The 57,671-nt window shown below is 59.2% G+C and carries 46 protein-coding genes, 1 pseudogene and 1 riboswitch (2 of these 48 only partly in view); of the genes and pseudogenes, 9 read left to right on the forward strand and 38 right to left on the reverse strand.

Annotation, left to right across the window (positions count from 1 at the left end; genetic code table 11):
* On the forward strand, positions 1-835 hold the 3' portion of the coding sequence (locus RBH71_RS06000) for an LLM class flavin-dependent oxidoreductase (protein WP_035199474.1). The gene continues 485 nt to the left of window position 1, outside the view; only the last 835 of its 1,320 coding nucleotides appear in the window; the start codon falls outside the window, past its left edge; its stop codon occupies positions 833-835.
* Positions 836-905: 70 nt separating this feature from the next.
* On the opposite strand, the gene RBH71_RS06005 is transcribed toward RBH71_RS06000, so the two are convergent.
* Complete coding sequence (locus RBH71_RS06005) at positions 906-2,642, reverse strand: methyl-accepting chemotaxis protein (RefSeq protein WP_019564699.1); 1,737 nt, start codon at positions 2,640-2,642, stop codon at positions 906-908.
* Between the two features lie 332 nt (positions 2,643-2,974).
* Here RBH71_RS06005 and RBH71_RS06010 point away from each other — a divergent pair, with 332 nt between their 5' ends.
* Positions 2,975-4,228, forward strand: a complete 1,254-nt coding sequence (locus tag RBH71_RS06010; protein WP_035199476.1) for an NAD(P)/FAD-dependent oxidoreductase — start codon at positions 2,975-2,977, stop codon at positions 4,226-4,228.
* A gap of 61 nt (positions 4,229-4,289) precedes the next feature.
* Here RBH71_RS06010 and RBH71_RS06015 read toward each other — a convergent pair whose 3' ends face one another.
* Entirely contained in the window at positions 4,290-4,823 is a 534-nt protein-coding gene (locus tag RBH71_RS06015) for a hypothetical protein (protein ID WP_035199477.1), read from the reverse strand.
* Between the two features lie 82 nt (positions 4,824-4,905).
* Positions 4,906-5,130, reverse strand: a complete 225-nt coding sequence (locus tag RBH71_RS06020) for an aa3-type cytochrome c oxidase subunit IV (protein ID WP_003510978.1) — start codon at positions 5,128-5,130, stop codon at positions 4,906-4,908.
* 415 nt (positions 5,131-5,545) lie between these two features.
* Between RBH71_RS06020 and RBH71_RS06025 the strand changes: the two genes are divergently transcribed.
* Together RBH71_RS06025 and RBH71_RS06030 are read left to right on the forward strand one after the other, a co-directional pair.
* The gene (locus tag RBH71_RS06025; RefSeq protein WP_003510982.1) at positions 5,546-6,085 is read left to right on the forward strand and encodes a TRAP transporter small permease subunit; all 540 of its coding nucleotides are present in this window, start codon (positions 5,546-5,548) and stop codon (positions 6,083-6,085) included.
* A 32-nt stretch (positions 6,086-6,117) separates the two neighbouring features.
* Positions 6,118-7,599, forward strand: a complete 1,482-nt coding sequence (locus RBH71_RS06030; protein WP_003510985.1) for a TRAP transporter large permease — start codon at positions 6,118-6,120, stop codon at positions 7,597-7,599.
* 313 nt (positions 7,600-7,912) lie between these two features.
* Here RBH71_RS06030 and RBH71_RS06035 read toward each other — a convergent pair whose 3' ends face one another.
* A complete protein-coding gene (locus RBH71_RS06035) occupies positions 7,913-9,010 on the reverse strand; it encodes a TRAP transporter substrate-binding protein (RefSeq protein WP_003510986.1) in 1,098 nt (365 codons plus the stop codon).
* 305 nt (positions 9,011-9,315) lie between these two features.
* On the opposite strand from RBH71_RS06035, the gene RBH71_RS06040 reads away from it, so the two are divergent.
* Entirely contained in the window at positions 9,316-10,071 is a 756-nt protein-coding gene (locus RBH71_RS06040; protein ID WP_035199479.1) for a gamma-glutamyl-gamma-aminobutyrate hydrolase family protein, read from the forward strand.
* Positions 10,072-10,160: 89 nt separating this feature from the next.
* Here the strand turns inward: RBH71_RS06040 and RBH71_RS06045 are convergent, their stop codons facing one another.
* From RBH71_RS06045 to RBH71_RS06135, 19 genes are all read right to left on the reverse strand, one after another.
* On the reverse strand, positions 10,161-11,192 hold the full coding sequence (locus RBH71_RS06045) for an ABC transporter permease (RefSeq protein WP_003510990.1): 1,032 nt from the start codon (positions 11,190-11,192) through the stop codon (positions 10,161-10,163).
* Positions 11,193-11,224: 32 nt separating this feature from the next.
* Complete coding sequence (locus RBH71_RS06050; protein WP_003510992.1) at positions 11,225-12,766, reverse strand: sugar ABC transporter ATP-binding protein; 1,542 nt, start codon at positions 12,764-12,766, stop codon at positions 11,225-11,227.
* A 241-nt stretch (positions 12,767-13,007) separates the two neighbouring features.
* A complete protein-coding gene (locus tag RBH71_RS06055) occupies positions 13,008-13,937 on the reverse strand; it encodes a sugar ABC transporter substrate-binding protein (protein ID WP_003510994.1) in 930 nt (309 codons plus the stop codon).
* Between the two features lie 362 nt (positions 13,938-14,299).
* Complete coding sequence (locus tag RBH71_RS06060) at positions 14,300-15,742, reverse strand: M20 family metallopeptidase (protein WP_111802605.1); 1,443 nt, start codon at positions 15,740-15,742, stop codon at positions 14,300-14,302.
* A gap of 127 nt (positions 15,743-15,869) precedes the next feature.
* On the reverse strand, positions 15,870-17,414 hold the full coding sequence (locus RBH71_RS06065) for an ABC transporter substrate-binding protein (protein WP_323687204.1): 1,545 nt from the start codon (positions 17,412-17,414) through the stop codon (positions 15,870-15,872).
* 29 nt (positions 17,415-17,443) lie between these two features.
* A complete protein-coding gene (locus RBH71_RS06070) occupies positions 17,444-18,286 on the reverse strand; it encodes a serine hydrolase (protein WP_026330689.1) in 843 nt (280 codons plus the stop codon).
* A gap of 13 nt (positions 18,287-18,299) precedes the next feature.
* The gene (locus RBH71_RS06075; RefSeq protein WP_111802608.1) at positions 18,300-19,934 is read right to left on the reverse strand and encodes an ABC transporter ATP-binding protein; all 1,635 of its coding nucleotides are present in this window, start codon (positions 19,932-19,934) and stop codon (positions 18,300-18,302) included.
* Positions 19,931-20,749, reverse strand: coding sequence for an ABC transporter permease (locus RBH71_RS06080; RefSeq protein WP_013761618.1), 819 nt, complete (start codon positions 20,747-20,749; stop codon positions 19,931-19,933). Before RBH71_RS06080 ends, RBH71_RS06075 begins: the two co-directional genes overlap by 4 nt.
* A complete protein-coding gene (locus RBH71_RS06085) occupies positions 20,746-21,690 on the reverse strand; it encodes an ABC transporter permease (RefSeq protein ID WP_003511005.1) in 945 nt (314 codons plus the stop codon). Before RBH71_RS06085 ends, RBH71_RS06080 begins: the two co-directional genes overlap by 4 nt.
* A 180-nt stretch (positions 21,691-21,870) precedes the next feature.
* The gene (locus RBH71_RS06090; RefSeq protein ID WP_003511007.1) at positions 21,871-22,776 is read right to left on the reverse strand and encodes a LysR family transcriptional regulator; all 906 of its coding nucleotides are present in this window, start codon (positions 22,774-22,776) and stop codon (positions 21,871-21,873) included.
* 117 nt (positions 22,777-22,893) lie between these two features.
* Complete coding sequence (locus RBH71_RS06095; protein ID WP_111789765.1) at positions 22,894-23,838, reverse strand: isoaspartyl peptidase/L-asparaginase family protein; 945 nt, start codon at positions 23,836-23,838, stop codon at positions 22,894-22,896.
* Between the two features lie 45 nt (positions 23,839-23,883).
* Positions 23,884-25,422 (reverse strand): hydantoinase/oxoprolinase family protein, encoded by a 1,539-nt coding sequence (locus RBH71_RS06100; protein ID WP_323687205.1) that lies wholly within the window; start codon positions 25,420-25,422, stop codon positions 23,884-23,886.
* The gene (locus RBH71_RS06105) at positions 25,419-26,495 is read right to left on the reverse strand and encodes a DUF917 domain-containing protein (RefSeq protein ID WP_111802610.1); all 1,077 of its coding nucleotides are present in this window, start codon (positions 26,493-26,495) and stop codon (positions 25,419-25,421) included. Before RBH71_RS06105 ends, RBH71_RS06100 begins: the two co-directional genes overlap by 4 nt.
* Positions 26,496-26,610: 115 nt before the next feature.
* Positions 26,611-28,206 (reverse strand): ABC transporter substrate-binding protein, encoded by a 1,596-nt coding sequence (locus RBH71_RS06110; protein ID WP_162634442.1) that lies wholly within the window; start codon positions 28,204-28,206, stop codon positions 26,611-26,613.
* Between the two features lie 43 nt (positions 28,207-28,249).
* Positions 28,250-29,383 (reverse strand): DUF917 domain-containing protein, encoded by a 1,134-nt coding sequence (locus RBH71_RS06115; protein ID WP_013761623.1) that lies wholly within the window; start codon positions 29,381-29,383, stop codon positions 28,250-28,252.
* Positions 29,376-30,932 (reverse strand): hydantoinase/oxoprolinase N-terminal domain-containing protein, encoded by a 1,557-nt coding sequence (locus RBH71_RS06120; RefSeq protein WP_026330690.1) that lies wholly within the window; start codon positions 30,930-30,932, stop codon positions 29,376-29,378. Before RBH71_RS06120 ends, RBH71_RS06115 begins: the two co-directional genes overlap by 8 nt.
* A gap of 17 nt (positions 30,933-30,949) precedes the next feature.
* Complete coding sequence (locus tag RBH71_RS06125; RefSeq protein ID WP_111801127.1) at positions 30,950-32,596, reverse strand: ATP-binding cassette domain-containing protein; 1,647 nt, start codon at positions 32,594-32,596, stop codon at positions 30,950-30,952.
* 4 nt (positions 32,597-32,600) lie between these two features.
* Positions 32,601-33,482: an ABC transporter permease gene (locus RBH71_RS06130; protein WP_019564714.1), complete on the reverse strand. Its 882-nt coding sequence runs from the start codon at positions 33,480-33,482 to the stop codon at positions 32,601-32,603.
* Positions 33,482-34,510 (reverse strand): ABC transporter permease, encoded by a 1,029-nt coding sequence (locus RBH71_RS06135; RefSeq protein WP_003511023.1) that lies wholly within the window; start codon positions 34,508-34,510, stop codon positions 33,482-33,484. The genes RBH71_RS06130 and RBH71_RS06135 overlap by 1 nt, the downstream gene beginning before the upstream one ends.
* A 136-nt stretch (positions 34,511-34,646) precedes the next feature.
* Between RBH71_RS06135 and RBH71_RS06140 the strand changes: the two genes are divergently transcribed.
* Positions 34,647-36,998, forward strand: coding sequence for a helix-turn-helix transcriptional regulator (locus RBH71_RS06140; protein WP_162632754.1), 2,352 nt, complete (start codon positions 34,647-34,649; stop codon positions 36,996-36,998).
* Between the two features lie 48 nt (positions 36,999-37,046).
* Here the strand turns inward: RBH71_RS06140 and RBH71_RS06145 are convergent, their stop codons facing one another.
* From RBH71_RS06145 to RBH71_RS06190, 10 genes are all read right to left on the reverse strand, one after another.
* Positions 37,047-38,360 (reverse strand): HlyD family type I secretion periplasmic adaptor subunit, encoded by a 1,314-nt coding sequence (locus tag RBH71_RS06145; RefSeq protein WP_111802612.1) that lies wholly within the window; start codon positions 38,358-38,360, stop codon positions 37,047-37,049.
* A complete protein-coding gene (locus tag RBH71_RS06150) occupies positions 38,347-40,194 on the reverse strand; it encodes a type I secretion system permease/ATPase (protein ID WP_111802613.1) in 1,848 nt (615 codons plus the stop codon). The genes RBH71_RS06145 and RBH71_RS06150 overlap by 14 nt, the downstream gene beginning before the upstream one ends.
* A 14-nt stretch (positions 40,195-40,208) precedes the next feature.
* A complete protein-coding gene (locus RBH71_RS06155; protein ID WP_013761630.1) occupies positions 40,209-40,964 on the reverse strand; it encodes a hypothetical protein in 756 nt (251 codons plus the stop codon).
* Between the two features lie 105 nt (positions 40,965-41,069).
* Positions 41,070-43,904, reverse strand: coding sequence for a TonB-dependent receptor (locus tag RBH71_RS06160; protein WP_323687206.1), 2,835 nt, complete (start codon positions 43,902-43,904; stop codon positions 41,070-41,072).
* 148 nt (positions 43,905-44,052) lie between these two features.
* The gene (locus tag RBH71_RS06165; protein ID WP_111802615.1) at positions 44,053-45,048 is read right to left on the reverse strand and encodes a FecR family protein; all 996 of its coding nucleotides are present in this window, start codon (positions 45,046-45,048) and stop codon (positions 44,053-44,055) included.
* A gap of 112 nt (positions 45,049-45,160) precedes the next feature.
* Positions 45,161-45,661, reverse strand: coding sequence for an RNA polymerase sigma factor (locus tag RBH71_RS06170; protein ID WP_013761633.1), 501 nt, complete (start codon positions 45,659-45,661; stop codon positions 45,161-45,163).
* Between the two features lie 208 nt (positions 45,662-45,869).
* Entirely contained in the window at positions 45,870-46,622 is a 753-nt protein-coding gene (locus RBH71_RS06175; protein ID WP_323687207.1) for an ABC transporter ATP-binding protein, read from the reverse strand.
* Positions 46,616-47,683, reverse strand: coding sequence for a FecCD family ABC transporter permease (locus tag RBH71_RS06180; RefSeq protein WP_013761635.1), 1,068 nt, complete (start codon positions 47,681-47,683; stop codon positions 46,616-46,618). Before RBH71_RS06180 ends, RBH71_RS06175 begins: the two co-directional genes overlap by 7 nt.
* Entirely contained in the window at positions 47,680-48,819 is a 1,140-nt protein-coding gene (locus RBH71_RS06185; RefSeq protein ID WP_035200565.1) for an ABC transporter substrate-binding protein, read from the reverse strand. Before RBH71_RS06185 ends, RBH71_RS06180 begins: the two co-directional genes overlap by 4 nt.
* A 94-nt stretch (positions 48,820-48,913) precedes the next feature.
* Complete coding sequence (locus RBH71_RS06190) at positions 48,914-50,047, reverse strand: ABC transporter substrate-binding protein (protein ID WP_003511043.1); 1,134 nt, start codon at positions 50,045-50,047, stop codon at positions 48,914-48,916.
* Between the two features lie 113 nt (positions 50,048-50,160).
* Here RBH71_RS06190 and RBH71_RS06195 point away from each other — a divergent pair, with 113 nt between their 5' ends.
* On the forward strand, positions 50,161-50,985 hold the full coding sequence (locus RBH71_RS06195) for a class I SAM-dependent methyltransferase (protein WP_111802616.1): 825 nt from the start codon (positions 50,161-50,163) through the stop codon (positions 50,983-50,985).
* Positions 50,986-51,158: 173 nt separating this feature from the next.
* On the opposite strand, the gene RBH71_RS06200 is transcribed toward RBH71_RS06195, so the two are convergent.
* From RBH71_RS06200 to RBH71_RS06220, 5 genes and pseudogenes are all read right to left on the reverse strand, one after another.
* The gene (locus tag RBH71_RS06200; protein WP_111802617.1) at positions 51,159-51,641 is read right to left on the reverse strand and encodes a pseudoazurin; all 483 of its coding nucleotides are present in this window, start codon (positions 51,639-51,641) and stop codon (positions 51,159-51,161) included.
* Positions 51,638-52,438 (reverse strand): ABC transporter ATP-binding protein, encoded by an 801-nt coding sequence (locus RBH71_RS06205; RefSeq protein ID WP_035199503.1) that lies wholly within the window; start codon positions 52,436-52,438, stop codon positions 51,638-51,640. Before RBH71_RS06205 ends, RBH71_RS06200 begins: the two co-directional genes overlap by 4 nt.
* Positions 52,435-53,463, reverse strand: a complete 1,029-nt coding sequence (locus tag RBH71_RS06210) for a FecCD family ABC transporter permease (protein WP_003511052.1) — start codon at positions 53,461-53,463, stop codon at positions 52,435-52,437. Before RBH71_RS06210 ends, RBH71_RS06205 begins: the two co-directional genes overlap by 4 nt.
* Positions 53,460-54,492: pseudogene (locus RBH71_RS06215) on the reverse strand (ABC transporter substrate-binding protein). Before RBH71_RS06215 ends, RBH71_RS06210 begins: the two are co-directional and overlap by 4 nt.
* 164 nt (positions 54,493-54,656) lie before the next feature.
* Positions 54,657-54,893, reverse strand: a riboswitch (cobalamin riboswitch).
* 39 nt (positions 54,894-54,932) lie between these two features.
* Entirely contained in the window at positions 54,933-55,811 is an 879-nt protein-coding gene (locus tag RBH71_RS06220; RefSeq protein ID WP_323687209.1) for a GNAT family N-acetyltransferase, read from the reverse strand.
* A 211-nt stretch (positions 55,812-56,022) separates the two neighbouring features.
* On the opposite strand from RBH71_RS06220, the gene argE reads away from it, so the two are divergent.
* Positions 56,023-57,147, forward strand: a complete 1,125-nt coding sequence (gene argE / locus RBH71_RS06225) for an acetylornithine deacetylase (protein ID WP_111802618.1) — start codon at positions 56,023-56,025, stop codon at positions 57,145-57,147.
* A gap of 24 nt (positions 57,148-57,171) precedes the next feature.
* Positions 57,172-57,671: the 5' portion of a 2-hydroxyacid dehydrogenase gene (locus RBH71_RS06230; protein ID WP_111802619.1), read on the forward strand. 424 nt of this gene lie beyond the right edge of the window; 500 of the gene's 924 nt are visible here — the first part of the coding sequence; it begins with the start codon at positions 57,172-57,174; the stop codon falls past the right edge of the window.

The raw sequence follows: 57,671 nt of genomic DNA on the forward strand, positions 1-57,671 counted from the left end.
CGTGCGTGGCCTGTGGGACAGCTGGGACGACGACGCCTTCGTCAAGGACAAGGAAGGCGGCCGCTACGTCGATCCGCAGAAGGTCCATATTCTCGATCACGAAGGCAAATATTTCACGGTGAAGGGTCCGCTGAACATTCCGCGTTCACCGCAGGGTCACCCGGTTCTCATTCAGGCCGGCTCCTCCGGCCCGGGGCAGGATCTCGCCGCCCGCACTGCCGATATCGTCTTCACCGCCCAGCAGGCCATTTCCGAGGCGCAGGCCTTCTACACCAGCCTAAAGGCGCGAGTGGAGAAATTCGGCCGCGATCCCGCAACCGTTGCCGTGATGCCCGGTTTCATGCCCATCATCGGCAAGAGCTTCGAAGAGGCCGGCGAGAAGCTGAAGGAGCTGAACCGCTGGACCGACATCAAGAGCGCCATGCCGTTGCTTGAGGAACGCATCGGCCATAGCCTTACCGAGTATGATCTCGACGGCCCGCTGCCGGACCTGCCTATTTCCGACCAGTTGCGCAGCCGCGCCGAACTTTTGACCGAACTGGCGCGCCGCGAAAAGTTGACGATCCGGGAACTGGCGCTGCGCGTTGCAGCTGGTCGTGGCCACCATATCGTCATGGGCACGGCCAAGGACGTGGCGGATCGCATGCAGGAGTGGTTCGAGAACGGCGCGGCCGACGGCTTCAACGTCATGCCGCCCTTCTTCCCCGGCGGGTTGGAAGAATTCAACCGCGAAGTCGTGCCGCTCTTGCAGGAACGTGGCCTGTTCCGCAAGGAATACGAAGGCTCGACGTTGCGCGACCATCTCGGCATCAACAGGCCTGCCCTGCGGGCATAAAAAACGGATGCCCGGCGACGGGCATCCGTATGACAAGAGGCTCACGTGGAAGCAGGCTGTCGCCGATCCGTCAGGCTGCTTTCCTTCCCGACAGTTTCACACTGTGGCTCGTCCGCGACGAGTTGGATGAAATGGATGCCCCGTCGTCGCGCTGGGTCGCGCGGCGGTTCAGTTTGAACAGGCTGACCAGTTGCGCCAGCACATCCGCACCCTGGGCAAGGGTAGCGCTAATGGCGGTCGTGCGCGCGCTCATCGCCGCGTTTTCCTGCGTCATCCGGTCGAGCTGGTTGACTGCACGGTTGATTTCGCTGATGCCTAAGGCCTGTTCATCGGCGGCCTTGGCGATCATATCGACATTGCCGTCAATGTGCTTCACCAGCGCATCGATCTGCTTCAGCGCCTCACCCGTCTCGCCGACAAGCCGCACGCCTTCCATAACCTCGGTGCCGGAATTGTTGATGAGCGCCTTGATTTCCTTGGCGGCACTGGCGGAGCGTTGCGCAAGTTCGCGCACCTCCTGTGCCACGACCGCAAAACCCTTGCCGGCATCGCCCGCGCGCGCGGCTTCGACGCCCGCATTCAGGGCAAGAAGGTTGGTCTGGAAGGCGATTTCGTCGATAACGCCGATAATCTGGCTGATTTCCCGCGATGCCGTCTCGATGCGCTGCATGGCGTTGACGGTACGCCCAACCACTTCCGTGGAAGCCGCCGTTGACGTCCGCGCACTCTGAACGAGTTTTCGGGTTTCCTTGGTGTTTTCCGTCGATGCCCGTACGGTCGCGGTGATTTCTTCCAGCGCCGCCGAGGTTTCCTCCAGCGCCACGGCCTGCTCACGCGATCTTTCGGCGAGATGAACAGAGGCTTCGCTGACTTCCTGGCTGCTTCTGGTCAGGTCATCGGTCTGCCCAAGAACATTTTCCAGGGTTTTCTGGAATTCGGCGATGGACTTGTTGAAATCCCGTCTCAGCCCCTCGAACTCACCCACGAAAGGCTTATCGAGCGTGACGCGGATGTTGCACTGGGAAAGACGCTCAAGCGCAGCGCCCAGTTCTTCCACCGCATGGACGCGGTCCGTTACATCGAAGGCGAATTTCACCACCTTGACGACTTTTCCCCGCTCGTCGATGATAGGGTTGTAGGACGCCTGGATGAAGACGCGTTTTTCGTTCTTGCCGAGCCGCATGAACTGACCGGTCGAGAACTCTCCCTTACCAAGATCCTTCCAGAAATTGCGGTACTCTTCGGACTGCACGTAGCCACGCTCGCAAAACATCGAATGATGATTGCCGATGATCTCTTCCGCCGTGTAGCCGAGTGCTGTCAGGAAGTTCTCATTCGCGGAGAGAATTTTCCCCTCGGGAGTGAACTCGATCATCGCCTGCGCACGCGAAAGCGCTGCCAGCTTGCCGTTATCCTCGGTGCTTCGGCGCTTCGTCGCCGTGATATCGGAAGCGATCTTGACCACCTTGTAAGGTTTGCCGAAACGAAAAACCGGATTGTAGGAGGCTTCAATCCAGATGTCGTCGCCGGTTTTCGACCGCCGCCGATATTGGCCCTGATCGTATTCGCCGCGTGAGAGTTTCGCCCAGAAGGCCTTGTATTCGGGTGACGCTGCATCTTCGGGGGACAGGAACATGCTATGGGGGCGTCCGATGATTTCTGATTGCTGATAGCCGACCGCCTTGCAGAAATTGTCGTTCGCTTTCAGAATTTTGCCAGTCAGATCGAACTCGATGATGGCTTGCGAGCGGCTTAGGGCATCAAGTACCGCAGATGCGTCCGTACCGAGTTTGAAAAATTGAGACATGTCTTTGAACTCCCAACAATAACTTGTATGCGGACCTTTCCTCCTCGATGCCAAAGAGATGAAAATAAAGGATCGGTCTGCGTGTAAGCGAAACCTAGCCGGACACCGTTAAATAGCAATTAATGATGACCCATAACTATTGGTCCAATGACCGAAACTGTTGGCAAGAATACTTCAGACCGAGCTGCCTTTACCAACCCGTCCGCACCGGATGAGAACCGCTTATTTGCCACAGTGCTGATATTTCTGCCTCCGCAGAGCGATACGGGCTTTCATCGATACGGCATTCATTGTTATGGCGGGCTTGAAAGATTTGTGTTGCAGGAGCGCCGATGACCAAAACCCTGAAATGCGACGTGCTGGTGATCGGCACCGGCATTATCGGTTCCATGGCGGCGCTTTACCTGCAAAATGCCGGGCGTGAGGTCTTTCTTCTGGAGCGCGGTGAAGTTGCCCGGGGCGCAAGCTCCGGTAATGCCGGCATCCTCGCCTTTCCCGAAATCATCCCCATTCCCGCCCCCGGCATCATGAGAAAAGCACCGCGCTGGCTTTTCGATCCGCTCGGCCCGCTCAGCGTGCCGCCTGCCTATGCGCCGAAGATCGCGCCGTGGCTGTGGCGTTTCTGGCGCGCCAGCGCTGAGCGCAACTTTCGCCACGGCCTGAGAACGCTCAGCGAGATCAACCGGCTGTCTGCCACCGAAATGGCCCATGTCGCTGCCATGCCGGAGCTCTCGCACTTTGTCGCGAAAACCGGCACGCTCGATCTTTACGACAGCGAAGCCAGCCTCAACGCTGCCCGCAAGGACTGGGATGAAAAGGAACAGGAAGGCTTCTCTTCCAAGCGTGTCGCCCGCAACGAGATAGACGAGTTGCAGCCGGGTCTTGCCCCGCAATTCCGCCACGCCATGTTCTCGCCTGATGGCTTGCAGGTCTCCGATCCCTACGACTTCACCCGTGCCATTTTCGACCTGGTGATCGCCCGTGGCGGAAAGCTGCGCAAGGGCGAGGCAGAACGCATCGACGCCGTCGGCGAAAGTACGATCGTGACCCTGGAAAACGGCGACAAGATTGACGCCGACAAGGTGGTGATCGCCTGCGGCGCGTGGTCCAAGCCGCTTGCCGCAACACTTGGCAACATCGTGCCGCTGGAAACCGAACGCGGCTATAACACCACCCTGCCCGCCGGCGCCTTCAACCTCACGCGCCAGCTTTATTTCAACGACCACGGTTTTGTCGTTACACCGCTATCTTCCGGCATCCGCGTTGGCGGCGCAGTCGAGTTGGGCGGTCTGGAGTTGAAGCCGAATTTCAAGCGATCCGAGGCCATGCTCAAGAAAGCCGGGCGTTTCCTGCCCGGTCTCAAGGTTGAAGGCGGCCAGCAATGGATGGGGTTCCGCCCTTCGATGCCGGACTGTCTTCCCGTCATCGGCACGGCGCGCACCACACCTTCCGTCATCTATGCCTTTGGCCACGGCCATCTGGGGCTGACGCAATCGGCAGCCACCGCCCGCCTCGTGACGCAACTGGCAAACGGCGAGGAGACCGCAATATCGGTCGATCCGTTCCGTCCGGGGCGTTTTTCCTGACAATGCGGAAATCCGGTTTCAAGCCGGTTAGAGTTTCTACGGTTTAGCGGACGCCCGCGCGCTATTTCACCTGCTGTACGGAATCTTCCGGAAACTCCACCGTGGCGAAGGATGGATAGACCTTTCGCAGGATGGTCACCTGCTGCTGATCGCTCACACGCAGCAAGTACCATTGCGTACCGTCGATAAGCGCCAGGGTATGGGATTTCGCTTCGATCGTCTGGCCGCCGGTTTCCATCACCGTTTTCGTCGGAACGAGCGCATAGGGCGTTCCATCAGGCGTCTGCTGCACACTGATCGCCGCCGTGTCCATGGTGAATTCGGTGATCTTGACCGCTGCAAGCGCCATTTGCATCTGCGTGGTCAGAGCGCTACGCAACTGCCCGACGGAAACACCCGCGTCGTTTGCAATGAATTCAAAGATTTTCGGCGGCACCGTCCGGCCGACAAAATCAAAATCCTGCGCATTCAAGGCGGCGCTGAACCGCTCTATCTGTGTTTGCAGCTTGTCTTGCTCAGACGGCAAAAGATCGCGCGACAAAGCGGGATGAGACATAACCGCCAGCAATAACAGCCAGGCAAACAGGCGTTTCATTGCTTCGCCTTTCCAGGTTTGGGCTTGCCGGTTGCAAGGCATCGCAACGTCCGCGCCGCGACACGCTTGTGAACAGCGTTGCTCAGCGCAGCAGAATGAAACCCGCAGCCGAAAGCACGAGGAAAACGATAAGGCCGCCAAGGAAACCCACGGACGTAAAGAAACCCGCGACCATGGCCAGCATCAGCACGCAGACCAGCATCGTGCCGTACTTCGTCATGGCAAGAAAAGCGTTGTAGGTCTTTTCATGCTCGGCGTAGTTCATCTCGGCGCCAACTTCAACCGGACCTGTGTGGTGTTCGCTCATTCCGCTTCCCCTTCTGCTCCATCCGCCATACCCGCCGCACAAGACAATTTGCCCTGCGGACGATAACGGGCCCATGCCGGATTCTCCGGAGCCAGAGGTAACATGAAGTCGGCGAAAAGTGCAATGCGTTCCACACCAAAGAACATCGATGACAAGCGGGGCAAACGGTATGCCGTGCAAAGCGTGCCGTCGTGCAACATTCTTTTGTAAACGGTTGAAAACGGCGGCCATACGGCCGGTTTAATAGTGGTTTTGGTTGCTTTTCGGACAGCCTGCCCATACACGGGATTCTGTGGGGAGGAACGCCGGAATTTGGCTGTGCGGATACGCGTGGAGGCGTGCCCGTCACGATGGCCGACCGGCTTGCTTGCCACCATAACCCGCAAAGGGCCCGGCAAGGGAAGAGGGGAAAGTCATGAAACCGCTTTTGAAATTAAGTGCGCTGATCGACCTTGTCAGCGAAGCTCTGGGCAAGGTCGCCGGTTATCTGGTGCTTGTCTGCTGCCTCGTCAGCGCCGGAAACGCCATGGTGCGTTATACCTTCAACTATAGTTCAAACGGCTGGCTCGAAATCCAGTGGTACATGTTTGCCTTCATCGTGCTGGTGGGTGCCTCCTATACGCTGCGCATGAATGAACATGTGCGGGTGGACATCATCTACGGGGCTATCTCGTCTCGCACGCGCCTGTGGGTGGACATCATCGGCATCGTACTTTTTCTCATGCCCGCCTGCTTTTATCTGGCCTGGCTTTCCTGGCCGATGTTCATGCTTTCCTGGCATCAGAACGAAATGTCCTCCAATGCCGGCGGGCTCATCCGCTGGCCGGTGAAACTCATCATCTTCGCCGGTTTCGCCCTTCTGGTTCTTCAGGGATTTTCCGAACTCATCAAGCGCATCGGCGCCCTCAACGGGCTTTATGCGCTCGATACGAAGTACGAAAAACCCCTGCAATGATCGCCGCGATCTGAACCTTCAGGATATTTCCCATGTTCGAATATGGAATTCTTCCGCCACTGATGTTCCTCGGCATGATCATCTTCATGCTCTACGGATTTCCGGTTGCTTTCTCTCTTGCCACCGTCGGTCTGGTTTTCGGCGTCATCGGCATCTTCACCGAGCATTTTTCGCCGGCCTTCCTTCAGGCCTTGCCGCTGCGCATCTTCGGCATCGTCTCGAACGACCTGCTGCTCGCCATTCCGTTCTTCACCTTCATGGGCGCGATCCTGGAGCGATGCGGGCTTGCCGAAGATTTGCTTGAAGGCACGGGCAAGCTGTTCGGCGCCATTCCGGGCGGCCTCGCCTATGCCGTCATCATCGTCGGCGCAATCCTTGGCGCGATCACCGGCACGGTTGCCGCCTCCGTCATCACCATGGGCGTCATCTCGCTGCCGATCATGCTGAAATACGGTTACAATCCGCGCCTCGCCACCGGCGTCATCGCCGCGTCGGGAACCATCACGCAGGTCATTCCGCCTTCGCTCGTGCTGATCGTTCTTGCCGACCAGCTCGGGAAATCCGTCGGCGACATGTATCTCGGCGCAATCGGCCCGTCGATCCTGCAAGTCGCCATCTTCATGCTCTTCATCCTGTTCATGTCGATCGTGCGGCCGAAGGATTTGCCTGCTTTGCCGCCAGAAGCGCGGGGCGAACTCAACCGTGCACTGGTATTTCGCGTGCTGGCGGGCATGGTGCCCTCCATCGTGCTGATCTTCCTCGTGCTCGGCACCATCTTCCTCGGCCTTGCAACACCAACGGAAGCCGGCGCGCTCGGCGTCGTCGGCGCCATGGCGCTGGCCGCAGCCCACCGCCGCCTCACCTGGGATCTCGTCAAGCAGGGCATGCATTCCACCATGCACATCACGTCCATGGTGGTGTTCATTCTGGTAGGCGCCACCTGCTTTTCGCTCGTCTTTCAGGGCATGGACGGTTCGCTGTGGATCGAACACATGTTGTCGGGCATTCCGGGCGGCCCGATCGGCTTCCTGATCTTCGTCAACATCTTCATCTTCTTCCTCGCCTTCTTCCTCGATTTCTTCGAGATCGCCTTCATCGTTATCCCGATGCTCGCACCCATCGCGCAGGCGCTCGGCATCGACCTGATCTGGTTCGGCGTGCTGATCTGCATCAACATGCAGACCAGCTTCATGCACCCGCCCTTCGGTTTCGCGCTGTTCTACCTGCGCTCAATCGCGCCGCGCACGGTCAAGACCTCGGATATCTACATGGGTGCCATTCCCTGGCTCGGCATGCAGCTCATCCTCGTCGCCATCGTGATCTTCTGGCCGGAATCCGTCACCTACTGGTTGGACAAAGCACCCCAGGTGGACCTCAACTCCATCAAGATCGAAGTGCCTGCCTTCGGCAATCAGGGCGGCAACACCATGCCCAATTTCGGCCTGCCAGGAGGCCAGCCGGGTGGGTTGCCAGGTATGCCCAACCTCGGTGAACCACCGAAGATCGGGCCTTAACCGGCGTCTTTTACGGATTTTTCGGAGAACTGATCATTGCTGAGTGGAAGACAGGGTTGCACCCCTGCCTTCCATTTACTCTGTGTGAAAATTGAACCTGACAGTCATCGACCAGCCTGTCCGGTTTTTCCGAGGTCGGCGTAGCCAATCCTTGCCGGGACTACGCCTGGTTATTGAGGCTGCTGCTCTTGCTTCCGACAGCCCTGATCGTCAATCGCCCTTTCCTATCGGGCGGATGCAGGCGCGACGGCACAACAAAAACCCCGGGGACCGAAGTCCCCGAGGCTTTTGTCCGGTCCGCCGCACCGAATAATCAGAGCTTGCCGTTACGCTGCTGGATCATCATGAAAGTATCGAAAGTATATTCTGCAAGCTGCATCCACAGGTAACCCTCGCGCTTGAAGGCGACCTGATCCTCGTAGATCTTCTTGAAGTCCGGGTTGGTTGCTGAAATATTGGCATAGACTTCCAACGCTGCCTTATAGCAGGCCTCGAGGATTTCCTGGCTGAAGGGCCGCAGCACGGCACCTTCCGAAACCAGCTGCTTGATGGCGATCGGGTTTTTCGCGTCGTATTTCGCCATCATGCTGGTATTGGCGAAAGCGCAGGCATCCTGCAGCACCGTCTGGTAGTTCTTCGGCAGGCTGTTCCACTTGTCCAGATTGACGAAGGAATGGATGACCGGGCCGCCTTCCCAGAAGGCCGGGTAATAATAATATTTCGCCACCTTCTGGAAACCGAGCTTGTGGTCGTCATACGGACCAACCCATTCGGCGGCATCAATGGTGCCTTTTTCCAGCGCCGGATAGATATCGCCGCCGGCGATCTGCTGCGGGACCACGCCGAGCTTTTCCACCACCTTGCCGGCAAGACCGGCAATGCGCATCTTCACGCCCTTGAAATCGTCGACGGTGTTGATTTCCTTGCGGAACCAACCGCCCATCTGGGCGCCGGTATTGCCTGATATCATGCCGTAGAGATTATGCTTGGCGTAAAACTCGTTGAGCAGCTTGTTGCCGTTGCCTTCGTAGAACCAGGAATTGGTCAGGCGGGCATTAAGACCGAACGGTATCGCCGTGCCGATAGCGAAGGTCGGATCCTTGCCGACGTAATAATAGGAGCAGGTATGGCACATTTCCACCGTACCCGATGATACGGCATCGGCTGCTTGCAGGCCGGGCACGATTTCGCCAGCCGCAAAGGGCTGGATGGTGAAATTGCCGTCGGTAGCGGCCGCCACATGTTTGGCAATATCCTCGGCGCCGCCATAGATTGTATCGAGAGACTTCGGAAACGACGACGTCAGTCGCCAAGTGATCTTGGTATTCTGTTGTGCAATTGCGGGCGCAGCCAAGGCTGTCGCAGCAGCCCCCGCCAGCGCACCTTTTTTCATAAAGGAACGGCGATCCATCTATATCCTCCCAGATATCAACGCTGCCCGCAGCTTGAATTCCCCTCGTGCTGTTCAGGCATCGCAGCAAAGTAAGCACGGTTACCGCCCAGCTGACAAGCACCCGCGTCAAGAATTAATTGCCGGAAAACCAGCCATATCAGGATTTTTTCGGCGGCCTCTTCGCTATTTTATTTGCAACTGAAATATCGCGACGCCGCCTTATACTTTAGCCGCATATATTGCGTTCCGATGACGAAACACATGCTTGACTTGGCCCGCTGGCAGTCGCACAAATTTTCGAAGATCTGCCCCCCGGAGCCACCATGCCAAAACCGATAATCGCCGTCCCCGCCGACATCCGGCATTTCACCGGAGCCGACTGGCACGCCGCGCAGAACCAGTATCTTTCCGCGGCGCTGAGGGTGGCTGACGTCATGTCCTTCATCGTTCCGGCCTTCGAGGACGGCAATGAGGTCGATGCCATCCTCGACCGGGTCGATGGCCTGCTCGTCTCCGGCTCGGCCACAAATGTCCACCCTTCTCTTTACGGAAAAGAGGCACAGGAGAGTGACGGCCCGTTCGATCCAGCCCGCGACGCCACCAGCCTGCCGCTGATCCGCCGGGCGTTGGAACGCGGCATTCCGATGCTTGCCATCTGTCGCGGCATTCAGGAGCTGAACGTCGCGCTGGGCGGCACGCTTGCTTCCGAAATTCAGGAACAGCCCGGAATTTGGGACCACCGCAAGCCGGAACATGAGGACCGCGACGTGGCCTTCGCCATCCGCCAGCCGGTGCATGTGCGCGAAGGCTCCTGCATTGCACAGCATCTTGGCATGTCGGGAGAAATCCAGATCAATTCGCTGCATCGGCAGGCAATTGCCGAGACCGCGCCACGCCTGCAGGTGGAGGCGACAGCGGCAGACGGCACGATCGAGGCCGTTTCCGTCATCGATGCCAAGGGCTTTGCCGTTGGTGTGCAATGGCACCCGGAATATTGGGCCGAGACAGACGCACCCTCGCGCGCTTTGTTTGAAGCTTTCGGCAGGGCAGTTCACGAGTACCGGAACAGCAAGACCTGAAACCGACCCCTCCCCTCCAAGGTCCTTGTCGATAGGACAAAAAAAGGGGCAAGCCTGAAGGCCTGCCCCAGGTCCGGGAGGAGGAGTGCTTAGCGTTTTGCGCGTTTCTTCTGGCGGTAGACGTCAGCGACGACCGCAGCCACGATGATCAGTCCCTTGACGATCTCCTGGTAATAGGCATCGACCCTGAGGAACGTGAAACCGGATGTCATGACACCGAGAATGATGGTGCCGATCACTGTGCCGGTAATACGGCCAGCACCGCCGGCGAGCGAAGTGCCGCCGATAACGGCCGCGGCGATGGCGTCGAGTTCATACATCACACCCATGCCGGCCTGCGCCGTCTGTGCACGGGCAGCGGTGACGACACCAGCAAGACCGGCCAGCATGCCGGCAATGGCGTAGACCTTGATCAGATGCGCCTCGATATTGATACCGGAAACGCGGGCGGCCTGCTGGTTGGCGCCGATGGCATAGGTGAACTTGCCGTAACGGGTGTAACGTAGCGCAACGTGGAAAATAACCGCGACGACGAGGAAAACCACGACCGGCCAGACACCTGTACCGATGAAGGTGAAACCGTCGGTCAGACCGGAAATCGGCTGGCCCTTGGTGTACCATTTGGAAAGGCCGCGCGCCGTCACCATCATGCCCAGGGTTGCGATGAAGGGCGGGATTTTCGTGCGTGCTATAAGCTGCCCGTTGATGAAACCGGCCAAGGCGCCAGCCAGAATGCCGACAGCCAGCGGCATGAAGAAAGGCAGATCGGTCAGACCCGGATAAAGCGCCCGCGGCCATGTGGAGGACTGCCCCACGCTGGCGGACAACATCGCCGTCAGGCCGACCACCGAACCGGAGGACAGATCGATGCCGCCGGTGATGATGACCTGCGTGACGCCGACGGCGATGATGCCGATGACGGACACCTGCAGGATCATGATCGTCAGGCGCTGCTGGTTCATCAGAAAGCTCTGGCCGATGAAAATCCAGCCAAGAATTTCGTAAACCAGCGCGATGCCAATCAGCACGAAAAATATATTTGCTTCGGGCGGTATGCGCCTATGCGGCTTGCGCCCAGATTTTGCATCCAACTCTGCGTTGGCGGCGGCGTTCGTATTCATAGTCATTCCTCCTCGAGAAATCCCGGCGCGCCTCACCGCGATGCGAGATCCATCACCTTCACCTGTGTGGCTTCACTTCTGTCAAGAAAGCCCGTCACGCGACCTTCATGCATGACCATGATACGGTCGCTCATGCCCAGAACCTCCGGCATTTCGGAGGAAATCATGATGACGGCGACGCCATTGCGCGCCATCTCGCCGACCAGCTTGTGGATTTCGGCTTTTGCCCCGACATCGATCCCGCGCGTCGGCTCATCCAGAATGAGGATACGTGGCTGTGTCAGCATCCAGCGCCCGATCAGCACCTTCTGCTGATTGCCGCCCGACAGGTTTTCGATGCGCTCGTAAAGATTGGGCGTCTTGACCCGGAGCTTGCGGCACATGTCGTCGCAGGCTTCCGAAAGCGTCTTTTCCTGCACGAAGCCGTTGGCGACATATTTGTCCTGTAGAACCGCGATCTGCATATTCTCAAGAATATTGAGAATCAGCAGGCAGCCGGTATCCTTGCGGTCTTCCGTCAGGAACGCCATGCGGTGACGGATCGCCTCTGTCGGACTTGCGATCGACACAGGCTTGCCGTTGATTTCCACAGTGCCCGAAGACGCCGGCGTAACGCCGAACACCGTTTCCGCCACGTTCGAGCGGCCAGAACCGACAAGGCCGGCGACACCTAGAATTTCCCCGGCGCGAACATCAAATGACACGTCATGGAAGACGCCGTTCAGCGTCAGGTTCTTGACCGACAGCACCACATCGCCGATCGGAACCTCTTCCTTCGGGAACATCTGGGTAATTTCGCGCCCCACCATCATGCGGATGATGTCGTCTCGCGTCACATCGGTGGACGCGTGGGTGCCGATATATTTGCCGTCGCGAAAGACGGAAAACTCATCGGCGATCTCGAAAAGCTCATTCATCTTGTGAGTGATGTAGACGATGCCGATACCGCGGTCCCTGAGGTCGCGGATGATGCGGAACAGATGTTCCACCTCGCGCTCAGTCAACGCTGACGTCGGTTCGTCCATGATGAGAACGTCGGAGTCGTAGGAAACCGCCTTGGCGATTTCGACCATCTGCCGGCTTGCGACCGATAGTTCGCCGACACGCATTTCCGGATCGAGATCGATACCGAGCCTTTCGAGCAATGTCTGGGTGCGGCGATACATTTCGCCATGGTCGATAAAGCCCAGTCGGTTTTTCGGCTCGCGGCGAATCCATATATTTTCCGCTACCGTCATATAGGCCATCAGGTTGAGTTCCTGATGGATCATCGCAATGCCGTTTTCGAGCGCATCAAGCGGTGAATCAAGGCGTATCGCAGCGCCCTTCAGGCGAATTTCTCCGACGTCCGGCTGGTAGATACCTGCCAGAATCTTCATCAGCGTCGATTTACCGGCGCCATTCTCACCCATCAGCGCATGCACGGTGCCGCGCTTGAGGTGGAACGAAACGTCATCCAGCGCGACAACGCCGGGAAATTCCTTGCGTATGCCGTCCGCTGCGAGAAGATATTCTGCATTGGGCACGGCGCCGCTGGCGCGCACGGCGGCCATTGTCGATGGGCTGACGACCATCTTATCCTCCACGATAGACAAAAATGACCGGGGAAGAGGTTTCGCCAAAAGGCGCCCATCCTCCGGGGAGGCCTACAGCACCGTGCCGATCAAGACACACATAAGCGCTGTAACACTTTGAATTCACTGAAATACTATTCTAGCCTGGTTCAACTCGGCGTCTGAGACGCCGACTGCCGTCCAGAACCGGCATTTGCTTCCGATATTGCTTGAAACGGTCGCAAATGCCGGTAAAGGGTCGTCAGTTCTTGGCTACGTAGTCCTTGACGTTTTCCGGGGTAACGAGCTGGAAGGGAATGTAGACCTTCTTATCCACCTTGTCGCCCTTGACGAGCTTCAGTGCGGCATCGAGAGCACCCTTGCCCTGGCCAGCCGCATCCTGGAAGACCGTCACGTCGAGATCGCCTGCCTGCATGGCGGCAAGAGCGTCTTGCGTGGCATCCACACCGGCAACGACATATTCCTTCATGTCCTTGCCCGCGGCCTTCAGAGCCTGGATAGCGCCGATCGCCATTTCATCGTTATTGGCAATGACGGCATTGAACTCGATACCGCCGGACAGCCAGTTGGTGACGAGGTCGGAACCCTGCGTGCGCTGCCAATTGGCCGTCTGCTCTTCAACCACGGAAATGCCCTTGCATTCATCGGTTTTCAGAACATCGTGAACGGCCTGCGTGCGCATGCGCGCGCCCTGATTGGACAACTCGCCCATCATGATCACGGCCTTGCCCTTGCCACCGAGAAGGCGGCAGACTTCCTTGGTTTCAAGCGTGCCGGCCACAGTTTCTTCCGATGCCACGAAGGCCTGGCCGTCTGGCAGGGAATCCACGTTTACCGGCTGGCGGTTGACGTAAACCAGCGGAATCTTGGCTTCAGCAGCAAGTTTCGACATGGCCGCCGTCGCATCCGTATCAACCGGATTGACGATGATCGCATCGACCTTGGAGGCGATGAAATTCTGGATCTGGCTCTGCTGCTTGGCAACGTCGTTCTGCGCGTCCTCAACTTGCAGGGTGACGCCCTTCAGCTCCTTGGAATAATCCTGCATGCCGTTGCGCAGCACGGTCAGGAAGTTGTCGTCGAACAGGGCCATCGAAACACCGACGGTCTCGGCATGTGCCGCCGTGCCCAAAAGCACAGACATAGCCGCACTGATAATAAGCTTTTTCATTGTTTTCTCCTCCTCGGTGTCCAGCGCCACCTCTCCCAGCCGGAAACGGACCCGAGAGCCCGCCGCTAACTCCTCACATCCAGAAAACGGAATAATGAAACCGAATTTCTGTTGTTCGATATATTTATTCCATTTTTGGTTCGAACGTCAATGCTTTCTTCGTGGCCGTGAAGCGAGACGGCACACAAGGCGGTGATGACCAGGAGTTTTCAGAGAAAACGGGGATAGCCCCCTTCGCCCTGGCGTGGGCGGAGGGGGCTCATGCGCCTGCTGAGCACTTTCGCGGAAGTCGCTGGGCTGCCTGCGATAAAACATCACGGACAAATGGAAGAGTGGGACGGGCGCGAAAGACGCGCCACGTCTTAATCGTGAAAACCGGGCATCACATCCGCCGGAATGGGGCAGACATAAGCACTGCCCTCGGTTTTCTCCAGCCATTCTTTTTTGACACTTTCAAGCAGCTCGGGCGAGGTCATCAGCGAAAGACCTGTCGATGCGAGCGTCTTGGCGGCGTGTGCCATGGCTTTGTGGGCGGCCGGGCTTTTGCCCTGCGCCACCACCTGCCATGTATGCGGATTGCTCCCGATTGCCCATGCGGGCGTCCAGCATTGCGCTGTCGGCGTTACCCAGCTGACATCACCGACATCGGTCGAGCCGGCACGAAAATGCGACTGCCCCTCGAAATCGCGCAGGCCGAGATGCAGCGGCGTCGACCCGTCGATCTTCCCGTTGGAAAAGACGTCGCCCTTGATCTGGTAGAGCCGGATGCTGCTTTTGATCGCCTCTTCCGTGAACGTGTCCTGAATGACCTTGGCGAAGGCCTGATCGGCCTCGTCGAAGGCTATGGGTCCAAGCGCCACCATGTTTTCATGCATCGCCGTTTCGAGCGTGATGTTGGGCAGGAGATTGGTGGAGGCGGTATCGAAGACGATCTCCACCTCTGTTTCGGTCATCATGGCCGCACCACGCGCGACCTTGTCCACACGGGCTGCGAGATCGAGCGCCTGGCGCATTTCAGGTGCGCGGATCAGATAGAGCACTTCGGCCTTTGCCTGCACAACATTTGCCGCTTTGCCGCCGGCATCGGTGATCGCATAATGCACCCGGCAATCCTGCGGCATGTGTTCGCGCAGGAAATTGACGCCAACATTCATCAATTCGACAGCATCTAGCGCCGAGCGACCAAGATGGGCGGCGTTGGAGGCATGGGAAGCAACGCCCTTGAAACGATAAAAATATTCCAGCACCGCGAGATTGTTGGTGGAGCGTACGCCGTTAAAGGGCGCGGGATGCCACGTCAAAGCCGCATCGACATCGTCAAACAGACCGGCGCGCACCATGAAAGTCTTGCCGGAACCGCCCTCTTCGCCGGGGCAGCCATAATAACGCACCGTGCCGGGCAGGTTGTTGGCTTTCAGATGCCGGGCAAGTGCGATGGCGGCCATCAGCGAGCCGACGCCGAGCAGATTGTGGCCGCAGCCATGGCCGGTGGCGTCGGGTTCAAGCGGTTTTGCCTCAGCCACGCCGGCCATCTGGCTCATGCCAGCAAGCGCGTCAAATTCGCCTAGGAAGGCAATAACCGGCTTGCCGTGGCCGAATTCACCGATGAAGGCCGTGTCCATGCCAGCTACACCGCGTCGGACCACAAAGCCGTTCTCCTCAAGCGCGTTTGCCAGAACCCCGGCAGATTGCCTCTCCTCGAATTTGAGTTCGGCAAAATCCCAGATGCTGTCGCTCAAAGTGGTGAAATGTGGCTTCATTGACTCGATTTCGGCGGCAATCGACATCACGGCTTCACGGTTCATGGCTTGTCCTCGCATTCCTGCCCTTTAAGGGCGCACGCAAACGCTTCGGCGGGGGGCCGCCAAATCATTACGGTCATGATGGCAAATGCCCGCGCCGGGCTTTGCTTCCGGCGCGGGCAATATTGGATCAGTTGTCGACCGAGACTTCCCAGAGGCGGGCGTTCGACTGCCAGACCGGCTGACCCTTGAGCTTCTTGGTCGCGCCCCAGACATCGACCATGTCGTAAAGGAAGATGCCCGGCATTTCCTTCAGCATCAGTTCGTGGAACTCGTCGAAAATTTTCTGGCGCTTCGCCTGGTCGGCCTCAACATAGGCAGCCTTCATCAGCTCGATCGCCTTCGGATCATCCCACATCAGGGAGGCGTTCTTGTCCTTGTTACCGACGTAGAATGCATACATCAGGGCCGGATCGAGACGCGGCGCGACAGACTGCGAGATCACCTGATAATTGCCGGAACGGCGACGATCCACCTGCGTGGCATAGTCCAGCACCTCGATCTGTACGTTCAGACCCGCCTGTTGCATCATGGCCTGCGCCATGACGGCTGCCGGAAAACTCGGCACATTGCCGCGCTTGTTGGCGATGATAGAGATCGGCTCGCCCTTGTAACCGGCTGCCTCCAGTTCCTTCTTTGCTGCCTCGATGTCATAGGCCGGACGCTTCTTCTGGGTTTCATCGAAATAGACCGAGTCCTGCGAAACCATCGAGCCGTTGGCTTCGCCCGTACCGTTCGATGCGGCGGCGACCAGTTCATCGAGATCAAGCGCCATCGCCATAGCGCGGCGCACGCCGGGATTGCTCAGCACCTTGTCGCGGGTCTGAATATAGAAAAGGTTCTTGCCGTTGTTGCGGGCAACAATGAGCTGCATCTTCTCATTCGTCTTGAACTCCGGAATGAGATCGGGAGAAATCTCGGCGGTGTCGAGCACGCCGGATTCGAGGCCCGCCTTCACGGTCGAGGCGTCCGGAATAACCATGAACTTGATGCCGTCGGCCAGCGGCCGCTTGGAGCCGACCATGCCATCCGGCTTGCCGTCGTTCACAGGCGAAACATAATCCGCGAATTTGGCGAGGCGGATATATTCACCCTTCTTCCATTCGTTCCACTGGAACGGACCGGTGCCGATGGGCTTGACGAAGCTGCCGTCAGCGGCAACAGATTCCGGCGAGATCATGCCGGTATAACCGCATTCGGGCCGCGACATCAGGCCGAGGAAAACGGCTGACGGCTTTTCAAGCGTAATCTGAACCGTGGAGGCGTCCGTGGCCTTGACGCCGGTGACATGCGCGGCACCGCCTTCCACGAAATCACTCAGGCAGGCCCATTTGGTTTCGGGCTTCAGATAGCGCGTCCAGTTCCAGACGACATCTTCTGCGGTGAGCGGCTTGCCGTTATGGAATTTTACATTGGCGCGCAGCTTGAACGTATAGGTGAGGCCATCTGGCGAAACCTCGAAGCTCTCGGCAAGCAGCGGCTTTACTTCGCCGCCATTGTTGTAACCGACGAGGCCTTCGACGATGTGCAGGATCACCCCGTCCGTATTGCCGTCACGATTGACGCCGGGATTGCTGCTGCGCAGATCGGAGCTCTGCGCGATGGTGATGTCGCGAGCCGCCGCGATATTGGCTGTTACGAGCAGGGCCACGCCTGCGAGAAGAAGTTTGTTCACTGTTCTACCCTCTTTGTTGTCGTTGAATATCATTGTTGAAAGCCGTCCCAGCAGGCCTGCGCCAGCCGGCCGATCGTTTCGAGCGCGATGGTGTATCCCGGCGTGCCGTCAGGCATCACCTGCGGCACTTCATCGGTATAGGCGGTGATGATGAAAGACGGCGCGCCGTTTCTGTAGACGATGCCGGCGTCCATACGCCCGCGCTTGCCGCGTCCGCTCTTGCTCGCCACCACAGCCTCGAACGGCAGGCGGGAGCGGATTCCGTAGCGCAATATCTGGTTTTTCAGCGTCTGCATTGCCCAGCCGCACAATTGCGGACTGCAGCCGAGCTTTGCCTGCGCCTCTGGCGAGGACTGGGCATCAAGAATGGTCTGAAGCAGCAGCACCTGGTCCGCCGCCGAGGTGGTGGTGACGGTCTTCAGCGGATGATCGGCCGCCAGCGCCAACGGCGGAATGAGGAAACGGTGGTGGGTATTGGCCATGCCGAGCGTCTTGCAATAGCTGTCCACTTCCTCAAGCGTCAGCCGCTCCAGCACCATCTTGGTGCAGACATTGTCGCTCAGCACCATCATGCCGGCGAGCGCATCGCGCAGGGAAATGACGATGCCCGGCGTCAGATAGCGGAACATGCCGCTGGCCACCTCTTCCGCCAGCCTCTTCTCGTAGGTGACCGGCTGGTCGAGATCGAGCCGCCCTTCGCTGGCCGCCTTGAGCACGGCCATCATGATCGACGTCTTGCGGGTGCTGCCCGATGGGGTCTCCTCGTTTTCTCCCCTTCCGATCTCTTCGCCGGTCAGGAGATTGCGCACCATGAAGCGCGTCACAAAAGGCTGTGCATCACAGATAGCATTCAGTTGGGCAGCCACAGTCATTGTCATTTTCCTGTTAAACTTCTTCTTCCAGACGCCATTTGAGTGTCACACCGCCCTTTTCATTCTGGTCGAGGGCGGGAATGGCCGAGAGGAGCCGGCGTGTGTAGGTCTCTCTCGGGCTGTCGAAAATCGTGTCGCGGTCGCCCTCTTCGATGATACGGCCGTCCTGCATGACGACGACACGGTCGGCCACCTGTTCGACCACGCCGAGATCGTGGCTGATGAACAGGCAGGAAAAGCCGTAACGTTTCTGCAGATCGGAAAAGAGATCGAGCACCTGCGCCCGCACCGTCACGTCAAGGGCGGAAACCGGTTCGTCGGCGATCAGGAACCGCGGACGGCGGGCAATGGCACGGGCAATCGCCACGCGCTGGCGTTGGCCGCCGGAAAGCTCGTGCGGATAACGGCTGGCATAGTCTGCGCCGAGCCCCACCTCTTCCAGCGTTTCCAGCGCCCGCTTGCGCTTGGCAGCCTGATCCAGGCCTGGGACGAGACGCAACGCCTCCTCCACCAGCGCCTGAATGGTCATTCGCGGATCGAGCGAGGAATAGGGATCCTGAAACACCATCTGGCAATTCAGGCGATAGTCGTTCCAGTCTTCTTTGCGTTCCCGCCCCTGAAACTGGATCTGCCCTTCGCTTTCCTTTACGAGACCGGCAATGGTGCGGCCAAGCGTGGTCTTGCCGGAGCCGGAGCCACCGACCAGTGCCACGACCTCACCTTCGTGAATATCGATGCTGACCCCATGCAGCGCCCGCTTCGGCTTGGCTTTCTTCAGCAGTGACTTGCGTCCGGCATAATCGACAACAATGTCTCGGGCTGAAATCATCGGCGCCTTGCTGGTGTCGACGACACGCGGCTCGCCCCGGAAGGGCAAAGAGGAAAGCAGCTTTTTCGTATAGGGATGCTGCGGCGCATCGAGCAGGTCTTCGGTTCGCCCCTGTTCGACAATCGCGCCCTTCTCCATGACCACGATACGGCTCGTATAGCGGGCCACCATCGGCAGGTCATGGCTGATGAGAAGGACGGCTGTTCCCTCCGCCCGTGTCAGTTCGACCATCAGCTCCATGACGTCGCGCTGGATGACGGCATCGAGCGCCGTCGTCGGCTCGTCGGCGATCAGCAGCGCCGGTTTCAGGAGCATGACCGAGGCCAGCATGATGCGCTGGCGCATGCCGCCGGAAAACTCATGCGGATAGGCAGCAAGCGCCCCTTCGGGATCGCGGATACCGACCCGTCTCAGCATCTCGAGAATTTTCTCGCGGCGCTCTTCCGGCGATAACTTGGTGTGAAGGATCAGGCCTTCTTCCAACTGCCGGCCAATCGTCATCGACGGATTGAGAGAGGTCATCGGCTCCTGGAAAACGACGCCGATTTCCGCGCCGCGCAGGCGACGAAGTTCCCTTGCCGGCAGGGACATCACGTCCCTTCCCTTGTAGATGACCGATCCACCGGTGACGGCGATTGCCGGGGGCAGAAGCGAGATGAGTGCGCGGGTGGCCAGCGTCTTTCCCGATCCGCTTTCACCGACGATGCCGAAGATTTCGCCAGGCGCAATATCGAAGGAAACATCCTTGACTACCCGGTGGCCGCTTCCCGCGACCTCCAGCGAAAGGCCGCGCACGGTAAGAAGAGTATTGTCCGTCATTTGAGACCTCTCATGCGCGGGTCAAGCCTGTCGCGAAGGGCATCGCCCAGAAGATTGATGCCGAGCAGTGTCAGCGCGATGCAGAGACCGGGGAAAAGCCCGAGCCAGACGGCCTGCTGGATGAAGGGCCGGCCAGCGGCCAGCATGTTGCCCCAGGTGGGGGCCGGCGGTGGCACGCCAAGGCCGAGGAAGGACAGTGCGCTTTCCGAGAGGATTGCCCAGCCGAACATGGATGTGGCAAGCACCGTGATCGGCGCGATGCAATTGGGCAGGATGTGGCGGAACATGGTGTAGATCTCGCCATTGCCCATCACCAGCGATGCCTCGATGAACTCGCGCTCACGCAGCGACAATACCGCGCCACGCACCACGCGGGCCATGGATGGCGTGTAGGCGATGCCGAGCGCAAAGATGATGCCGTACTGGTTGGCACCAAAGACCGCGAGAAGGCCAAGCGCCAGGAGAATGCCGGGAAAAGCGAGAAGCGCATTGTTGATGGCCATGATGACGCCATCAATCCAGCCGCGCGCATAACCGCTGACAAGACCGATCAGAGTGCCGCAGATCGTCGCGAAGCTGACCGTCAGGAAGCCGATCCAGACGCTGGCACGCGCGCCGACCATCAGGCGGCTGAGAACATCGCGCCCGAATTCGTCGGTGCCGAGAAGATGGCTGGGACCGGGCGCGGCCAGCCGCGAGGCAAAACCGAGCTTCATCGGATCATAGGGCGTCCAGAACAGGCCGGTAATGGCGGTGATGAGCAGGAGGCCGATGAGAACGCCGCCGATAAGCCCGTTGAGTGTGAACTTTTTCATTCGGCAACCACACGCGGATCGAAGAGAGGATAAAGAAGGTCGACGAAGAGATTGACCAGCACGTAGGACAGGGAAACGAACAGCAGGCAGCCCTGTATGACGGGGTAGTCACGCGCAAAGATACTGTCGACCATCAGCCGCCCGAGCCCTGGAATGGTAAAGACCGTCTCAATGACGGCGATGCCGCCGAGAAGATTGCCGAGGATGAGGCCGATCATCGTCCATGTCGGACCAAAGGCATTCTTGAAGGCGTGCCGCCAGAGGACGGCGCTCTCCGAAAGTCCCTTGGCGCGGGCATGGGTAATGTAATCCAGCCGCAGCACTTCAAGCGTGGAGGCGCGGGCCATGCGGATCAGAACACCCATTTCGTGGATCACCAGCGTCATGACAGGCAGGACGAGATAGAGCATGCCGCCAACGAGATTGTCGCTGATCGACACGTATCCCAGCACCGGCAGCCAGCCGAGCTTGAGGCCGAAGAACAGCAGAAGCAGAAGCCCGAGCCAGAATGTCGGTATGGACAAAAGCAGGGTTGCCGTTCCAACCAGTGCAAGATCGGTCAGGCTGTTCTGTTTCCAGGCGGCGATCACACCCGCCGGAACCGCAATCAGGCTGGCGAGAAGAACGGCGACGACGACGATCTCAGCACTGACGAGGAACCGCGACACGACCAGCGGCAATACTGCCTCGTCGTTGACGATGGACCGGCCGAAATCGCCCTGCACCACATTGCCCGCCCAAATGACGAACTGTTGCGGCATGGACTTGTCGAGACCAAGCTCTGTTCTCATCGCCTCGATCTGTTCCGGTTGCGCCATGTCGCCCAGCATCAGGGCGGCCGGATCACCCGGAATGAAGCGGATGAGCGCAAAGACCGTGATCGACACAAAGGCGATCGTCGGCAGCGCCATCAAAAGACGGCTCAGTATGAATCTTATCATCGGTTCCCCACGATTGATGGCCGGGAACGTGCTCCCGCCTCTATCGGTTTCGTTGCGAATGACTATGACGGATTGATAAATAACGCGCAATATTATGCATAAACGTCATATGCCTATGCAGAATGGTGGCACGTTTCATCCTGACAGCGACAATGAGATTTCTCGTGAAAAACCCTGTTTTCAGTCGATTTTTTGCGAAAGCTGGATTTGTTGCTTCAAGGCGTCGCTGAGCGCCTGCGCCGCGATGGACAGCGGTGCGCCCGAGGCCCGGGCAAGGCCGAACTCCTGGGTTGATTGCGGAATGAAGGGCAGCGCCACGACGGGAAGGTGCCTGTAGAGGTTAGCATAAAAACTGCTGATGATCGTAACGCCCAGACCATGCGCGACATAGGCACATGCGGAACTGTTGGTGTGGGTCTCGATCTTCACCATGGGCTTGACGCCCGCCTTCTTGAAGACCTGCTCGAGCGCCATTCGGTTCGGCCGCTGCCGGCCGATCAGAATGAGCGGAATGTTGCGCAGGTCCTTCACCGTTATCTCGGTAAGCTCGGCTAAAGGGTGATCCTGACGGACCACGCAGACGCTTTTGCCGGTGGCGACGCGCTCGACATCAATGCCCGGTCCAATCTCACCTTCCATGCGCAGGAAACCGAGGTCGATCACCCGCTCGCCAACCAGCCTGTTGATGGCGGTGGTCGTTTCAAAGAAAGTCTCGATGCGCACGCCGGGGAAATCCCTGACATAGTCGATCAGCATGGCGGGCGCGAAGTTCTCCCACATGCTGCTCGGCAGGCCGATGCGGACGATTTCCGGACCGGCAGCACCATTGCGCAGATCTTCGGCGTGGCCGGACATGCGATCGACAGCAAGCAGCACATTTTCCGCGTCACGCGCGAGAAGCGCTGCCTCCGGCGTCGGGATCAGCCGCCCCTTGTCACGGGCAAACAGCGTCAGCGACAGGTCCGCTTCGAGCTGAGCCAGAAGCCGGCTGATACCGGACTGGCTTAGCCCCATGGCCTTGGCGGTGGCGATGGTCGAGCCGGTGGAAAGAAGCGTGCGAAGGACTTCGAGCTGCTTGATATTCATGAGGCCAGCACCATGGGATGAAAAGACGAGCCGGTTTCGGTTCAGACCTTTTGCCGCCGATAGGCCTTCATGTCACCGGTTTTTTTAGCATCGTCATTCGGCCCGGTCGGTCGCCGGTTACAATTCCACGTCGTAGACCCTGTCGTGGGTGGCAACACGGGCCTCTCCTGATGGGGTCACCCAGCCCCGGAACATGCCGGGCGTATTATAGGGTGCGGCAATGCCGCCTTCGGCATCGATGGCGACAAGACCCGCACCGATATCGTAGGGCGCCAGATCCTTGTGGACGAGGTTGCCGGCGGCGGTTTCCAGATCCTGCCCGAGATAGGCGACACGGGACGCGATCTCATGGCCGACGACGTAACGGATGAAAAATTCACCCTTGCCGGTGCCGGAAACGGCGCAGGCGCCGTCGCGTGCATAGGTGCCCGCCCCGATCACCGGGCTGTCACCCACCCGGCCGTCAGGCTTGTTGGTGTAGCCGCCGGTGGATGTCGCGGCTGCGAGATGCCCAGCAGCATCGAGTGCCACGGCACCGACGGTTCCATGTTTTTCGTTTTCCGTCGCTTCCGTACCTGCGGTGGCATGGGCCTTCATGGCCGCCAGCGCCTCGACACGCTTTTGCGTGGTGAAGTAGGATTGAGGCTCCGTGGCAAGCCCCTTCTCCTTCGCAAACCGGTCAGCCGCTTCACCGGTGAGATAGACTGCGCGTTCGTCCTCCATTAGCACCCGGGCCACCTTCACCGGGTTGCGGATGGCGCGGGAGGCGCTGATTGCGCCTGCGGCAAGGGTCTTGCCATCCATGATCGACGCATCGAGTTCGTGAATGCCATTCTCGTTGAGCGCCGCCCCATGGCCTGCGTTGAAATGCGGGCTGTCCTCCATAACGACGACTGCCGCCTCAACCGCTTCCAGCGCAGTTCCGCCAGCCTTGAGCACACCATAACCGGCGCGCAGTGCCGCCGCCAGATCGTGGCGCGCCGCTTCCCATTCCTCCGGAGTCATGCTGTCTTCCGGCATAACCCCGCAACCACCGTGAATGGCCAGTGCGATCTTCGTCATATGCTCACTCCACTGTTGCCCCGCCGCAGGCAGGGCCTCTTACCATCAATGAGAGGCGATATCGCCGATAACACGCACGCGGACCCTGCGAGCGCCGCCAGGCAGATAGGCGATGGGAATATCCTCCACCTCAAGCGTCTTGAGGCTCGCGCGCTCCGCTCCCGAAGCGACCGCTGCGTTCTGCGCTTCGGTCTCGGCTTTCGCAAGGGCCTCGTCGCGGCTCAACCCGGAAAAGACCTGATCCACCTCACCGGACACCTGCGCCATCGCTGCGCCGAGCGCATTGGCAACGCCCGCATTTTCCACACGCAGCACCTCGGATGCGCCCGGCACCTGCTCCGGTATCAGGAATGCGCCGCCGCCGACCGCAACCAGCGGCACGTCTTCGGCTGATGTCTTCATCTGGTCGAAACTGTCGGCCACCATGTCGCGGATACGGCCGAGCGTCGCCTGCACGAATGTCGGATCGAGGCCCTTCACACGATCCCTGTCACCCATCTCGATCAGGCCTGCCGCAACGGCGATATCCGATGCCGTCAGTGTCTCACCGCCGAAAACGCGGGCTTCGGTCAGGATGCGGTACCCAACCGAGCGCGGGCCGATCTTGCCTGTCTGCGGGTCGACAATGGTGCCGCCGCCAAGTGCTACAGGTAGAAGATCGGGCATGCGGAACAGGGTGCGGACCCCGCCAATATGGACGATATTATTTGCCTCACGCGGAAAACCACCGACAAGGCAACCAATATCGGAGGTGGTGCCGCCGACATCCACCACCATGGCATCGGAAAGCCCTGTGAGAAAAGCCGCACCACGCATCGAATTGGTCGGGCCGGAAGCGAAGCTGTGCACGGGGTTTGCGGCAGCCACATCCGCAAGCGCCACGGTGCCGTCATTCTGTGTAAGATAAAACGGCGCCTTTACACCTGCTTCGCGCAGCGCATCCGAAAATGCCTGTACCGTGGTCCTGCCAAGCGTCTGCAAGGCGGCATTCAGAAGTGCGACGTTTTCGCGCTCCAGAAGCCCGATACGGCCCAGCGTATGGGAAAGCGTGATGCGTGCATCGGGGATCACCGAACGGACAATCTCCGCCGCCCTCACCTCGCACTCCGTGGTCAGCGGCGAAAAGGTTGCCGAAATGGCGATCGAGGTAATGCCTGCATCGCGGATTTTCATCGCAGCTTCACGGATTTCATCTGGGATCATCGGCACCAGCGGACTGCCATCGTATTCATGGCCACCATGAACCATGAAGATCAGCGGATCGACGGCCTCGTAGAGATCCTTCGGCCAGTCGCACATGGGCGGCAGTGAAGAACCGGTCGGCAGCGCGATGCGGATGGCCGCAACTCGCTCCAGCCGGGCGCGCTCCACGACAGCATTGGTGAAATGGGTGGTGCCGATCATGACCGCATCGATCGGGCGATCTGCCGCGCCGACATGGCCAGACACGTGAGCGAGGGCCGCCTTCACGCCGGACAGGACATCCTGCGTGGTCGGAACCTTGATCGAGGCAACGATGGCGTCTCCATCGATCAGAACGGCATCCGTATTGGTGCCGCCAACGTCAATACCGATGCGTTTCATGGGAATACCGATCTGAAATCAATGTCATAACCGAAGGCACGCGGGCCAACGGCAGCAATGCCGGCAAGCGTCGTCAAGAGTTCCGGCGCCGGCAGGGCGATAACCGTGACACGCTGGCCATAGCGCACCGATTCCGTGCCGATGGCGCTGCCCGAAACGGTGTCGAGAAGGCAGATCAAATCCGGCGTCATGGCGACCGGCTGGCCGTCGCGGAAGGCGACCGCCCACTCATTCTGGAACGCAAGTTCCATGCGTGAGCCGCGATCGGCGTCGATGCCTTCAATGGTCGTACTGCCGCGCAGAAAACCACCGGTGGTCTCGCGGGCGACATCCACCACCTTGCCGCGGAACAGCTGTTTGCCACCCTCATGGTTGAGAACCGCCTGAACCGGGTCATCATGGCGTGCACGCGCCTCCATCACCGCGCGCCCGAGTTCGGTCGCCTTTGTGACGGTGTAATGAATGCCCCATTCCTTCACTTCCTTGCCGGTGCGCGGCGCCTTGCAGGTGGCGGCGGTAGAGCCGACTTCGGTGCAGACCTTGCGCGAGATGCGCTCCATCCATTTCCACGATGCAGCGCGCGTCACGATCACCTCATTGTCGCGTACATCGACGAGCGACAATGGAAACATCGGCAGATTGCCGATGGCGAATGAGGTCATCTGCGCTTCGGGATAAGCACGTCCCATGGCATCGGCATTGACGACGGGACGGTCGAGCATGGCGGCGGCGAGGAAGGACGATAACGCATTCGAACCGCCGATTTCCACGCTCATGATCGCCCGGAAAGGCTTGCCGAGATAATCCTCCATGACCTCAACCGCGCGGGCAAGATGAACGGGGTCTCCCAGCCGTTCCTGACCAACAAGCGGTGCACCCATCTTGGAGACGACCGCAACCATGTCGTCATCAGCAAGCGCCATGGGGTCCATGACCTTCACCCGTCTGCCTTCGGCATAAAGACGGCGCAGATTGAGCGTCGAGATATAGGGATTGCCTCCACCGCCCGTTCCCAGAATCCAGGCGCCGGTGGCAAGAGGTTCGATATCGTCTTCGGAAAATTCCTGGATCATGCGTCATCCTCGGGCATGCCGCAGCCTTTCCGGCGCAAGCGATGCTCCTTCCCTTTATCGTTCCAAGTCTCATCGGCCCCGCCCTGCGGCAGGACCGCTTTTCATGGGACGGAGATCACTCCGCCTTGCAGTCCCAATGGAAGTTGGAGAAGTTCAGGTCCCAGCTCTGCATGGGAATGAACTCGTAACCCTGAAGGCACTTGTTCGCCGCATAACGGCGGTTCGGCGCAACCGCCCAGACATCCGGTTGAAGATCGGCGATCTTGGTCTGCAGTTCCTTGTAGGTTGCGTTCTGTTCGCTGGTATCGGTCGTGGCACGGACCTTGTCGATCAGCCCGTCGATTTCCGCGTTCTGCAGCCATTCCATCGACATCCATGTGCCTGATGCCTTGGAGTGATACTGGTTGTAGAACATCGCATCCGGAGACGGATAGGTCGGCGAGATATTCACCTGCGTCGACGCAGGCGTCGTTTCAGGCTTGGAGGAAAGCTCGACGATACGGTTCCACGGCTCTGGCTTGATATCGAGCGTAATACCGATTTGCTCGAGGCTGGATTGCAAAAGCAGCGCCACTTCCGCCTCGAAGGCCAGCGAAGCGACATAGCTGTTGACCAGCGTGATTTTCTGGCCGGCATATTTCGACTTCGCCAGTTCTTCCTTCGCCTTTTCCAGATCGTAGACGCCGGGCTGAATATCGCCGTTATGCGCGTCCTTGAAAGCGTCGGATAGCGGCCCCTGCATGTCGAAACCGGGATAGATCACTTCCTGGATCGTCTTGTAATCCGTCGCATAGGCAATGGCGCGACGAACGTGAACGTCGTCGGTCGGGTAAACCTTGGTGTTGAGCTTGATGACGAAACCGCCGGCGGTGCGGGTCTGGATGAGCTTGTAACCCTTCATCCGGCCGATGGATTCATAAGTGTCGTTGCCAAGGCCGTGCGAGGAAAGGCCAAGTTCGCCCTTTTCAGCCAGCGCCTTGACGGTAGCGTCGTCGCTCGTCTGGACGAAGCGTACTTCGTCGATCGGCTTGCCCTTGGTCCAGCCAAGGAAATAGTCCGCATTGCGGACAATGACCATATCGGCAGAACGGTTGTAGCTGACGAGCTTGTATGGGCCGGAACCGGCGGAATGTTCGCCCACATAGGCCTCGCCCCACTTGTCTTCGGGCTTGGCATTGGCTTCGATCAACGTCTTGTTCAACGCCATCATCAGCGGCGTGGAGGCCATGAAGGGCGAAAACTGACGCTCGATCTTCATGACGAGCGTCGCATCATCAGGCGCGCTGACGTTTTCGGGCTTCAGTACGCCGACGATGAGGTTCGACGGCCCCTTGTTGATGCCGAGCAGGCGCTGCACCGACCAGACGAGATCGGCAGCCTTCACCGCCGTGCCATCCTGGAACTTCGCATCGTCGCGCAGATGGAAGGTATAGGTCAGGCCGTCTTCAGAAATATCCCAGGACTTTGCCAGATGCGGCACGATTTCGCCCTTGGCGTTCACCGTGGTCAGGCCGTCATACATGTTCACAATAGCCATGTAGCCGGTATAGTCAGTCACTTTCGCCGGGTCGAGCGAGCTGAATATCTGCATCGTGTTGACCGCGACCGAAACCTTGTCATCCGCAAAAGCAGCGGAAGAAACAAGCGGCAACGCGATTGCCGTGCCGAGCGCAAGCACGGCAAGGCGGGAAGGAAGTCCTGGCATTTTCATTGTCGTTCTCCTCTTTATTGCGGGTCATTTGCCCCGCTTATGGTTAGGCAGCCTTGCCGACCGGGACGGGCAGCGGTGAGAAAGGAATGTCCGGGTAACCGAAAGCCGCCGGTCCAACGACTTCGAGCGCGCGGGCGCTGCGCAGCAGATCGTGGCAGGGGATCGCGACCACGGCCACGCGCTGGCCGTAACGCAGGACTTCGGTGGTGATCGGGTAACCGGTATCGACATCGAGCAAGACGATCAGATCAGGAACGGTCACTTCCACCTTGCCGTCACGGCGGAACAGCAGGAATTCGTTCTGGATCGCCACGCTCGCCGTCTGGCCCGAGCAATCGTCGAAGCCGGAAAGCTCGACATCGCCCACGGCAAAACCGCCGCGCAGATGGCGTTTCAGATCGGTGATCTTGCCGTTGAAGATGCGCCGTCCGCCTTCAAGCGCGCAGACAGCCGCAATCGGGTCTTCCTGCTGCTTGCGGGCACGGATCACCGCCTCGCCGAGCGCGATCGCCTTGGTGTAGGTTTTCGGAATACCATACTGGTGCACGTAGTGGGCCTGCATCGGCGCGGTCGCCAGCATTGCGCCGCCGCCCTGAGAAACGACGCAGGCACGGGCCATGCGCTCGTGCCAGACTTCGGAAACGGCGTGGCTGAAGATCACGGCATTGCCGTGCAGGTCGCACATCACCGATGGCGTCGAACTGTGGCCGTAGATGGAGAAGGTCGTCATCTGCATCTCTGGGAAAGCCCGGCCCATGCCGTCGCAATCGAGGATCGGCAGGCCACCAAGCGCCGCCGTCACCAGCGGGTTCATGGAGTTCGAGCCGCCGATTTCCTCGCAGACGATGGCGTCTACCGGCGTGCGGATCAGCTCTTCCATGGCGCGCAGGCAACGCAGACCCTCACGACCCTCGCGAATGCGCTCCACACCGACAACGGGGGCGCCAATGCCGCCGATGGACATGCAAAGCGCGTCCGGCTCGATGGCGTCTGTCGCAAGGATCTTCATCTCGTAACCGGCCTTCATGGCCTCGAGTGCAAGCAGCTTGCCCAGATAGGGATTGCCGCCGCCGCCGGTGCCGAGAATGCCCGCACCGATTTCCAGCGCGTCGAGATCTTCCCTCGTCAGCGTACGCAATGCCGCTTCGTCATATTTCAGCTTGCGCGTCTCAGCCATGGTTGGCTCCCATTTCTCCAACGACTTTCACATGAATGCGGGTGGCATTGCCGGGCAGATAGGCAAGCGGCATATCCTCGCGCTCGATGACTTCCAGCGTTTCGGCCACTGCACCAGCCGCAATCGCCTTTTCGCGTGCCTCGGCCTCCGCCTCCGCAAGCGCGCTTTCACGCGTGCGCCCCTCGATCAGCGAGAAGACGCGGTCCGTCTCGCCGCTGATCTGCGCGATCGCTGCACCCACGGCATTCGCCACCGCGAAATTCTCGGGGCGGATGACGTCCAGATCGCCGATACGGTCAGGCATGAGAATGGAGCCGCCACCAACGGCTATCACCGGCACCGGTGATGACGAGATGCGGCTGCGCTCCACACAGGACTCGAGCATGTCGTTGATCTTTTTGACTGCGGCATCCACCAGCCGCTTGTCCAGAGTGGAAACCAGAGCCTTCTCGCCCACGTCTGCCTTGCCGGAGGCGACAGCGATATCGGTTGCAGTCAGGGTCGTGCCGCCGAAGCAGAGCGCCTCACGGCGGACGCGGTAACCGACTGATTTCGGGCCAACGGTGAGGCCATGTTCGCCATTGACCACCAGCGAGCCGCCACCGAGACCGATCGAGAACACATCCGGCATGCGGAAATTGGTGCGCACGCCACCAATATCCACCGTCGTGGACGCCTGGCGCGGAAAGCCGTGCGACAGCGAGCCGACATCGGAGGTGGTGCCGCCGACATCCACGACCACGGCATCCTTGAGGCCGGTGAGGAAAGCAGCGCCGCGCATGGAATTCGTCGGGCCGGAGGCGAAGGTGAGCACAGGGAAGCCGCGCACCACATCCGCCGCCATCAGCGTGCCGTCGTTCTGGGTGATGTAGAACGGGCAGGTTATGCCCGCTGCCTTCAGCGCCTCGCCGAAAGCGGCAACGGTGCGGTCCGCAAGCGAAAGAAGGCTGGCATTCATGATCGCAGCACTTTCGCGGGCGAGCAGACCATGCCGTCCGATATCCTTGGACATAACCACCGGCAGGCCGGGGCAGCGCTCCTGCAGGATATCCTTCGCCCGCACTTCCATCGCATCATTGATGCCGCTGAAAACGCAGGTGACGGCCGCGGCCTTCAGGCCCTTTGCGCGGATATCGGCGGCGATGCGGACAATCTCGTCCTCATCGAGGGCTGAGATTTCGCGACCGTCGAATTCATACCCGCCGCGGACCTGATAACCGTGGTTACCAACGATTTCCCGGAGGTCATCCGGCCAGTCGACCATCGGCGGCAGGCCGGCGCCGGACGGCAGGCCGATCCGGATGGCGGCGACCTCGTCCATATGCCGCCGCTCGATCACCGCATTGGTGAAATGCGTGGTGCCGATCATCACGGCACCGATGTGTGCCCTGTCGATGCCCGACGCCTCGATCACCTTTTCAAGGGCTTCGATGACACCGGACGTCACATCTTCGGTGGTGGAGGCTTTCACCCCCGCCAGAACAGTCTTTTCCTGTAACACAACGGCATCGGTATTTGTGCCGCCGACGTCAATTCCAACGCGATACACGTCAGGCTCCTCTTTTATCAATCGGTCGTTTTTACGAGGAAGCGCATACGCTCTTCCTCTGTCACGGTGGGTTTCAGGCGCTCTTCCTCGTCGGTAACGACGGGGATCGCCGCGATAAGGGCGCGGGTGTAGGGATGCTTCGGCTCGGCGAAAACCGCAGACGTCACCCCTTCCTCGACGATGTCGCCACGCAGCATGATGGCGATGCGCGAACAGAAATTGCGCATCAGCGACAGGTCGTGCGAGATCATCAGATAGGTCAGGCCAAGCTCTTCCCGCAGCTGCAGCAGAAGGTCGATAACGGTCTTCTGCACGGAGACATCAAGCGCCGCCGTCGGCTCGTCGAGGATGAGGATCTTCGGTTCAGCCGCGAGTGCACGGGCAATGGCGACACGCTGCTTCTGTCCGCCGGAAAGTTCATGCGGATATTTACCGAGATAGGATTGCGGCAATCGCACCAGCCCCATCAGTTCCTGCATCCGGCGTTCGCGCGCCTCACCGTCCATACCGATGGATTTCAACGGTAGGGTAAGCGTCTGCCTGACCGTACGCTTCGGATTTAGGGAAGTGCCCGGATTTTGATAGACGATCTGCGTCAGCCGCTTGCCACGGCCGGGAGACGGGGCGTCGATGACAAGATTGCCGGAGGTCGGGCGAGAAAGTCCCATGATCATCCGGGCGACCGAGGTTTTTCCAGAACCGGACTCGCCCGCAAGACCGAAAATTTCGCCGTCCTTCAGCGTCAGGTTCACATCGCGCACGGCGTGGTAACCGTTGCGTCTGCCGTAAATCTTGTTCAGGCCCTCAATGGTAACGATCGGCGAGCGTGTGCTCTGCGCCAGATCGGCGACACGCGGACCGTAGAGCGGCGGCACCGCATCCAGCAGCGAACGCGTATAGTCCGCAACGGGAGCGTGCAGGATTTGCGTGCAGGGACCGGTCTCGACGATGTCGCCATGGTGCATAACCACGACCCGATCCGCCACCTTACGTACGACACCGAGATTATGGGTGATCATCAGCAGCGCCATATTTTCTTCGGCAACCAGCTGGTTGATGAGATTGAGAATTTCGTCCTGCGTGGTGACGTCGAGCGCCGTGCCGGGCTCATCCGCGATGAGGAGCTTCGGCTGATGCAGCAACGCAAGCCCGATCAACACGCGCTGGCGCATGCCGCCCGAAAGCTCGGACGGATAGGCATTCATGACCCGCTCGGTATCGCCAAGCTGCACGCGGCGCAGAACCGCTGCGATACGGGTGCGGCGCTCTGTCTTGGACGAGTTGATGCCGTTGCGCTTGTCGGCAAAGCGCATGACATCATCGAGATGCGTGCCGATCTTGAAGACCGGATTGAAGGAAGACAGCGGGTCCTGCATGATCAGCGAAAACGCCGTTCCCTTAAGCGCCTCGCGTTCCCTTCGCGGCATGGCGAGCACATCCCGCCCGTCGATGACAATGGCGCCGGAGGCAATAGTGGCATTCTTCGGCAAAGTGCCGATGATCGCCTTGGCGGTGACCGATTTACCCGATCCGGTTTCGCCGATCAGCGCCACCCGCTCGCCGGCTGAGACTGTGAAGGCGACATCGCGCAGCACTTGGCGCGTGCGACCGTAGTTGGTGAAGGTGACGTTGAGGTTTTCGACTTTGAGAAGCGGTTCAGTCATGGCTTTAGCTTTCCACGTCGAACATGTCACGCAGGCCGTCGCCCAGCAGATTGAAACCCAGCGTCACGTAAAGCACGGCCGCGCCGGGGCAGAGGACTTCCCACCAGAAATCCGGCATGAACTGGCGCCCATCGGCAACCATCGAGCCGAGATCGGGAGTTGGCGGCTTGACGCCGAAACCGAGGAAACTCAGCGTCGCACCAAAGAGGATGACGAATGCCGCATCCAGCGTCGTCTTGACTGATATGACCGAGACGCAATTGGGCAGAATTTCGCGAAAGAGAATGTGCAGCGGACCCGCACCTGCAAGACGTGCCGCTTCGATGTAGTCCTCGGATGCGATGGATTTTGACACCGAATAGATCAGCCGCGCATGCCAGGTCCACCATAGAAGCGTGATCGCGATCATGGCGTTCATCAAGGTGGGTTCCAGCAGGTTGGAGACCGCCAGCGCCATGACGAGGGGCGGCATGGCCAGCATCACATTCGTCAGGCCGCTGATGATTTTCTCGGTCCAGCCGCCGAAATAACCGGCGACCAGGCCAAGCACGGTGCCGACCGGGACCGAGATGCCGAGCACGCCGATGACGAGAAGAAGCGAGACCCTAAGCCCGAAGACAGTGCGGGAAAAGATGTCGCGTCCGGCCTTGTCGGTTCCGAACCAGTGCTCCAGATCCGGCGGCATGTGGCGGGCACGGAAATCGACGACCGCGCCGATATGTTTGGGATAGGGTGTAAGCCAGGGCGCAAAGATCGCCAGAACCAGCACCGACAACAGGATCAGCGAACCGATGACCGCTGCCGGATTGCGGCTGAAGCGGTACCACATCATGTAACCGGCGCTTAAGCCCCGATCGGTGGGTTCGAGCATTTTCATATCAGCCATCAGCGAGCCTCCTTGCGGCGCAGGCGCGGGTCGATGATCGAGATCAGGACATCAACGATCAGGTTCGCAACGATGAAGAACAGGCCGGCCACCAGCACCACGGCAGTCACGGCATTGAGGTCTTTCTGAAGGATGGCGTTCAGCCCGTAGGACGCGAATCCGCCCCAGGCGAAGACCATTTCGATCACGAAGGCATTGCCGATCAGCGAGGCGAATTCGAGCCCCATGATCGTCAGCGGCGCGATGGAGGAAAGCTTCAGCAGATAACGGAAGATGATGACCCGCTCCGGCACGCCGAAGCTTTGCAGGGTGAGCACGTGATCCTTGCGCTGGTTCTCGATCATCGAGGAACGCGTGATGCGGGTGATCTGGCCGATACCGGCCATGGAGAGCGCGAAGGCCGGCAGCGCAAGGTGCTTCAGCGCATCCAGCACCACATCGAACCGTCCGGCAAGCGTACCGTCGATCAGTATGAAGCCCGTCGGGCCACCCTGCCAGCCAAGTGAGTGATCGATCCTACCGATGATCGGCCACCCGGAGAGAAAGCGAGCGGCCAGCAGTTGCAGCGTGATGGCAAACAGAAAGCTCGGGATCGTCACGCCGGTGAGCGAGAGGATACGGCCGATATGGTCGAGCGGACGGTCGCGGTAATGCGCCGTGATGACGCCGAGCGGGATGGCGACGGCAAACATGAAGATGACTGAGACCAGAACCAGTTCGACGGTCGCAGGAACGGTCTGGGCCAGATCGGTGGTGACGGGGCGCTGGGAAACCAGCGAGAAGCCCAGGTCACCGTGCAGGGCGTTGCCGATATAGTCGAGGTATTGGGCGGCGAGCGGCTTATCGAGACCCATCTCGCCGCGCAGCGCATCAACTTGTTCCTGTGTTGCCGCAGGGCCGAGCGCCATGCGGGCGGGATCACCCGGCACCACACGGGCTAGAGCAAAAATCATGATGGACAGGGCGATCATGACCAGTACGAAAGCGCCGAGCCTGTTCAAAATCGCGACCAGCGGATGTTGCTGCATCGGTGGACCGTTCCTTGTGCATCAGTTTCCTGAGCACAAGTTTTCACCACATGTCCTTTTGAACAATCTCAGAAAGGTATAGTTTTTTGATAAATGAGTATAGGTTTTTGAATTCAGATCTCCTATCCCTGTCTGAATGACGCTTCTGCCGCGCACCACACTCTGCCGCCGTATCGCCAGCGAAACCGCAGGCGTGATCTTTCTGCGCGCGCCGGCGGGCGCCGGGAAAAGCGTTCTTATGGACTTGCTGGCACAAGAGCTGGGGACCGAGGTATGCCGGACGCACCAGCCCAGAAGTGATGAGGCGGCGAAAGGCTGGCTGCTATGGGATGTGCCGGTCTTCGCACGCGCGGTCCGCATGCCCGCCCCTATTCTGGAAACCGTGCGTTTCGTGGTCATCGCCTGCCGTCCGGATCAACGTATCAGCGGGCTGGCGCGGCAAATATTGCATCGTGGTTCGCTGACGATCGGAGCAAATGAACTGGCCTTTGGCCAAGATGAGACCGCGGGCCTTCCAACAGAACAGAAGCGTCTGGCGCTCGATGATTATGCGGGGTGGCCGGCCTTTCTGTCTCTCGCTCGCCTCGCCGACGAAAAACTATGCGTCGACTATCTGCGGGAAAATTATCTGCCGCATCTGTCACCGGCCCAGACGGTCGCGCTTTCGCTCTGGCTGGAAAATCCCTCGGCAGAACCCGACGCTGAATGGGCAGAACTTCTGCCGCCCTTCCTGATCGCAAACCCGGAAAAACACGACACACTGATAAGGCTTCTGACCGTGGCAGCGGGAGAACGTCTCGCCACATTACAGGCTGGCAGGGCAGTGGTAGAGGTCGCTTCCGCATTCGAGAAGGAAGGGCGGGCGCTTGCGGCAATGGCCATGTTGCTTGACCGCGGTTATGAGACCCACGCCGCGCAAATCCTAGAACGCGCCCATGGGCGCGAACTGATCTACCGAAGCAGCGTCGACAGGTTTCGCGAGATCATCATGCGGTTTTCGCAGGACATGATCGCGGCGAATGAAACAGTCCTCTTCGCCGTCACCCGCGCATTGCTGAAACAGGGCGAATTGCAACGCGTGCGCCATCTGCTTGGCAAGAGCCTGGGTTCGGATTATCTCGATCCACTCAAGGTGCTTGCCCGCGGTTCGCGTTTTTCCTTTGCCGCCCGCACCTTCCGGCTGAACCTGATGATTGCCGAGGACCTGACCCCCAATGACGCTGTGATAACGCGCCTCGGGGAATTCATGGCCGATTACCCCATGGACGATCACGGCAAATGGGCCGCCTATTACAATGCGCTGCTGGAATTCGAAATCCGCCGCCGTAATTTTCGCGAGGCCGAGGCCGCTGCCGCCCGCGCGCTTATCTATCTGCGCAAGATGGGCGGGCAGCCGCTGCTCGAATTCTTCATCCATCTGCACCAGATCGTCCTGCGACTGATGAGCGGTGATGTGCTCTTGGCCCGTCGCGCGGCACAGGATGCGCGCACGAGGTTGGAACAGGTGCCACACGACGCCGCGCAGGAGTTCCGAATGCTGCGGCTGGCGGAAGCCTGCCTTGCCTATGAGGCGGGAAAACCGCGCGACCTGTTGCACTTCGTCGAGCATGAATTCGACCACTTCGCCGCCGCCGAGATATGGCCGAGCCTGATGCAGTTTGCCCTGCATTATGCCTCGCAGGTGCTGATCGATCATTTTCCGATGACCGTTCGTCCGGGCTTTCTCGACGGCCTGTGGATTCACCTTTCGGAAGGGCTGCAATTCCATGCGATGATGGAGATTAGAACGGCCATCGCTTACCAGAACGCCAACCGCTGGGCGGATGCGGCAGCGACGCTATCGGCAATTCGCATGCCGATGGGTCGCAACTGGGTGGAGAGCGCGAATGAGGACCTTGCCCGGCTCACGCGGCGCGACGAAATCGCCTATGTGATGGCCTGGCTCCGCGACGCAGTACATCTTTTCACGCCGCGCGCCTATCTCGCCCGGCAGATGGATGCAATGATCGCCAACCCCAAGGTCACCAACCGCGAAAAGGTCGCGCTCAGAATATGGCAGAGCTATGCCGCACACCAGCGTCGTGACAGTGCCGGCGCCCGCGCCCATATCCTCAACGCACTTGAATCGGCGACGCGCCTTGGCTGCAACGGCGTCCTGTCGGAGGAGCGCATATTCCTGTCGCCGCTTCTGAACAATCGCCGTATCCGCGGTTTCATCGAAACCTCTTCCGATGTCCGGAGCGCGCTGTCGATTTTCGCCGCCTCGGTCAACTCGCCGCAGGCACGCGCCCTGCATGGCGGGCTTTCACAGCGGGAAGCACAGATGCTGCAATTGCTGGCCAGCGGCATGTCTAACAAGAAGATCGCGCAGACCCTCAACATCTCGGAAGTGACGGTAAAATTCCATCTCGGAAACCTGTTCCGCAAGCTGGATTGCAAACGCCGCGCGGAAGCGATCCGCGCAGCGAAAGCGCTGGGCTGGCTTTGATCTCAAGTCGTGACTGCCGATCGGAAAAGCCCGCTCCCTGTCGCAAACCTATTCCTCCCGGAAGGCGCGGTTGATCTGGTCTGTCAGCGGCTTGGCGATATAGGACAGCGCTGTGCGCTCGCTGGTCTGGATGAACGCCTCGGCAGGCATGCCCGGCATCAGCGGCGCAGTGTTCAGCTTTTCCCGCTCGGCAACCGGTATGGAAATCCGCGCCAGATAATAGGAGAGGCCGGTCCTCTGGTCGGTGGTGATATCGGCGGCGATGCGACTGACATGGCCTTCCAGTTCCGGCGTGACGCGCTGGTTGAACGCGGTCATCCGCAGCATCGCTTTTTGCCCTACCTGCAACTGGTCTATATCCTTCGGCACGATCTGCACCTCGAGTGCCAGTTCGTCCCCATCAGGCACGATGAGCATGATCGGGTCGGCCGGCGTCACCACGCCGCCCACGGTATGCACCGCCATTTCATGCACCATGCCGGATTGCGGCGCGATGATATCGATGCGCTTCAGCTCGTCCTCCGCAGCGACCTTCCGCTCGACATATTCACCCGTCTGCGCCTGTATCTCGCGCAGTTCCCGGCCCACTTCGGTGCGCAGTTCCTGATCGATCTGCAGGATCTGCAGTTTCGTTTCGGTGATCCTGCCCGCCGTCTGCGCCTGATAGGCGATTTTTTCGCCACGCTCACCGCCAAATGTCGCGGCCTGGGTCTGCAGGCTGTTCAGCCGCTGCACGGACACGATGCCCTGCTCCCGTAAGGACTTCTGCGAGGTTATCTCAGCCTGCAAAACCGCAAGTCCGTTGTCGTAGGCGACTTCCTGTGCCCTCAATCCTTCGATTTCATGTTCGAACTGGGTGATACGCTCCACAAGCTGCGCCTTGCGCCCCTCACGATAGGATTTGCGGAATTCGAACAGCCTGGTTTCGCTGCGCATGGCGGAAGCGACATCGGGATCGTCCTTGCGCGCCACCAGAGCATGTGGAAAAACGAGTTCCGGCAGATCGTCCCGTTCGGCCTCCAGCCTTGCCATGCGCGCGCTCAGCTCATCCAGCCGCTTGGTCACTATGGCGAGATTAGCGCGGGTCTGGGTGGCGTCGAGACGCATGACGACGTCGCCGGCCTTTACCCTGCCACCTTCGCTCACCAGAATTTCACCGACGACGCCACCTTTGGGGTGCTGTACCTTCTTGGTATAGGAATCGACCACAAGATGACCGGACGCGACGACCGCGCCAGCAAGATTTGTCGTCGCTGCCCATCCGCCGACGCCGGCCAGCAGTGCTACACTTGCGGCTAGACCGGCAAGAAGATGTTTGCGGATGGAGCGGGACACCTGCGTGCGCTGATCAATTTTTGACATCCGTATCTCCTTCCTGCCTGTTCTCTTCGCCACTCTCTTGCAGCGCCACCGTCTTAGGTTGGGTATTCGCGACGACACGCAACGGTGAAACCGTGTGCGCGGATGCGGTGAAACCTTTCGCCGCTTGAGCATTCGGAGTGCGCAGCACTTTCGAGAGAACCTCGTCGCGCGGACCGAAGGCCTTCATCCGCCCCTCCTCCATCATCAGAATGAAATCGACGGCACCGATCGCGCTCGGCCGATGCGCGACGACGATGGCGATACCGTTGCGCGCCTTGACCGACGCGATCGCCCTGACGACGGCGGCCTCGCCCTCTGCATCGAGATTGGCATTCGGCTCGTCCAGCACGACGATGAAGGGATCGCCATAAAGCGCACGCGCGAGACCGATACGCTGGCGTTGTCCTGCCGAAAGCGCCGAACCGGCCTCACCTATATCGCTGTCATAACCCTTTTCGAAGCGCAGGATCAGTTCGTGCGCACCGGCGGCTTTCGCAGCGGCAATGATTGCGTCGGGATCGGGATTGTCCTCGAAACGGGAAATGTTTTCGCCGATCGTGCCGTCGAAAAGCTCCACGCCCTGCGGCAAATAACCGATATGGCGGCCGAGGGCTTCGCGATCCCATTGATCGAAGCTCGCACCATCAAGCCGCACCTTACCGGCGGCGGGCATCCAGGCTCCGGTGAGAATGCGCGAAAGGGTGGATTTTCCCGAGCCGGACGGGCCGATGACACCGAGCGCATTCCCGGCGGTCATGACGAAACCAAGGCCCGCGACGGTCGGTTTTCTCTCTCCCGGCGGAATGATGGTGACGTTTTCGACTTTCAATTCTCTCTCAGGCTTCGGCAGTGCTATTGCGGTCGCCGTTACCGGCATCTGCGCAAAAAGCTCCCTTAGCCGCGCCCAGCTCTGGCGGGCGGCAACGAAGGACTTCCAGTTGGATATGGCAAGATCGACGGGCGCCAAAGCCCGACCCATCATGATCGAACTGGCGATCATCACGCCGCCTGAGGCCTCCTGCTGAATGACTAGCCATGCGCCGACCGCCAAAATGGCCGATTGCAGCACGATCCGCAGGGATTTTGCGATATTGCCGAGGCCGCCGGCCACGTCGCCCGCCTTGCGGTTGGCGGCGAGATAAGCCTCGTTGGAGATTTGCCAGCGTTTGCCAAGTCGGCCGCCGAGCCCCATGGCCTGCACGACTTCGGCGTTGCGGCGCGAGGCTTCCAGCTGCCGGTTGCGCGCCATGTTTTCGACCATGGTGTCGCGGATCGGCTTCTGAGAGAACATATTGGTCAAGATGGTCAGGGATATAAGCAGAACGGCACCGGCAAGAGCCGTCACGCCGATCCAGAAATGGAACAGAAAACATATGCCAAGGTAGAGCGGCATCCAAGGCAGATCGAAAAAGGCGGTGGGCCCCGTGCCGGACAGAAAACCGCGCACGTTGTCGAGATCGCGCAGCGGCTGCAGGCCGTCCCCCGGCATACGGTTGACGAGCGGCAGGCGCACCACCGCATCATGCACCTTGCCGGAATAGCGCATGTCGAAGTCCTCGCCGATACGGATCAGGACCCGGGCGCGGATGATGTCGAGCAGGCACTGGAAGCCATAGAGGCCGAGCGCAAGAATGGCGATCCCGACCAGTGTCGGCAGACTGCCGCTGGCCAGCACCCGGTCGTAAACCTGAAGCATGAACAGGGGCGACGTCAGCGCCAGGATGTTGACCACACCGCTGACGAGCGCCACACCGAAAAACGTGCTTTTAAGGGGCGAAACAACCGCCGCAGTGAGGGACTGCGGCGGTGTCTGCTGGTGGTTTTGAAAGCCCACAGCCTGATTTTCCTTTAAGCGGCAAGCGCCGATGCGCTGGCGAAAATGAAGTCCGATGCGTCGAGTACGCTGGAATCTACACCAACGAGAGTGATGCTGTCGCCGCCAAAGATGTTTTCAATAACTGCGTCTCCGTTTGCATTGCTGCCCACAATGACGTCATCGATGCTTCCGGCGCCCCAAGCGGAAATATCCAGTTTGTCGGTACCGTCCTGATAACCGTATGTTCCGGTCGGGCCAGCCTGTACAACATCACTGCCGCCAGAGAAAACGAACGTATCATTACCAGCAAAACCCGTAAGGGTGTTGGAGGAAGCAGTGTCTTCGATCACAGTGCCGGTAGCCGCGAAGTAGTCATAGAAGCCAGCCAGCGAGCCAAAACGGGCAAGCTGGTAAACGGCGAGATCGAGAAGATCGCGCGCGCCTGCGAGCGAGTAGGAGCCGTCGGGATCGATCAGCAGTTCCTGCTGGCTGACGGCGATGCCGCTGGTGGACTGGCTGTAGCCGGTGCCGAGAACGATGCTGTCGACCGAACCTGTTAGGTTGCCCTGGGAGTATTGCAGGGCACCGCTCATGACAATGCCCTTGCCACCGTTGCTGCCATCGCCCCACGCCTCATAGGTCGTGTTCGGATCGATAGTGGTGGTGGCGAGAGAGCTGGTCTGAGCGTCGTAGAACGCACCATAGGTCGAACCGAAACCGCTCGTCCAGCCGTTGAGGTAACCGATCAAGTCGGAGGAAGACTGCGTCAGTTGAATTGTGGTAGCCATAGGTGTACTCCTTTGCTGGCCAATAGGGATACCTTTGTCATGTGACGAAGGCGTTTCATCTCCGGGATGGGCTGCAACCCCAGCCCGGAGAATTTCTTCCGCGCATCAAAACTTCACGTTCATCGTCGCGACAAAAGTGCGGCCCGGTGCGGTATAGGCACTGGCTGCCGGGATATATTTGCGGTCGGTCAGGTTGTTGACCGCGAAACGAAGCGTCGCCTTTTCGTTGAAGGCATAGGAGCCGTATAGGTCCACCGTCGTGTAGGGATCGGTTACCTCCCGCAGATTACCCTCCGTATCGAGCGTCCGCGATTGTGTCGGCGTGACATGGTTGAGCCGCGCACCCAGAGAGAATTTTTCCTCGAAGAAACGCGTGCCGCCATCGAACGTAAGCTTCACCTTGGGCGCAACATCGCCTGGCCATGCGACGATCTCGCCGCTTGTCGTGGTGGTGCCGTTGGAAAAAACCTGCGTTTTGTCCGGCCAGTCGGTCTTCAGCAGCGTCGCTGAGCCACCAAGCCAGAAGCTTCGCGCATCGTAATTGCCCTCGAATTCAATGCCGCGCATATAGGTCGTGCCGTCGAGATTGACGAAGCTGGTATAGGTCCGATCCGCCACCTGATCCGTGACGAGATAACCGAGAGCGATATAATCCTTAACCTCACGGCGAAAGGCGGCCATTTTGATGCGGACGGAATCGTTGTCCAGCAGCACGCCGTCAAAGCTCATATTCGCGCCGATTTCGTAGGTCGTCGCTTTTTCCGCGCGCAGGAACTGGTTCGGGGCGTATTCGTAGCCGGCCGAATCTCCAGGGCGTGCGCCGGCAAAAAAAGCCTCAAGAATTGTCGGCGGTCGCAGGCTCTGGGAATAGCTCGCATAAGGCCGGAACCAGTCAACGGGTTTCAGTTCTATCGTAGCGGACGGCAGCCAGGCACTGTAGGTACGGTCTATTTCCACGTCGTAAGAGGGATACTCCGTCGAATAAGTCGTATCAAAATACGTAGTTCCAGCATCCCGCCATTGGCCGTTGATGATTTCACCCCTGGTTGCAGGCCAGACGTTGTTCAGAGTGTTGCAGGAACCTGTCCTCTGTGTCGCAGTGAAAGTGCGACCACCAAATACACCCGTAGTGCAGATCGCGTAGACACGATCGTAAGTCGGCCGCGAGTATTGCGATACATAGGTGAGATAATTGTCTATCGCGCCTACAACACGGTTTGAACCCGTCGCAACCGTTACCTGATTGTAGTAAGTCGCCGATCCCTTCAGACGTGACCAGTCATAACGCACGCCGCCACTCAGCTTGATCCAATCGGCGGGCTCTAATTCGCCATTTACAAACAGACTGGCAACATCACGCCGTCCGGCAGGACTGAAAGCCGTGTAGCTACTCGCGAAAGAGGGATTCTCGCTAATTGCGGAACTGGTGGCAATCGACGATGCAATATCCCGAAATGCTTCCCCACCATAATTCAAACTTAACGCACCCGCTTTTGTATCGAAGCGACTGGTGTTTTCGACACTGACGCCGAAACTGCGTAAGCCCATGTCAAGATCCGTCTCAGCGGCATACCCAATACGCTCTGCACGCAGTTCGTGCGTCATATTGTCGTTCAGCCACAACGAAGATTTGAAATCGATGAGTTCGCTTTCGGGGTCCCAGTCCAGCTTCGCGACGACGCTGTCGTTGCGTACACTTTCCCTGTCGACCACGGTGGACGCACCCTGAACAAAATCATTCTGCTGATGCATCCATGACAACGAAGTCTGCACATCCCCGAAGTCACCTTCGCCCTTGAAAAAGGTCGACCAACCGTCCCTGCCGAGTAGGTCCTTCATCGTCAAAGCGGTGCTTCGGGCCTCGCCTCTTGTTCCGATCTTGTATTCATCCATGATCGTGCGGCTGTAACCGGCAACAAAGGAGAGAGGGCCATTCGGCTCACGAACTGCGGCCAGAACCGAACCCTGAAAATCGTAACCATTTGTGCCACGGGAGACATTCACCTCCGCCCCCTTGTTCGCACCCTCGGGGATCAGATCGGCGGCGCTGACGGTACGGAACTCAACCTTCCCGCCAAGCGAACCCGCGTTACCCGACCTTGCATTGGTTATTTTCTCGATCTCGACAGCACGGATAAAGGCAACATCGACGTAACCCTGCCCGGCGCTCGCGGTGTAACTCGTGGCCCCGCCGAAAGCTGCGCCACGCTGCGCATTCTGCCGCGCACCATCGATGGAGACGACCACGCGGCCGCTTTCCTGCAAGCCACGTATATTGGGCGAAACGGTCGGGAAGCTGCCGTTGCCCTCACCGGCATAGACGCCGGAAACGCGGTTGAAGACATCGCGCGTGTTGCGCACGCCGGCGGACTGGATCGCCTCGCGACTGACGACGCTGACACTGGCGGGTGTTTCATAAACCCAGTCGGGCGTTCCCTGATAACCGGTGCCGGCAATGGAATTGCGTCCGGTTTTTCCCGTCACGGTAATTTCTTCCAGAACGGTGGTGCCTTCCGCCCCGGAAAGATCGGCAGCAGCCTGCCCCGAGCCTATGACGACGGTTCTGCCATTTCCGGCAAACCGGAAATTCACGCCCGTGCCTGCCAGAAGCCGTGACAGCGCATCCCGCACCGTAAAACTGCCGGTAACGGCATTGGTGCGCACATTGCCGGCGGACGGTGTGGCAAGCGTAACCTGCAGACCGGATTGCCGCCCGAAAACGCCGACAACGGAGGACAGCGGCTGGGCGGGAATATTAAAAGGCCGCGTTGCACCCTGCTCGCCACCGGAGCGCTGACCATTGGCGGCATTCGGTCCGCTCTGCGCAAAAGCCGGTACCGACATAGAAACGACCACCGCCGTTGTCGCCAAAAGCACCGTCATACGTGCCGGCTTTGCCGAGTTTTTCCCTGAACCGTTCTTACGTATCTGGAGGCGCATACTGCTTTTGTCTTCCTGTCTTCGCTCCGGCTATATCTTGACCGGATTACTCAACAAAAAGACGATTGCCTCGGTGGTTTTTTTCAGGGTTTCGGAGAATTTTTTATAAACGACTGAAAATAAATACGATTTTTTGTTTTATTGCGCTTCAGAACCGGGTGATGATGCGGGCAGTATTGGCAATTGCATGAACCTTGCCCTTATAGGGTTCCACCAATGCTTCCAGCGCACGGTCCGGATCGCGAAGATTGTAGAAGCCAGTCACACGCTGCTCTGCAAGCGTCTTGTCCGCCATCGTCAGCCATGCGGGATGATACCGCTGGATTTGCTCGACAACAGAACCGATCGTCGCATCCACAACGTAAAGCTCGCCGTTGCGCCAGCCACCAATATCCTCGACGGGAACGGTCTCTTTCCGGATTGCACCGGAGGCGTCGACAACCAACATCTCACCCGGAACGAGCCGCGTTGGTGGCGCGTTGCGGAAGGAAGCTTCCACGGAACCATGCGCAAGAGCGACTTGCGTCACGCCATCCGTCATGTCGACATCGAAAGCCGTGCCAAGCACTTGGACGGTCAGGTTTTTCGCCTCCACGACAAAGGGACGGTCGCTATCCGGCACGACATCAAAAAAAGCTTCGCCCTTCAGCACCTTCACATTACGGCGGCCATTGGCAAAATCAGTGGTAAGCGCACTTGCCGCGGCAAGCTGCACCCTGCTGCCGTCTTCAAGGGTTATGGTGCGGCTCTCTGCGGTACTGGTCTGATATTCGGCCTTTATATGGACGAAAAGCGTGGGAACGAACAGCACCGCAAGACAGAGAGACACTGCTGCCACCGCCATGCCGGCATAATGCCGCAAGGACCAGCGCCGTCGCGATGCCTGTTTACCGGCAACGCCAGGCAGGTGCGGCGCGTCTTCCCAGAGGTTCTTTAAACCCGGCTCAACCAGACCGAGATTGCGCCAAGTCTTGCATGTCCGCTCCCAGGCCAGACGATTTGCCGGCGAAGCAGCCAACCATCGATCAAATTCCGCCTTCAGCCGCGGTTCCGCCGAACCCGTTTGCAGGCGTATCAGCCAGTCGGCAGCCTCTTCCGCCTTCCCGGTCGGCAATGTTATTTTTTTATCGGGATCAATTGTCATTGAGCCGGTCAGTTCCTTTGACTGGGCGGAGGAGATGCCTCGTCTTCCGTGTTGCTTTAAAGACGTTTGAGGGAGAACTTTTTTTTCACAAGATGAAACAATAAAGGCTATTTTACTGCATTTCTTTGGTAATGGCGGCAATACTACTCTTAATCAGACGGTGGGCGCTAGCCACGGATACGCCGAGGTGACGGGCGATCTCTTCCATATTGTAGCCGCCAAATCTATGCATTTCCAATGCCACACGCGCCTGGACCGGCAGAGAGGCCAAAATAATCTGCATCTGTCGGACCTCGTCGCAGAACAGGGCATGCTCTTCTGGTGTGCCGTGACCCTGCGGTATGCCCCAGAACGGGGTATCGTCGGGCCGCTCCCGCAGGTCCTGCCGGTTGCGGCGGCGATTATCGAGGGCGAGGTTGCGGACGATGCGGAAAAGATAGGATTTGAGGTTGGAAGGATTGCCGGAACCTTCGGGAACGAATTTCAGGAATGCCTCCTGAACCACGTCCTCCGCGTCCGCCCGCGACCCTAAAATAAGCGTGGCGTATTTGATCAGGTCAACCCTGTGCGCGACGTAAGCGTTATAACGCTTGTCATCTTCCCGTATGCCCATGTCTCAACCGAGAGAAATTTCAAGGATAAACGAAACTGCAAGCCCCCAAACGACAAAGCAGTTTCCCGTCTAAACCTCTAGCACCCAAACTCTCGACCGAACAGCTATTTCATGACTATTATTATCAAGAATTTGTGCGGTCGCGGGTCCTGCAACAGCCGGAGACTCGCAGACCCGGCGGCAGGCGCGGCCGGGTCCTGTGATAGCGTCAGATAGCGCCGTCGACTATGACCATCGGCCTGCCCTGCGAACAGGGTTCGATGCGCGCATCGATGCGGTAGATATCGCGCAGCATGGCCGGAGTTATCACCGTCTCGGTGCTGCCGCTCACCACCATTTCGCCGCGCGCGATCACCATCGTATTCTCGCAATAACGAAGCGCATGATTTAGGTCGTGCAGGGCGATCAGCACGATCATGCCAGTCTTCTGGGCAAGGTCGGTCACAAACCCCAGAACCTCGACCTGCCGGTGGAGGTCGAGAGCAGATGTCGGCTCGTCCATCAACAGTACCTCCGGCTTGCGGGCCAGCGCCTGCGCCAGCGACACAAGCTGCCGCTGACCGCCAGACAATTCGCCGAGCCCCCGGAAGGCGAGATCGTGGATTTTCAGCGCCTTGAGAATGGCGTCGATCTCAAACAGCTCATCGTCGTGAACACGCCAGCCGCCGCCCTGCTTGGCGGACAGAAGCACGGATCTGTAAACCGTCAGCACGGCGTTGGCGCCGGTGTCCTGCGGCATGTAGCAGATGGCCCGGTTGCCGCGTGCCGTATCTGACAACTCGACAAGCCCGGGACCGGAGATCAGGCTGGCGATGCGCTTGAAAAGCGTGGACTTGCCGGCAGCGTTCGGGCCAATGACCGCCGTGACACTGCCGCTTTCCAGCGTATCGATGCCGACCTTGGAGAGAACAGTCGTGCGGCCGTAGGCAGCGCCGACATCCTTCAATGCGAGCGCTACCATGCGCGTCTCCTGTTGCCGAAAATGAGCGCGAAAAAGAACGGTACGCCAACCAGCGCCGTGATGACGCCGATTGGCAGAATTGCGCCGGGAATGAGGATTTTGCTGATAACAGAGGTCGCCGACAGCAGCAGCGCACCGCAGATCACCGAGCCCGGCAGGAAGAAGCGCTGATCTTCGCCCACCACCATGCGGGCTATGTGCGGGCCGACAAGCCCGACGAAACCGATGGTACCAACGAAAGAAACCGGAATCGCGGCCAGAAGGCTGACCGTGAGCATGGTCTGCAGCCGCAGCCGACGCACATTGATGCCCATGCTGGCTGCCTTGTCGTCACCCAGCCGAAGCGCCGTCAGCGCCCATGCGTTTCGCATGAACATCGGCACCGTAACGAGAAGAATACCACCGGTGATATAGACCTTTTCCCACGTGGCCTTGGTCAGGCTGCCCATGGTCCAGAAAACGACGGCGGCGAGCGCCTGTTCGGAAGCCAGATATTCAAGCAGCGACAATGCGGCATTGAAGGTGAACACCAGCGCGATGCCGAGAAGGACGATAGTCTCCACGGTTACGCCGCGCATCGTCGAGGCAAAATGGATGAACAGGGCGGCAATCATCGCCATGATGAAGGCGTTGATCGGCACCATGTACTGGACGGCGCCGGGAAAGATCGCCACGCCGCCAACAAGGGCCAGCGCGGCGCCGAAACTGGCGGCGGCCGAAATGCCGAGCGTAAACGGGCTGGCGAGAGGATTGGACAGGATGGTCTGCATCTGTGCGCCCGCAACCGAAAGCGACGCGCCGACGGTGACCGCCATCAGCGCAATCGGCATGCGGATATCCCATATCACCACCCGAAGCTGGTTTGCAGCAGCAGCCGGATCGGCAATCGTCGCCAGAACTTCTGATATCGTGTAGCGCGCCGGACCAAGTGCCATGTCGGCAGCCATACTGAAACAAAGGGCGATGAAAAGCCCGAAGAGAATAACGATCCTTCGTGCGGCAAGGGCGCGATATTGATCGCGCCCACTCACGCCAACGGCGCTTTCATTCAACGAACTCATTCATTCGAACCTTTTTCGAGGGATGCGAAGTAGCCCGGCTTGTAGGTGACGGGCAGGAATTTCCGGTGAAATTCCTCAAAATTCTTCTCGGGATCGAGATCGGCGAAGAGCTCGGGATGAAACCACTTGGCGAATTGCTGAATCGGAAAGAACTCGTAGGGCGCGCCGTAGAACTGGTGCCAGACGGCATGGACATTGCCTTGTTTGACAGCCTTCAGTTCCGGAAACGGCGTGCGCTTCATCAGGTTTGTCAGTCTTTTCCGGGAAAGAGCCATGTCGGCTCCGCGTCCAACGGGAACGAACTGGTTGATGTCGGATTCAGCTGCCCAGTTTGAGCCGGTGACGATGACATGATCCGGATCGGCAACGACGAGCTGCTCGGGATTGAGATCGCCGAACGTCGTCTTGATGATGCCGTCGGCAATATTATGGCCGCCAGCGAGATCGACCATTGCGCCGAAATTGACCGGGCCGAAGGTGCGGCAGCAATTGTCCTCACCGGAAATGCCGGGCGCGCGCTCGATGAAGACGCCGGGACGCTTCAGGTCCTTGACGCTGGCGAGCCGGTCGGTCACGCGGGCGATTTCTGCACGGCGATAGGCGATGAATTCCTTTGCACGCTCTTGCGCGCCAAACATTTTCCCGAGAATTTCAATCGAGGCTTCGCTGTTCTTTTCGGGATCGATGCGAAAATCGAGATAGACGATCTTGATTCCGGCGGCGGCGGCCTTCTCTTCGAAACCACTTTCCTTGGCGGATTTTTCCGCTTCCAGATTGAGGGTGATCACGTCAGGCGAAAGGGTAATGGCCGTTTCCAGACTGAAATCGCCCTGCGGCACATAACCGAAGCGCGGCAGTTTTTCGATCTGAGGAAAGCGCTCGACATAGGCAGCGTAGCTGTCAGGGTCCTTCTTGAGGAGATCGTCACGCCAGCCGACAATGGTGTCGAAGGTCTGGTCGCCCTTGAGCGCCGCGATGACGTGGATCTGGCGCGCCTCACCGACGATGACACGTTTGACCGGCAGGTCCAGCTCGACCTTGCGTCCGGTGACATCGGTGATTTCTCCGGCATAAGCCGGCAAAGCGAGAAGAGACAAAGCCAGCACCGCAAGATGCCTGAGAGCGTTAAGCCGCATGAGAAGTCCTCTTAGTTCCAAAAGAAAATGATGAAGCCGCATGGCTGCAGCTTCATCCATCGATCGGACGGCGCTCCCCTTCACCGTCCCTGTCTTATTTCGTGTCCTTCAGCGACACAAAGTAACCGGGCTTGTAGTCGAGCGGCAGGAAGCGGGCATGCAGCTCCTTGAAGGTCGCCTCGGGGTCGAGATCCTTAAAGAGGTCCGGGTGCAGCCACTTGGCGATTTCCTGAATGGCCACGAACTGATACGGGTTGTTGTAGAACTGGTGCCAGATGGCGTGGACATTGCCGTTCTTGACCGCCTGTACCCCGGTGAAAGCCGGGCGCTTGGTCAGGTTTTCAAGCTTGCGGTGGGCTTCCTTCATATCCGCGCCATAACCGACACCGACCCAGTTGCCGCCGGGAACATAACCGTTCCAGTTGCCACCCGTGATGATGATCTGTTCCGGATTGGAGGCGATGATCTGTTCCGGATTGACGTTGCCGAACGTGCCGGGAATGATGTCCTTGGCCATGTTGATGCCGCCGGCGAGTTCGACCATCTTGCCGAAATTCTCGTTGCCGAAGGACATGCAGCAATCGTCGGAATAACCGCCGGCGCGTTCGACGAACACGACGGGCTTCTTCGGATTGGCCTTTTCGAGCGTATCGGTGACCTTGGCGATGGAGTCGGCGCGGAACTTGATGAAGTCCTCGGCGATCTTTTCCTTGCCGGTCAGCTGGCCCATCAGACGCATGCTCGGCTCGGTGTTTTCCATCGGCTTTTCGCGGAAGTCGACGTAAACGAGCGGGATGCCGACCTTTTCGAGCTTCTCGATGTAACCGGCCTCCTGCGTGGCGGTCTTCGCGTCGATGTTCATCAGGATCACGTCTGGCTTCAGCGAAATGGCCTGCTCGATGTCGAAGGTGCCGTCTTTCATGCCGCCAAAGGTCGGCAGCTTGGCAATATCAGGGTACTTGGCGAGATAGGCCGCATAGGTTTCCGGGTCGGCTTTCGCCAGGTCGTCGCGCCAGCCGACAACGTGCTGGAAAGGGTTTTCCTTGTCGAGCGCCGCCAGGAAATAGATCTGACGGCCTTCGCCGAGGATCACATGCGAAACGGGCACATTGACTTCCACGTCGCGGCCGGTCACATCCTTGACGGTGACCTTTTCGGCCAATGCAGGCCACGCTGCGGATACGAGAAGGCCAAGGGCAAGTGCCGCGGATTTGGCTGAGATGCGCATCGGATATTGCTCTCCAGTGTTGACTGGCGCGGCTGTATTATTTTCTGACTATACTAGTCAAGTTTTATGTTTTAGAGCCATTCTTAACTGACCGGTATGTGAGCTGAAGACCGATGATCGATACTATCCACTATGGCAAAAACGACAGCCTGAGAGACGAAATCAAAACCTATTGGTCCGGCCGCGCCGCGACTTTCGACCTTTCCCCGGGTCATGAGATTTTCTCCGAAGAAGAGCGCAAGGCCTGGCACGCGCTGGTTTTGAAGCATCTGGGCCAGGGAGAAGGCCGCAAGGCGCTGGATCTGGCCAGCGGCACCGGCGTTATCTCGCACCTGATGGACGATCTCGGTTTTCAGGTCACCGGCATGGATTGGTCGGAAACCATGCTGGAGCTTGCAAGGGCGAAGGCGAAAACCCGCGGGCGCAATATCCGCTTTTTTGTCGGCGACGCCGAAAACACGATGGAGCCGGACGAAAGCGCCGACGTCATCATCACCCGCCATCTGGTCTGGACGCTGGTGGACCCGAAGGCGAGCTTTGCCGAATGGTTCCGTGTCTTGAAACCCGGCGGACGCCTGCTGATCGTCGATGGCGATTTCGTCAACACCGGCTGGCGCGAAAGACTGGTCAGGAAGCTGGCGGCGGGTCTGGAAAGCATCGGCCTTGTGAAGCCGGACCAGTCGCACAAGCCGGCGGATCCGGAAAACACCTTCAACAGCATTCTATCGCGGGTCTATTTTTCAAAGGGTGCAAGAGCTGGTGACGTCGCGGCGCTGTTGCGTGAAACCGGCTTCGAGCCCGTTGCCATTGATCAGGAACTTCAGGCCATTCATCGTGCCCAGGCAAAAAATTTCAGTCTGCTGAAAGGCATTTTGCGGGGATTGCAGCACCGTTATGCAATATGCGCCGTGAAGCCGCACACGTCCGGCAAGGGATAGGGCGACCAAAGGCCCCAAGCTGCCGCCCAGCTCACCGTCACCCCGGATGTGATCCCGGGTCCAGTGCGACCAAGTCCTTGATCGCGGAATAATAGTTTCTCACGGTGCAGACGCGCCTTGGCTGGATGCCGGATCTAGTCCGGCATGACGCATGAAAATGCGACGCAGGGACCTCATTTTTCCGCCCGCTCGAATAGCTCCTCAAAGCGCGGCTTCGCCCGGCCTGGGACCTCTACCGTCCTGTAGCTCTGCGGCAAAACCGCGTCCCCCACCTTGATCAACATGACCATGCCCATGCCGTAATGCGGCGAGCATTTGATGCCGTAAAAGCCTGGCTTTTCGAACCCGGTCTCGAATTCGTCGTTGATCCGGCTTTTGAAACCTTCAATATCTTCGGGAACCATACCGTCGATCGTCGCGGCATTATGGCTCTTGTGGGTCGGCACGAAGCGCACGCGGTCGCCGGGAGCGATCTCCAGAAAATCGGGTTCGAACACCATGGAGCCCTTTTCGCCACGGTTCAGCATCTTCACCTCGAAGGTCTCGGCTCCGGCTTGAATGGAAAACCCTGTGGCCACAACCATGCCAAGTCCCGCGGAAACGCAAAGCTGCCGCGCGCCAAAGCGGAGATTTACAAGTCTTTTCAATTTCATCATCGTGCCGTTGCTTTCCTTGCGTGATCGGCCGCACCGTGGGCCGGCAGAAAACGAATATGTGAAAATCCGCTTTCATCCGTGGTGACGACGGATTGCACCCCGAACACATCGGCGATGGTCGAAGAGGTGAGGACCTCGCGCGGCGGGCCGACAGCGATCATTTCACCGCGATGCATGATGGCGACGCGGTCGCAGAACATGGCGGCGTGATTGAGATCATGCAGCGCCGCCACAACCGTCAGTCCCTGCCTGCGCACCAGATCGAGCAGGCCGATCTGGTGGCCGATATCGAGATGGTTGGTCGGCTCGTCCAGCAGCAGAATATGCGGCTCCTGCGCCAATGCGCGGGCAATGTGCAGGCGCTGGCGTTCGCCGCCGGAAAGGTGATGCCAGTTTCGCTCGGCCTTGTCCGCCATATCGACATTTCCGAGCGCTGCATCGACGATGGCATCGTCCTTTGGCGACCATGCGGAAAGCGGGCCGAGATAGGGCGTGCGCCCCAGTTCCACGGCCTGTCGCGCGCTGATGCGCTCGGTAGTTTCGGCCTGCTGCTCCACAAAGGCCAGCCTGCGGGCAAGTTCGCGCCGCCCGAATGTGGCAAGCCGTTCCTCACCAAGCATGACATGACCCCGACGCGGCATGCGAATGCCGGCCAGCATGGAAAGCAGCGTGCTTTTACCCGAACCGTTCGGCCCGATGATACCCAGAAACTCGCCCGTGGCGACCTCCAGCGAAACACCGCGCACGATGTCGAGATTGCCGGCATGGAAATGCAGATCGTGGGCGGATAATTTCATGACCGGCCTCTCTTCTGCCCGAGAATAAAGGCGAAGGCGGGCGCGCCGACCAGCGCAGTGATCACGCCGATCGGCAGCACCTGCCCCGGAATGACGGTGCGCGAAAGAATATCTGCGATGATCATGAAAATTGCACCGGTCAGCGCCGTCACCGGCAGCAACATGCCGTGGCGAACGCCAACGAAGATGCGCGCCGCATGCGGGATGACGAGACCGACGAAGCCGATGGAACCGACCAGCGACACCATGACTGCCGTCATGACCGCCGAAACCGAGATCAGCACCGCATAGACCCGGCGCACTGGAATACCGAGCGAAGCTGCTGCCTGACCACCGAAAGCGAAAGCATCAAGCGCGCGTGCGTACCAGAGGCACACTCCAAGACCCGCAATACTGACCGGCAAAGCCAGCCAGACATCCGGCCAGCGCACGCCCGAAAGATTGCCCAGCAGCCAGAACATGATGCCGCGCGCCTGTTCGGCATTGGCGGATTTGGTGACGATGAACGACGTCATGGCGTTGAACAGTTGCGAACCGGCGACCCCCGCCAGGATGATGGCGCTGTTGCCGTGCCCTGCCCGCACCGCCAGAAGGCTGACAAGCGAAAAAGCCACAAAAGCCCCGATCAGGGCGCCGGCCGGCATCGTCAGGAACCCCGCCCCGAAGCCCAGAAGCGCCACGGCCACGGCCCCGGTTGAGGCGCCTGCGGAAATACCGAGGATATAGGGATCGGCGAGCGGGTTGCGCAGAAGTGATTGAAGCACCGCACCGGCCAGCGCCAGCGAGGCGCCACAGCACGCGGCAACAACGGCGCGGCTGAGGCGGTAACTCCAGACGATGCCCTCATCCAGCGGCTCCAGCGGATAACCCGCATGGAAGACACGATTGGCAATGGTCTTTGCCACCACGTCGAACGGAATGGCAGTCTCGCCGATGGCCGCACCGGCCATCAGCGCGACGAGCAGCAGGGCGAGTGCGGCAAAAGCCAGACCCGCCCTGCCAAGATTGACGGAAAGACCGTTCACTTGGCGAGACCGGCTGTGGAAATCGCCTCGGCCAGCGTTTCAATGCCTTCGATCGTGCGGATGGTCGGGTTCATCGCCTGCGCGTCCATTTCGAAGACATGGGCCGCCTTGACGGCGGGCATGATGCTGGCAACCGGATCGGTAGCAAGGAACTTGAGCTTGACGGCGACGTCATCGGCGGGGAAACGCCGGCGGTCCATCTTGCCGGCAACGATCACGGACGGATTGGCCTTGGCGATGGTTTCCCAGCCAACAGTCGGCCATTCCTCATCGCTTTCGATAACGTTCTTCAGCCCGAGCGCGGACATGATGTAACCCGGCGCACCATTGCGGCCCGCCACGTAAGGATCGATATCCAGCTCGGCGCTGGAGAACCAGAAGACTGCTGAAATCTTGCCATTCGCCGAAGCGATCTTGGCGCGGGCGGCTTCCTCACGCTTTTTCAGGTCGGCAACGACTTCCTCGCCGCGATCCTGCACGTTGAAAATTTTCGCAAGGTCGCGGACCTCCTGGTAGATCAGGTCCATGGTGAAAACGGATTTGCGCACGCCGTCGCCGCCGCCGGAATTGTCCTTGCCCATGCAATCGGCAGGCGAAGTATAAACGGGAATACCGAGTTCGGCGAATTGCTCCGGTGTTCCGACAACGCCTTCGGGACCGATCTGCCACTGGAACTGCGTCGTCACGAGGTCCGGCCTCTTGCCAACCACCGCCTCGAAGCTCGGATCATTGTCGGCAAGCCGCTCCACCTTGGCATTGGCGTCCTCGTAACCCTTAAGAACCGGGCCGATCCACAGCGCCGTACCTACCACCTTGTCGGCCACGCCGAGCAGATAGAGAACCTCGGTCGTGCTCTGGCCGACCGATACCTGTGCGGGCGGGCGCCTGCTTGAAGGTGATTTCGTGGCCGCAGCTATTGATCGTCAGCGGATAGGTGGTTTCGGCAGCCTGAGCGGCACCGGCGGGCAAGGCCGCTAATGCGACAACCAGAAGACCGGCGGAAACCGGCAGGCGTTTGAAATGAAACATATGTTCTCCAGTCTAAATAAAGTGGCGTGATCCGCAGGCCGCGCGTCAAAACGCGTAGTGACAGAGCGACAACAAGTGTGGAGATGGAGAACGGGACTCTAAATACGTTTCCGCAGACGGAAAGGTCATAATCAGCTCCTCTTCCGGGCATCCCCGCCCGTAACGATGGTCAATATTATGACGGCAGGTCTCCTGGCTCACGAATATGCGCCGTTCATCTGCCTTCCCGCACCTTGAAGGGTGCAGTGGCATGACGCTTTTCAGGCGTCACGAGGATGAACGGCAATCCGCTTACAGTTGCGGGGGCAGCCACGGCATTGGGCGATAGAAATCACCCGCACCATGTTCCCTATTAATCCCTTTGCCCTTCGGCTTCAGGAACCGTCGCTTTCTGACATAAGGGGCAAGCGCCTGGGCGTCAATTGCGATAGTGCTGCAGCTCAGCACAAAGACGGACCCGCCAACGCGAAAATTTTTGTAGCGCCGGAGGGCGCCGGTTGCGGCGCGTCTTTGGACATGGTGGTAAGGGTTTCAATCACCACCAGCCCGGATTGCGCAATAAAATCAATAAAGAGACTATTGTCGCTGATGGTGTCGAGACGCACCAGCTCATCGTCCAGATCGGTAAAATGCCGCCTTACAAGCGCAATCGCATCCATGTCCGCACCCGCAACGACCGGACCGATAATGTGGCCCCGCCCTGCCGCACGGCGCAGCGCAAAAGCGGTAAGACGGTCCGCCTCAAACACACCGTAACCCGCATTCTGCGTCAAAAGTCGCTGCAAAACGTTCCGGCGCGAAACGCCAAAAGCCGCCCGGTCTAGTTCCACCACATCAGTCAGATGACCTGCGGATAACGGCTCTATTCGTTGTTTTCTGCCGGGCGGCGATATCTCGAAAAGGCAATTCGCCCTTCCCCGGAACAGATATACTTTTTCCGTATCACCGGCAAAACCCAACCTTGAAAACAACCGCCGCGACGCTCCCGTCGCGTTCAACCGCAGGGAGACAGTGGGGAATTTCGCGACAAGTTTCTGCACCAGCCATGGTGCTACGCCCTGCCCCTGCAAGCGGGGGGAAACAATGACCATGCCGAGCGTCGCAAACCCCTGATCATAGGGAAAGAGCATCGCGGTTGCGACAACACGGTCGATCTCATCGAGCGCAGCGAGACCCACGCCGCATTGCCGCAGAAAACACCATTCATTCGCGTGATATCGCCATCCGACGGCCATGGAGAGTGCATGCAGATGATCGGCATCCACGTCCGCGATATACACGGTCCGCAGCTCGAAACTATCGACTTTGAGCAGGTCCATAACCAACGGCCCTCATCCCCTACGGCTCACAACCTTCATCCGGTCCCGGCCTAGCCCACGACATCCGACGGTAGCCGGTTACGCCAGCACGAATTTTCTGAAAGCACTGGAAGGTCACAACAATCTACCGAAATCATTCGCATTTCAGCAGATAAACGTCGCAGTCCATTCTAAGCTTTCGGGATGACAATCCGGTCAGCGGAGACGACCATTGAACGCAATCGAAATCCTTGAGCGTCTCGTCGGTTTCCCGTCGGTCGTTGGAACCGCCAATGGCGATATTGCCGGCTGGATCGCCGATTATCTTGAAAGCCACGGCGCGAAAGTATCGCTGCTTGCGGGACCGGAGGGCGACCGCGCCAATCTCTTCGCCACCTTCGGCCCGGCCGATCGCGCCGGCTATGTTTTGTCCGGCCATATGGATGTCGTACCCGCCAGCGAGCCGGAATGGTCTTCCGATCCCTTTACACTGCGGGCGGAAGATGATCGTCTCTACGGGCGCGGAACCACAGACATGAAGGGTTTTCTGGCCACGGTTCTCGCCGCGGCGCCTGCATTTTCGCGCATGGCGCTGAAACGTCCCGTGCATATCGCCTTTTCCTATGACGAGGAGGCGGGTTGCCGTGGCGTTCCACATCTTCTCGCCAGATTGCCTGAACTTTGCGCCGCACCGGCGGGCGCAATCATCGGCGAACCGAGCAATATGCGGGCGGTTCGTGCACACAAGGGCAAAGCAGCAGCTCGCATTACCATCCGTGGCCGTTCCGGCCATTCGTCCCGGCCTGATCAGGGGGTTAATGCCATTCACCTGATGACCGGCATCATGGCAAAGGCCGTGGAGACGGCACATGAGCTGACGAAAGGCCCCTTTGAAGCGACTTTCGAGCCGCCCTATTCCTCGCTGCAGATCGGCACGATGAAGGGCGGCCAGGCGATCAACATCATCCCCGATTTCTCGGCCATCGAGCTGGAAGCGCGGGCGATTTCCGGCATATCGCCGCTTGAACTGCTCGGGCCGGTTCGCGCAAGCGTCGAGGCTCTCGCAGCAAAGGGTGTCGATATCGAATGGACGCCTATGAGCGATTATCCGGCGCTTTCGCTTGCAGCCAATGCTCCGCTTGTTCTGCTTCTGGAGGAATTGACCGGCACCCCCTGTCTCGCCGCCGTCAGCTACGGCACGGAGGCGGGGCTGTTCCAGGCGGCGGGCATCGACGCCATCATCTGCGGACCAGGAGATATCGGCCGCGCCCACAAGCCGGACGAGTTCATAACGACGGGCGAACTTTCGGCCTGCCAGTCGATGCTGGAAACACTCGCAAGCCACTGTACGGCTTGAACCTTCGGGAAGCATAGATTTCAGATGACGTTTCTCTTCAATTCCGACGCCAAGCGCGGCGAGATTTTCCGGCAGGCTCTAGCTGCAGAACTGCCTGATCTGCCGTTTTCGATGGATGCATCAACTGTCGATCCCGATGCAGTCCGTTACCTCATCACCTGGACGGTACCACAGGACATTGCCCGTTACCGCAATCTCGAAGTCCTGTTTTCGATTGGCGCGGGTGTCGACCAGTTTCACATCGAGGCGATCCCTGAGACGGTAAAGGTCGTACGCATGGTGGATGAGGGCATCATCCGCATGATGCAGGAATATATCTGCCTCGGCGTACTTTCCCTCCACCGCAACCTGCCGGTCTATTTAAACCAGCAGCGCCAGCAACTGTGGAATGCCCTGCCCCAGCGTCAGGCGGAAGAGTGCCGGGTGGGCGTTCTCGGCCTCGGCATGCTGGGCGTTGCGGCGCTGGAGCGGCTGAAACCTTTCGGCTTTCCGCTTTCCGGCTGGAGCCGCTCACAGCGTCAGAT

Source organism: Rhizobium sp. AN68 (assembly GCF_030758035.1).
In the GTDB taxonomy this organism is placed as follows: domain Bacteria; phylum Pseudomonadota; class Alphaproteobacteria; order Rhizobiales; family Rhizobiaceae; genus Agrobacterium; species Agrobacterium tumefaciens.

Coding starts and splice junctions, on each gene's coding strand:
- RBH71_RS06005 (WP_019564699.1), bottom strand. CDS start 2,642: ATGTCTCAATTTTTCAAACTCGGTACGGACGCATCTGCGGTACTTGAT.
- RBH71_RS06010 (WP_035199476.1), top strand. CDS start 2,975: ATGACCAAAACCCTGAAATGCGACGTGCTGGTGATCGGCACCGGCATT.
- RBH71_RS06015 (WP_035199477.1), bottom strand. CDS start 4,823: ATGAAACGCCTGTTTGCCTGGCTGTTATTGCTGGCGGTTATGTCTCAT.
- RBH71_RS06020 (WP_003510978.1), bottom strand. CDS start 5,130: ATGAGCGAACACCACACAGGTCCGGTTGAAGTTGGCGCCGAGATGAAC.
- RBH71_RS06025 (WP_003510982.1), top strand. CDS start 5,546: ATGAAACCGCTTTTGAAATTAAGTGCGCTGATCGACCTTGTCAGCGAA.
- RBH71_RS06030 (WP_003510985.1), top strand. CDS start 6,118: ATGTTCGAATATGGAATTCTTCCGCCACTGATGTTCCTCGGCATGATC.
- RBH71_RS06035 (WP_003510986.1), bottom strand. CDS start 9,010: ATGGATCGCCGTTCCTTTATGAAAAAAGGTGCGCTGGCGGGGGCTGCT.
- RBH71_RS06040 (WP_035199479.1), top strand. CDS start 9,316: ATGCCAAAACCGATAATCGCCGTCCCCGCCGACATCCGGCATTTCACC.
- RBH71_RS06045 (WP_003510990.1), bottom strand. CDS start 11,192: ATGAATACGAACGCCGCCGCCAACGCAGAGTTGGATGCAAAATCTGGG.
- RBH71_RS06050 (WP_003510992.1), bottom strand. CDS start 12,766: ATGGTCGTCAGCCCATCGACAATGGCCGCCGTGCGCGCCAGCGGCGCC.
- RBH71_RS06055 (WP_003510994.1), bottom strand. CDS start 13,937: ATGAAAAAGCTTATTATCAGTGCGGCTATGTCTGTGCTTTTGGGCACG.
- RBH71_RS06060 (WP_111802605.1), bottom strand. CDS start 15,742: ATGAACCGTGAAGCCGTGATGTCGATTGCCGCCGAAATCGAGTCAATG.
- RBH71_RS06070 (WP_026330689.1), bottom strand. CDS start 18,286: ATGACTGTGGCTGCCCAACTGAATGCTATCTGTGATGCACAGCCTTTT.
- RBH71_RS06075 (WP_111802608.1), bottom strand. CDS start 19,934: ATGACGGACAATACTCTTCTTACCGTGCGCGGCCTTTCGCTGGAGGTC.
- RBH71_RS06080 (WP_013761618.1), bottom strand. CDS start 20,749: ATGAAAAAGTTCACACTCAACGGGCTTATCGGCGGCGTTCTCATCGGC.
- RBH71_RS06085 (WP_003511005.1), bottom strand. CDS start 21,690: ATGATAAGATTCATACTGAGCCGTCTTTTGATGGCGCTGCCGACGATC.
- RBH71_RS06090 (WP_003511007.1), bottom strand. CDS start 22,776: ATGAATATCAAGCAGCTCGAAGTCCTTCGCACGCTTCTTTCCACCGGC.
- RBH71_RS06095 (WP_111789765.1), bottom strand. CDS start 23,838: ATGACGAAGATCGCACTGGCCATTCACGGTGGTTGCGGGGTTATGCCG.
- RBH71_RS06100 (WP_323687205.1), bottom strand. CDS start 25,422: ATGAAACGCATCGGTATTGACGTTGGCGGCACCAATACGGATGCCGTT.
- RBH71_RS06105 (WP_111802610.1), bottom strand. CDS start 26,495: ATGATCCAGGAATTTTCCGAAGACGATATCGAACCTCTTGCCACCGGC.
- RBH71_RS06110 (WP_162634442.1), bottom strand. CDS start 28,206: ATGAAAATGCCAGGACTTCCTTCCCGCCTTGCCGTGCTTGCGCTCGGC.
- RBH71_RS06115 (WP_013761623.1), bottom strand. CDS start 29,383: ATGGCTGAGACGCGCAAGCTGAAATATGACGAAGCGGCATTGCGTACG.
- RBH71_RS06125 (WP_111801127.1), bottom strand. CDS start 32,596: ATGACTGAACCGCTTCTCAAAGTCGAAAACCTCAACGTCACCTTCACC.
- RBH71_RS06130 (WP_019564714.1), bottom strand. CDS start 33,482: ATGGCTGATATGAAAATGCTCGAACCCACCGATCGGGGCTTAAGCGCC.
- RBH71_RS06135 (WP_003511023.1), bottom strand. CDS start 34,510: ATGCAGCAACATCCGCTGGTCGCGATTTTGAACAGGCTCGGCGCTTTC.
- RBH71_RS06140 (WP_162632754.1), top strand. CDS start 34,647: ATGACGCTTCTGCCGCGCACCACACTCTGCCGCCGTATCGCCAGCGAA.
- RBH71_RS06145 (WP_111802612.1), bottom strand. CDS start 38,360: ATGTCAAAAATTGATCAGCGCACGCAGGTGTCCCGCTCCATCCGCAAA.
- RBH71_RS06155 (WP_013761630.1), bottom strand. CDS start 40,964: ATGGCTACCACAATTCAACTGACGCAGTCTTCCTCCGACTTGATCGGT.
- RBH71_RS06160 (WP_323687206.1), bottom strand. CDS start 43,904: ATGCGCCTCCAGATACGTAAGAACGGTTCAGGGAAAAACTCGGCAAAG.
- RBH71_RS06165 (WP_111802615.1), bottom strand. CDS start 45,048: ATGACAATTGATCCCGATAAAAAAATAACATTGCCGACCGGGAAGGCG.
- RBH71_RS06170 (WP_013761633.1), bottom strand. CDS start 45,661: ATGGGCATACGGGAAGATGACAAGCGTTATAACGCTTACGTCGCGCAC.
- RBH71_RS06175 (WP_323687207.1), bottom strand. CDS start 46,622: ATGGTAGCGCTCGCATTGAAGGATGTCGGCGCTGCCTACGGCCGCACG.
- RBH71_RS06180 (WP_013761635.1), bottom strand. CDS start 47,683: ATGAGTTCGTTGAATGAAAGCGCCGTTGGCGTGAGTGGGCGCGATCAA.
- RBH71_RS06185 (WP_035200565.1), bottom strand. CDS start 48,819: ATGCGGCTTAACGCTCTCAGGCATCTTGCGGTGCTGGCTTTGTCTCTT.
- RBH71_RS06190 (WP_003511043.1), bottom strand. CDS start 50,047: ATGCGCATCTCAGCCAAATCCGCGGCACTTGCCCTTGGCCTTCTCGTA.
- RBH71_RS06195 (WP_111802616.1), top strand. CDS start 50,161: ATGATCGATACTATCCACTATGGCAAAAACGACAGCCTGAGAGACGAA.
- RBH71_RS06200 (WP_111802617.1), bottom strand. CDS start 51,641: ATGATGAAATTGAAAAGACTTGTAAATCTCCGCTTTGGCGCGCGGCAG.
- RBH71_RS06205 (WP_035199503.1), bottom strand. CDS start 52,438: ATGAAATTATCCGCCCACGATCTGCATTTCCATGCCGGCAATCTCGAC.
- RBH71_RS06220 (WP_323687209.1), bottom strand. CDS start 55,811: ATGGACCTGCTCAAAGTCGATAGTTTCGAGCTGCGGACCGTGTATATC.